The organism is Kibdelosporangium philippinense (genome assembly GCF_021390435.2).
Lineage (GTDB): Bacteria > Actinomycetota > Actinomycetes > Mycobacteriales > Pseudonocardiaceae > Kibdelosporangium > Kibdelosporangium philippinense.
Map to the genome: position 1 here is coordinate 2,865,977 of NZ_JAJVCN010000001.1, position 56,066 is coordinate 2,922,042.

General features: G+C 65.3%; 56 protein-coding genes and 1 pseudogene (1 of these 57 cut by a window edge). 34 read left to right on the top strand and 23 right to left on the bottom strand.

Annotated elements, in window-relative coordinates:
* A protein-coding gene (locus LWC34_RS13110; protein WP_233725322.1) for a protein kinase domain-containing protein crosses the window boundary here: on the top strand, nucleotides 1-1,408 show its final stretch. 2,027 nt of this gene lie to the left of the window's left edge; only the last 1,408 of its 3,435 coding nucleotides appear in the window; the start codon falls outside the window, past its left edge; it ends in the stop codon at nucleotides 1,406-1,408.
* The gene (locus LWC34_RS13115) at nucleotides 1,405-2,541 is read left to right on the top strand and encodes a protein kinase domain-containing protein (RefSeq protein ID WP_233725323.1); all 1,137 of its coding nucleotides are present in this window, start codon (nucleotides 1,405-1,407) and stop codon (nucleotides 2,539-2,541) included. The genes LWC34_RS13110 and LWC34_RS13115 overlap by 4 nt, the downstream gene beginning before the upstream one ends.
* A 3-nt stretch (nucleotides 2,542-2,544) precedes the next feature.
* Here the strand turns inward: LWC34_RS13115 and LWC34_RS13120 are convergent, their stop codons facing one another.
* The 4 genes from LWC34_RS13120 to LWC34_RS13135 all read right to left on the bottom strand — a co-directional run bounded on the left by LWC34_RS13120 (nucleotide 2,545) and on the right by LWC34_RS13135 (nucleotide 6,084).
* Nucleotides 2,545-3,249: a hypothetical protein gene (locus tag LWC34_RS13120; RefSeq protein WP_233725324.1), complete on the bottom strand. Its 705-nt coding sequence runs from the start codon at nucleotides 3,247-3,249 to the stop codon at nucleotides 2,545-2,547.
* A complete protein-coding gene (locus LWC34_RS13125) occupies nucleotides 3,249-3,887 on the bottom strand; it encodes a DUF7019 family protein (RefSeq protein WP_233725325.1) in 639 nt (212 codons plus the stop codon). Before LWC34_RS13125 ends, LWC34_RS13120 begins: the two co-directional genes overlap by 1 nt.
* 39 nt (nucleotides 3,888-3,926) lie before the next feature.
* The gene (locus LWC34_RS13130) at nucleotides 3,927-5,096 is read right to left on the bottom strand and encodes a metal-dependent hydrolase family protein (RefSeq protein ID WP_233725326.1); all 1,170 of its coding nucleotides are present in this window, start codon (nucleotides 5,094-5,096) and stop codon (nucleotides 3,927-3,929) included.
* Nucleotides 5,097-5,166: 70 nt separating this feature from the next.
* Entirely contained in the window at nucleotides 5,167-6,084 is a 918-nt protein-coding gene (locus LWC34_RS13135; protein ID WP_233725327.1) for an SMP-30/gluconolactonase/LRE family protein, read from the bottom strand.
* Nucleotides 6,085-6,243: 159 nt separating this feature from the next.
* Between LWC34_RS13135 and LWC34_RS13140 the strand changes: the two genes are divergently transcribed.
* From LWC34_RS13140 to LWC34_RS13150, 3 genes are all read left to right on the top strand, one after another.
* Nucleotides 6,244-6,990, top strand: coding sequence for an SDR family oxidoreductase (locus tag LWC34_RS13140; protein ID WP_233725328.1), 747 nt, complete (start codon nucleotides 6,244-6,246; stop codon nucleotides 6,988-6,990).
* A gap of 75 nt (nucleotides 6,991-7,065) precedes the next feature.
* Complete coding sequence (gene sigJ, locus LWC34_RS13145; protein ID WP_233725329.1) at nucleotides 7,066-7,926, top strand: RNA polymerase sigma factor SigJ; 861 nt, start codon at nucleotides 7,066-7,068, stop codon at nucleotides 7,924-7,926.
* A gap of 87 nt (nucleotides 7,927-8,013) precedes the next feature.
* Nucleotides 8,014-8,361: a sigma-70 family RNA polymerase sigma factor family protein gene (locus LWC34_RS13150; protein WP_233725330.1), complete on the top strand. Its 348-nt coding sequence runs from the start codon at nucleotides 8,014-8,016 to the stop codon at nucleotides 8,359-8,361.
* 140 nt (nucleotides 8,362-8,501) lie between these two features.
* On the opposite strand, the gene LWC34_RS13155 is transcribed toward LWC34_RS13150, so the two are convergent.
* From LWC34_RS13155 to LWC34_RS13165, 3 genes are all read right to left on the bottom strand, one after another.
* Nucleotides 8,502-8,894 (bottom strand): hypothetical protein, encoded by a 393-nt coding sequence (locus LWC34_RS13155; protein WP_233725331.1) that lies wholly within the window; start codon nucleotides 8,892-8,894, stop codon nucleotides 8,502-8,504.
* Between the two features lie 417 nt (nucleotides 8,895-9,311).
* On the bottom strand, nucleotides 9,312-9,989 hold the full coding sequence (locus LWC34_RS13160) for a hypothetical protein (RefSeq protein WP_233725332.1): 678 nt from the start codon (nucleotides 9,987-9,989) through the stop codon (nucleotides 9,312-9,314).
* A gap of 37 nt (nucleotides 9,990-10,026) precedes the next feature.
* Nucleotides 10,027-10,599 (bottom strand): TetR/AcrR family transcriptional regulator, encoded by a 573-nt coding sequence (locus tag LWC34_RS13165; protein WP_233725333.1) that lies wholly within the window; start codon nucleotides 10,597-10,599, stop codon nucleotides 10,027-10,029.
* Between the two features lie 83 nt (nucleotides 10,600-10,682).
* Here LWC34_RS13165 and LWC34_RS13170 point away from each other — a divergent pair, with 83 nt between their 5' ends.
* The 9 genes from LWC34_RS13170 (at nucleotide 10,683) to LWC34_RS13210 (ending at nucleotide 20,270) form a co-directional block, all read left to right on the top strand.
* The gene (locus tag LWC34_RS13170; protein WP_233725334.1) at nucleotides 10,683-11,252 is read left to right on the top strand and encodes a dihydrofolate reductase family protein; all 570 of its coding nucleotides are present in this window, start codon (nucleotides 10,683-10,685) and stop codon (nucleotides 11,250-11,252) included.
* Between the two features lie 11 nt (nucleotides 11,253-11,263).
* Nucleotides 11,264-11,833, top strand: a complete 570-nt coding sequence (locus tag LWC34_RS13175; RefSeq protein WP_233725335.1) for a dihydrofolate reductase family protein — start codon at nucleotides 11,264-11,266, stop codon at nucleotides 11,831-11,833.
* A gap of 71 nt (nucleotides 11,834-11,904) precedes the next feature.
* Nucleotides 11,905-13,119 carry a DUF8832 domain-containing protein gene (locus LWC34_RS13180; RefSeq protein ID WP_233725336.1) on the top strand — a complete coding sequence of 405 codons (1,215 nt, stop codon included), beginning with the start codon at nucleotides 11,905-11,907 and terminating at the stop codon, nucleotides 13,117-13,119.
* Nucleotides 13,116-13,463, top strand: coding sequence for a FixH family protein (locus tag LWC34_RS13185; protein ID WP_233725337.1), 348 nt, complete (start codon nucleotides 13,116-13,118; stop codon nucleotides 13,461-13,463). Before LWC34_RS13180 ends, LWC34_RS13185 begins: the two co-directional genes overlap by 4 nt.
* Before the next feature lie 8 nt (nucleotides 13,464-13,471).
* Nucleotides 13,472-14,485, top strand: coding sequence for a hypothetical protein (locus tag LWC34_RS13190; RefSeq protein ID WP_233725338.1), 1,014 nt, complete (start codon nucleotides 13,472-13,474; stop codon nucleotides 14,483-14,485).
* Entirely contained in the window at nucleotides 14,482-15,033 is a 552-nt protein-coding gene (locus LWC34_RS13195) for a hypothetical protein (protein ID WP_233725339.1), read from the top strand. The genes LWC34_RS13190 and LWC34_RS13195 overlap by 4 nt, the downstream gene beginning before the upstream one ends.
* Nucleotides 14,988-16,115 (top strand): sensor histidine kinase, encoded by a 1,128-nt coding sequence (locus LWC34_RS13200; protein WP_233725340.1) that lies wholly within the window; start codon nucleotides 14,988-14,990, stop codon nucleotides 16,113-16,115. The genes LWC34_RS13195 and LWC34_RS13200 overlap by 46 nt, the downstream gene beginning before the upstream one ends.
* Nucleotides 16,103-16,747 carry a response regulator gene (locus LWC34_RS13205; RefSeq protein ID WP_233725341.1) on the top strand — a complete coding sequence of 215 codons (645 nt, stop codon included), beginning with the start codon at nucleotides 16,103-16,105 and terminating at the stop codon, nucleotides 16,745-16,747. The genes LWC34_RS13200 and LWC34_RS13205 overlap by 13 nt, the downstream gene beginning before the upstream one ends.
* A 166-nt stretch (nucleotides 16,748-16,913) precedes the next feature.
* The gene (locus tag LWC34_RS13210; protein ID WP_233725342.1) at nucleotides 16,914-20,270 is read left to right on the top strand and encodes a CARDB domain-containing protein; all 3,357 of its coding nucleotides are present in this window, start codon (nucleotides 16,914-16,916) and stop codon (nucleotides 20,268-20,270) included.
* Nucleotides 20,271-20,365: 95 nt separating this feature from the next.
* Here the strand turns inward: LWC34_RS13210 and LWC34_RS13215 are convergent, their stop codons facing one another.
* Entirely contained in the window at nucleotides 20,366-20,794 is a 429-nt protein-coding gene (locus LWC34_RS13215) for a hypothetical protein (RefSeq protein WP_233725343.1), read from the bottom strand.
* A 189-nt stretch (nucleotides 20,795-20,983) separates the two neighbouring features.
* On the opposite strand from LWC34_RS13215, the gene LWC34_RS13220 reads away from it, so the two are divergent.
* A complete protein-coding gene (locus tag LWC34_RS13220) occupies nucleotides 20,984-22,669 on the top strand; it encodes an ABC transporter ATP-binding protein (protein WP_233725344.1) in 1,686 nt (561 codons plus the stop codon).
* Here the strand turns inward: LWC34_RS13220 and LWC34_RS58030 are convergent.
* The gene (locus LWC34_RS58030) at nucleotides 22,659-23,843 is read right to left on the bottom strand and encodes a cytochrome P450 family protein (protein ID WP_233725345.1); all 1,185 of its coding nucleotides are present in this window, start codon (nucleotides 23,841-23,843) and stop codon (nucleotides 22,659-22,661) included. The two genes, LWC34_RS13220 and LWC34_RS58030, sit on opposite strands and share 11 nt — an antisense overlap.
* A gap of 22 nt (nucleotides 23,844-23,865) precedes the next feature.
* Nucleotides 23,866-24,510 carry a sulfotransferase family protein gene (locus LWC34_RS13230; RefSeq protein ID WP_233725346.1) on the bottom strand — a complete coding sequence of 215 codons (645 nt, stop codon included), beginning with the start codon at nucleotides 24,508-24,510 and terminating at the stop codon, nucleotides 23,866-23,868.
* Nucleotides 24,511-24,658: 148 nt separating this feature from the next.
* Here LWC34_RS13230 and LWC34_RS13235 point away from each other — a divergent pair, with 148 nt between their 5' ends.
* The 6 genes from LWC34_RS13235 to LWC34_RS13260 all read left to right on the top strand — a co-directional run bounded on the left by LWC34_RS13235 (nucleotide 24,659) and on the right by LWC34_RS13260 (nucleotide 29,242).
* Complete coding sequence (locus tag LWC34_RS13235; protein ID WP_233725347.1) at nucleotides 24,659-24,985, top strand: YciI family protein; 327 nt, start codon at nucleotides 24,659-24,661, stop codon at nucleotides 24,983-24,985.
* Complete coding sequence (locus tag LWC34_RS13240) at nucleotides 24,982-26,940, top strand: sigma-70 family RNA polymerase sigma factor (RefSeq protein WP_233725348.1); 1,959 nt, start codon at nucleotides 24,982-24,984, stop codon at nucleotides 26,938-26,940. The genes LWC34_RS13235 and LWC34_RS13240 overlap by 4 nt, the downstream gene beginning before the upstream one ends.
* Nucleotides 26,941-26,962: 22 nt before the next feature.
* Nucleotides 26,963-27,574 (top strand): histidine phosphatase family protein, encoded by a 612-nt coding sequence (locus LWC34_RS13245; protein ID WP_233725349.1) that lies wholly within the window; start codon nucleotides 26,963-26,965, stop codon nucleotides 27,572-27,574.
* Between the two features lie 66 nt (nucleotides 27,575-27,640).
* Nucleotides 27,641-28,039 carry a VOC family protein gene (locus LWC34_RS13250; protein WP_233725350.1) on the top strand — a complete coding sequence of 133 codons (399 nt, stop codon included), beginning with the start codon at nucleotides 27,641-27,643 and terminating at the stop codon, nucleotides 28,037-28,039.
* Nucleotides 28,036-28,569 (top strand): YdeI/OmpD-associated family protein, encoded by a 534-nt coding sequence (locus LWC34_RS13255; protein WP_233725351.1) that lies wholly within the window; start codon nucleotides 28,036-28,038, stop codon nucleotides 28,567-28,569. Before LWC34_RS13250 ends, LWC34_RS13255 begins: the two co-directional genes overlap by 4 nt.
* Nucleotides 28,570-28,594: 25 nt before the next feature.
* Nucleotides 28,595-29,242: a hypothetical protein gene (locus LWC34_RS13260; RefSeq protein WP_233725352.1), complete on the top strand. Its 648-nt coding sequence runs from the start codon at nucleotides 28,595-28,597 to the stop codon at nucleotides 29,240-29,242.
* Between the two features lie 93 nt (nucleotides 29,243-29,335).
* On the opposite strand, the gene LWC34_RS13265 is transcribed toward LWC34_RS13260, so the two are convergent.
* The 4 genes from LWC34_RS13265 to LWC34_RS13280 form a co-directional block, all read right to left on the bottom strand.
* Entirely contained in the window at nucleotides 29,336-29,617 is a 282-nt protein-coding gene (locus LWC34_RS13265; protein ID WP_033387242.1) for a metal-sensitive transcriptional regulator, read from the bottom strand.
* Between the two features lie 49 nt (nucleotides 29,618-29,666).
* A complete protein-coding gene (locus LWC34_RS13270; protein WP_233725353.1) occupies nucleotides 29,667-31,892 on the bottom strand; it encodes a heavy metal translocating P-type ATPase in 2,226 nt (741 codons plus the stop codon).
* A 14-nt stretch (nucleotides 31,893-31,906) separates the two neighbouring features.
* A complete protein-coding gene (locus LWC34_RS13275; protein ID WP_233725354.1) occupies nucleotides 31,907-32,845 on the bottom strand; it encodes a DUF8832 domain-containing protein in 939 nt (312 codons plus the stop codon).
* Between the two features lie 158 nt (nucleotides 32,846-33,003).
* A complete protein-coding gene (locus LWC34_RS13280) occupies nucleotides 33,004-34,830 on the bottom strand; it encodes an acyl-CoA dehydrogenase family protein (protein ID WP_233725355.1) in 1,827 nt (608 codons plus the stop codon).
* A 50-nt stretch (nucleotides 34,831-34,880) separates the two neighbouring features.
* On the opposite strand from LWC34_RS13280, the gene LWC34_RS13285 reads away from it, so the two are divergent.
* Entirely contained in the window at nucleotides 34,881-35,159 is a 279-nt protein-coding gene (locus LWC34_RS13285) for a DUF2277 domain-containing protein (RefSeq protein WP_233725356.1), read from the top strand.
* Here the strand turns inward: LWC34_RS13285 and LWC34_RS13290 are convergent.
* From LWC34_RS13290 to LWC34_RS13300, 3 genes and pseudogenes are all read right to left on the bottom strand, one after another.
* Complete coding sequence (locus LWC34_RS13290) at nucleotides 35,156-35,902, bottom strand: DUF899 domain-containing protein (RefSeq protein ID WP_233725357.1); 747 nt, start codon at nucleotides 35,900-35,902, stop codon at nucleotides 35,156-35,158. The genes LWC34_RS13285 and LWC34_RS13290 overlap by 4 nt on opposite strands.
* A 447-nt stretch (nucleotides 35,903-36,349) precedes the next feature.
* A pseudogene (locus tag LWC34_RS13295) lies at nucleotides 36,350-36,949 on the bottom strand (dioxygenase family protein); the annotation flags it as partial.
* Nucleotides 36,950-36,988: 39 nt separating this feature from the next.
* Entirely contained in the window at nucleotides 36,989-37,894 is a 906-nt protein-coding gene (locus tag LWC34_RS13300; RefSeq protein ID WP_233725359.1) for a helix-turn-helix domain-containing protein, read from the bottom strand.
* Between the two features lie 169 nt (nucleotides 37,895-38,063).
* On the opposite strand from LWC34_RS13300, the gene LWC34_RS13305 reads away from it, so the two are divergent.
* The 4 genes from LWC34_RS13305 to LWC34_RS13320 all read left to right on the top strand — a co-directional run bounded on the left by LWC34_RS13305 (nucleotide 38,064) and on the right by LWC34_RS13320 (nucleotide 45,774).
* A complete protein-coding gene (locus tag LWC34_RS13305) occupies nucleotides 38,064-39,581 on the top strand; it encodes an Nramp family divalent metal transporter (RefSeq protein WP_233725360.1) in 1,518 nt (505 codons plus the stop codon).
* A gap of 1,196 nt (nucleotides 39,582-40,777) precedes the next feature.
* On the top strand, nucleotides 40,778-42,664 hold the full coding sequence (locus LWC34_RS13310; RefSeq protein WP_233725361.1) for a DNRLRE domain-containing protein: 1,887 nt from the start codon (nucleotides 40,778-40,780) through the stop codon (nucleotides 42,662-42,664).
* Between the two features lie 27 nt (nucleotides 42,665-42,691).
* A complete protein-coding gene (locus LWC34_RS13315; protein ID WP_233725362.1) occupies nucleotides 42,692-43,327 on the top strand; it encodes an RHS repeat domain-containing protein in 636 nt (211 codons plus the stop codon).
* A gap of 1,385 nt (nucleotides 43,328-44,712) precedes the next feature.
* Nucleotides 44,713-45,774: an RHS repeat-associated core domain-containing protein gene (locus LWC34_RS13320; protein ID WP_417448686.1), complete on the top strand. Its 1,062-nt coding sequence runs from the start codon at nucleotides 44,713-44,715 to the stop codon at nucleotides 45,772-45,774.
* Nucleotides 45,775-45,822: 48 nt separating this feature from the next.
* On the opposite strand, the gene LWC34_RS13325 is transcribed toward LWC34_RS13320, so the two are convergent.
* Nucleotides 45,823-46,476 carry a maleylpyruvate isomerase family mycothiol-dependent enzyme gene (locus LWC34_RS13325; RefSeq protein WP_233725363.1) on the bottom strand — a complete coding sequence of 218 codons (654 nt, stop codon included), beginning with the start codon at nucleotides 46,474-46,476 and terminating at the stop codon, nucleotides 45,823-45,825.
* Nucleotides 46,467-47,084 carry a pyridoxine/pyridoxamine 5'-phosphate oxidase gene (locus LWC34_RS13330; RefSeq protein ID WP_233725364.1) on the bottom strand — a complete coding sequence of 206 codons (618 nt, stop codon included), beginning with the start codon at nucleotides 47,082-47,084 and terminating at the stop codon, nucleotides 46,467-46,469. Before LWC34_RS13330 ends, LWC34_RS13325 begins: the two co-directional genes overlap by 10 nt.
* A 54-nt stretch (nucleotides 47,085-47,138) precedes the next feature.
* Here LWC34_RS13330 and LWC34_RS13335 point away from each other — a divergent pair, with 54 nt between their 5' ends.
* Both LWC34_RS13335 and LWC34_RS13340 read left to right on the top strand, forming a co-directional pair.
* Entirely contained in the window at nucleotides 47,139-47,672 is a 534-nt protein-coding gene (locus LWC34_RS13335) for a CGNR zinc finger domain-containing protein (protein ID WP_233725365.1), read from the top strand.
* 29 nt (nucleotides 47,673-47,701) lie between these two features.
* Complete coding sequence (locus LWC34_RS13340; RefSeq protein ID WP_233725366.1) at nucleotides 47,702-48,841, top strand: AI-2E family transporter; 1,140 nt, start codon at nucleotides 47,702-47,704, stop codon at nucleotides 48,839-48,841.
* Nucleotides 48,842-48,848: 7 nt separating this feature from the next.
* On the opposite strand, the gene LWC34_RS13345 is transcribed toward LWC34_RS13340, so the two are convergent.
* Both LWC34_RS13345 and LWC34_RS13350 read right to left on the bottom strand, forming a co-directional pair.
* Entirely contained in the window at nucleotides 48,849-49,949 is a 1,101-nt protein-coding gene (locus LWC34_RS13345; protein WP_233725367.1) for a hypothetical protein, read from the bottom strand.
* A gap of 10 nt (nucleotides 49,950-49,959) precedes the next feature.
* Nucleotides 49,960-50,271, bottom strand: a complete 312-nt coding sequence (locus LWC34_RS13350) for a cupin domain-containing protein (RefSeq protein WP_233725368.1) — start codon at nucleotides 50,269-50,271, stop codon at nucleotides 49,960-49,962.
* Between the two features lie 71 nt (nucleotides 50,272-50,342).
* On the opposite strand from LWC34_RS13350, the gene LWC34_RS13355 reads away from it, so the two are divergent.
* Complete coding sequence (locus LWC34_RS13355; RefSeq protein WP_233725369.1) at nucleotides 50,343-51,284, top strand: GlxA family transcriptional regulator; 942 nt, start codon at nucleotides 50,343-50,345, stop codon at nucleotides 51,282-51,284.
* On the opposite strand, the gene LWC34_RS13360 is transcribed toward LWC34_RS13355, so the two are convergent.
* A complete protein-coding gene (locus tag LWC34_RS13360) occupies nucleotides 51,274-52,047 on the bottom strand; it encodes a class I SAM-dependent methyltransferase (RefSeq protein ID WP_233725370.1) in 774 nt (257 codons plus the stop codon). The genes LWC34_RS13355 and LWC34_RS13360 overlap by 11 nt on opposite strands.
* 53 nt (nucleotides 52,048-52,100) lie before the next feature.
* Here LWC34_RS13360 and LWC34_RS13365 point away from each other — a divergent pair, with 53 nt between their 5' ends.
* On the top strand, nucleotides 52,101-52,643 hold the full coding sequence (locus tag LWC34_RS13365) for a CGNR zinc finger domain-containing protein (RefSeq protein ID WP_233725371.1): 543 nt from the start codon (nucleotides 52,101-52,103) through the stop codon (nucleotides 52,641-52,643).
* Between the two features lie 65 nt (nucleotides 52,644-52,708).
* Nucleotides 52,709-53,056 (top strand): STAS domain-containing protein, encoded by a 348-nt coding sequence (locus LWC34_RS13370; protein WP_233725372.1) that lies wholly within the window; start codon nucleotides 52,709-52,711, stop codon nucleotides 53,054-53,056.
* 20 nt (nucleotides 53,057-53,076) lie between these two features.
* Here LWC34_RS13370 and LWC34_RS13375 read toward each other — a convergent pair whose 3' ends face one another.
* Entirely contained in the window at nucleotides 53,077-53,787 is a 711-nt protein-coding gene (locus LWC34_RS13375; protein ID WP_233725373.1) for an AMP-binding protein, read from the bottom strand.
* A gap of 129 nt (nucleotides 53,788-53,916) precedes the next feature.
* Here LWC34_RS13375 and LWC34_RS13380 point away from each other — a divergent pair, with 129 nt between their 5' ends.
* The 3 genes from LWC34_RS13380 to LWC34_RS13390 are packed head-to-tail and all read left to right on the top strand — an operon-like array spanning nucleotide 53,917 to nucleotide 56,046.
* A complete protein-coding gene (locus LWC34_RS13380) occupies nucleotides 53,917-54,330 on the top strand; it encodes a hypothetical protein (RefSeq protein ID WP_233725374.1) in 414 nt (137 codons plus the stop codon).
* A gap of 58 nt (nucleotides 54,331-54,388) precedes the next feature.
* Nucleotides 54,389-54,871, top strand: a complete 483-nt coding sequence (locus LWC34_RS13385; protein ID WP_233725375.1) for a hypothetical protein — start codon at nucleotides 54,389-54,391, stop codon at nucleotides 54,869-54,871.
* On the top strand, nucleotides 54,871-56,046 hold the full coding sequence (locus LWC34_RS13390; protein WP_233725376.1) for an MAB_1171c family putative transporter: 1,176 nt from the start codon (nucleotides 54,871-54,873) through the stop codon (nucleotides 56,044-56,046). The genes LWC34_RS13385 and LWC34_RS13390 overlap by 1 nt, the downstream gene beginning before the upstream one ends.
* Nucleotides 56,047-56,066: the final 20 nt, after the last annotated feature.

Below are 56,066 nucleotides of genomic sequence, written 5' to 3' on the forward strand. Positions count from 1 at the left end.
GTTACGGGTGTGGGACACGGCTTTTGGCCGATGCGTACGATCGATCGACGTCAAGCTCGACGAGATTTCCCTGAGATTCGACAGCGTCGCGTTGAGTGGCGACGCGCGGATCGCGTTGGCGCTGGAGTCCTTCAGTCGCGTGCAGGTCCACCGCCTGCCTGGCCAGGGCTACCTCGCGCCATGGAACTACGCCCGGCCGACCGGCGCGGGCGAACTGGACGAGCACGCGCGGCGGTTCAACGAGCTGTTGACGCACACCGCCGCTTTGCTGCAAGAAGAGCGACCGTCGCAGGCAGCGGCCGTACTTCGGGAGGCCCGCGAGGTACCTGGTTTCGACAGTCATCCCGACCTCCGGATGCTGTGGGCGGAGGTCGGCAGGCACGGCGTTCGGACCGATCCGCTCGCGGTCTGGTACCGGTGGGGCCTGAGCGGCACGTGGATCTTCACGCCGCAGCTCAGCCTGGGCGTGTCCAGCGACGGCGAGGTGGCGATCACCGGCGGGGCCGACGGACGCACCCGGGCATGGGAGCTGGCGACCGGCGAATGTCTTGGCACGTTCAACGACCGCACCCCTGGCCACGTCCACACGATCGGTATGTCCCGGGACGACCGGTACATCGTGACGGTCGACTACGGCGGTGGAGCGTTCCTGTGGGATCTTGCCGAAGGCCGCACCGAGGGAATGTTCGGTGACCAGAGCCATGCGCGGTCGCTCGCCACGAACGGCGAACGCGTGGTCATCGGCCACGAAAGCGGCGCGGTCTGCGTTTGGGACATCGGTCAAGGGGCTGTGCACCTGCGCACAATCCTGGCGCACGACCAGCCTGCCGAGGCGGTGGCCGTGAGCGCGGACGGCAAGCTTGTCGTGTCACGTAACAGCGGCGAACAAAGGATTCGGGTGTGGGACGCGGCGACTGGACGTCCTCGTTTCGAGCTCTCGTCGAGTATCTGGCCTGGGCTCCTGAGGTTCGAGCATGAACTCCTGTTCGCCACGGAGCTTGACGGTCTGTATGCGTGGGACATGAAGACCGGTGGCCTGGCGTATCAGCTTGCCGAACGCGGCGGAACGGATGTTTTCGCGTTGAGCGCGGACGGCAGTACCGGCGCGACGGCGGGGATGGTGGACGAGATGCTGATCTGGGACACCGGGACCGGGCAGATCAAGCACCGGCTTCCGGTCAGGGCTAAGGCCGCGGCGCTGACCGCGGATGGCCGGTATGCCGCGTTGGCCGATGGCCTTTCGGTGCAGCTGTGGGATTTGCGGACTGGTCGGCGGGCGCATGTCCTCGAAGGCCATCTGGTGGATGTCACGAGCGTCCGGTTCGCCGCGGATGATCATCTGCTGTTGTCCGCCGATCTCACGCCCCTGTTGCGACTGTGGGAACTGGATTGGGACTACGAGTTGTGACAGTGATCATCTCGGTGCGGGACGGCGGATCCACCCGTGCGCACCGCTTTACCGAACCTGGGACGTGCGTGATCGGGCGGGCCGACGAATGCGCGATCACGATCGCGGACAACCGGGTGTCGCGGCGGCATTGCCAGCTGGAGATCGCCCCGCCGCGTGTGTCCATTGTGGATCTCGTGAGCCGGAACGGGACCTTCGTCAACGGGCAACGTGTGGACACCGAACGGGAGTTGGTTGACGGCGACGAGATCCGGTTCGGCGGCGTGTCAGACATCGCGCTACGGATCGCCGTCGAATCTGTGCCCTCGCCGTTTCCTGGTTACGAAGTGCTCCACGAGCTGGGGCGCGGCGCGCAAGGCACGGTACATCTCGCTCGGCACGACTCCGGCGAGCTGGTCGCGTTGAAAGTCATGACAGCACACGCATCCGTTGACGAGAACGCGCGCTTCGGGTTCCAGCGTGAGTACGACAGCATCCGTGCGCTGCGACACCCGAACATTGTGGAGTTCCATGGTAATGCGGTGGAAGGCAACGACTTCTGGTTCGCCGTTGAATACTGTCCCGACGGCGACCTGGACAGTCTCGTTGCCCGTCGCGGACCGTTGCCGGTCGAAGAGGCGTTATCGATCACGATGCAGATCCTGGACGGCCTGAGCTACGCGCACGCCGCGCCGGTGCCTATACCTGGTGGCGTTGCCAACGGCCTGGTTCATCGGGATGTCAAGCCGCACAACGTCTTGCTCACCGGCTCGACCGTCAAACTCGCCGATTTCGGGCTGGCGAAGGCGTTTGAGCACGCGGGGCTGTCGGGATATACCAGGACGGGCGCGTTCGGCGGCAGCATCCCGTTCGTGCCACGTACCCAACTCGTCGGCTACCGGGATGCCAAGCCGGAGGTGGACGTGTGGGCAGCGGCGGCGTGCCTGTACTGGATGCTGACCGGCGCGACGCCGCGTGACTTCCCGCCGGACGCCGATCCTGTCCTGGTCGCGTTGCGCACTCCCGTCGTGCCCGTGCGCGAACGTCTGTCCAGTCTGGACTGCCGGCTGGCTCGCGTGATCGATGAGGCGCTCGTCGATTGGCCGGTTCATTCGATCACCAGTGCGGAGGAGCTTGCCCGTGCTCTGGCTTGACCGTCACCCAGCGGTCCGTACGCACGCGCTGCCGATCCACGTGGTGAAACCCTTACGCCCCAAGGGTTCGATCCGCTGGTCGGAGTATGCGGACGACCTGACCGCCGCGTCGTGCGCCTGCAGCTGCGTGCCGCTGCAGGCACTCCGGTCAAGTTCGATCGTCGGCGTGACCGGCTGGACGAAATCGCGGAAGTCCGCAGGCAGCCTCGCGCGCTCCGACTCGTAATGCGGATTCTCGGGATGGGTCAGGCGGATCGACATGGGCGGCTCGCTGCCGAGCGTCTTCGCCGCGGTCCGCAAGGTTTCCGCGACGAACCTCAGCGCGATCTTGATGTCGCCGGACGGGCCGACGTTGTTCGGCGCGGGCTCGGGGACCGGTGGCGCGTCTTCCGGTACCACGAACCGCACGGTCACCTTGCTGGCGTGCAGCAGCACCAGCAGCCCAGGCCAGCGGCCGCCGCCTTCGACCGTGAACTCGGGTTTTTCCGGCTTGACCGACCACAACAACGCCACCCGCTCAACCATCGCGATCGCCTCAGGCGGCAGGTTGTCCGGTGAGTACGGGCCCCTGCTGCGTGTCCGCAGCGCACTGGCGTGCATCGTCGCGACGATGAAGGCGCCGTTCGAATCGGCTTCGAAGACCAAGGGATAGATGCCAAGCGGCGCCATCGTGTCGCATGCCGCTTCCAGCACCTCAGCCAGGTGCATCAGTCGGCCAAGGCGACGTAGAGCGGGCTGCCGAGCAGGACCGACATGTCGTCCCTGCCGTCGAGTTCCGGATAGGGACTGGGCCCGGACAACAACCGCTTGGCCAGGAACTCGACGTTCTGCACCGGCCCGCGCAGCCTGCTGTTGGCCCGGTGCACCGACGCGAGCGCAGCCTCGTCGAGATCGACACCAGGCTCCGGCTCACGGTCGTCGATCATGTCAAGCAGCACAGGCAGCAGGGACGGTGACGGCGGACGTTGGTCGGCGTGCTCGGCGCCGACCACATGCCCTGCCGACCCGCCGAGGCCGACGATTGTGCGCTCGTCCCGTCCGCCGAAGTACACCAACGAGGACCCGTTGTCGGTGACCATCGGCCCCCACTGCATCGGCAGCAGGCCCCAGAAGAACTGCCCAGGTTCCTCGACCGTGCCGACGTCTCCGTGCTCGTTGAGGTGCCGCACCACCCGTTCCAGCCGCCCTACTTGGTCGCCGGTGGTTTCGACCGTGCGTTTGGCCTTCGCGGCGCTGACGCCGACCGATATCTCGGACGTGCGCTTGTTCGTGGCAGCCGGGTCGATCTGGGCGAGCAACATGTCGATCTTGGCGTCGCTGATGTACAGGTAGTAGCGAAAGGACATCCGGTCCCCCTCCGTGTCGTCGCCTTCACGGTACCGGTCCTAGATCGAGCCGAGGGACCACGCCGGGCTCAGGTTGGCGCCGCCTACGTGCACCGCCCGGATCCGCAGCAGTGCGGTCGGGTCGGCGAGCGGATCGCCGTCCACCGCGATCACGTCGGCGTCGAACCCGGGCGCGATCCGCCCTTTACGGTGGGCGAGTCCACAGACGCCTGCGGCCTGCGAGGTGATCGCGCGCAACGATTCCGACGGGCTCATGCCGAGTTCTCTGAGCTGGGCAACGGCGTAGGGCAATACGTTGTGCGGTTTGACCGGGGCGATACCCGCGTCGGTGCCCGCGACGATTGGCGCCCCTGCCTCGTAAAGCCTGCGCATGCACGCTTTCATCGGGCCTAGGCGGCTTGCGACGGGAGGCGGCGGTGGCATGTCACTCGGCAGGATCCCGAGCGTGGCGCCGACGACGATGCGACGGTCGGCGATGGCTTCGATCAGGTCTGGTCGGTCGTCAACACCGTCCGCGGCCCAGAACGACACGTGCTCCATTCCGTCTACACCGGCTGCGATCGCGTCGGCGATGGCTTGTGAACCGTGTGCGTGGGCGGTGATGGGCAGGCCGTGTCTATGTGCTTCGTCGACTGCCGCGCGCAGTTCTTCTGGGGTGAATTGGGCTTCTTCCTGGCGGGTGCCGGGTGTGAGGGTGCCGCCGCTGCCCATGATCTTGATGACGTCGCAGCCGCGTTCGACATGCTCGCGTACGGCGGCCCGGACGTCCTGCGTCCCGCCGCCCAGGTAGTGACAGTGCCCGGCGGGTGTGGTGATGGGCGGGCCTGCGGCGACGACCGTTGGCATCCCGGGCAGCCCACGCACGTCGAGTGACAGATAGTCGCGGTCACCGAGGTCGCGGACCGTGGTCACGCCCGACCGCAACGCCTGCAGGCCTGCGTGCCTCATCGCGGTGACGACCTCGGCGTCACTGCGGCCTGCGAGGGCTCCGACCGGGTCGGAGGAGGCGTCGAACGCCAGGTGGACGTGGGTGTCGATCATGCCGGGCAGCAACGTCGCGCCGGGCAGGTCGACAATGTCGGCGCCCTCGGCCGCGTCACTGTCCACTGCGACGATCTTGGCGCCGTCGAGGACGACGACCGGGTTGGGCCGCAGCGTTGAGCTGACGCCGTCGAAGAGCCAGGCTGCGCGGAGGACCGTGACTGTCATGCAGTGAATATCGTCTGGCGAGCTACTTTATGACCTCCGTACAGGTACTGATTCTTGCTACGGAGAGCCATCACATCGTCGTGATGGCGATGGCGTTTTCCTCCAGCGATCCAAAGTAGAGAGTCCCGGCGCGTTCCCGGACGCCGACGAGCAAGTGGAAGCCGTCGATTTCTCCGCGTAGCTCGTGCACGATGTGGCCGTCCGGGTGCACGCCGAGCACACCGACTTCCCGTTTCGGCGCCGGTTGCAAGGACGTCGGCAACGCGCGGACCCCCGCCCGAAGCTGTGCGGGCAGTTTTTGGATGAACTTGAGAGCCGAGACCCTCGGGCTGGCTATGGTCACCCAGATCAGCCCGTCGCTGCCAGTCGAGATGTTGTCCGGGTAACCCCACAGATCCCCGATCAACAGGTCCGACTCGCCTGCGCGCGGGCCGGTCAGCCACACCCGTCGCACCTGGTACGCGCCAGTTTCCGCAACGGCCACAAAGGACTCGTCCGGCGGCAGGGCCACTCCGTTCGCGAACTGGAGGCCGTCGGCGAGCAGATCGATCTTGCCGTCCGGAGTCCGGCGCAGCAGCCTGCCACTCGCGGTCTGCTCGATGAGGTCGTCGCGCCAGTTCTCGATGCCGAACCGGCGTGACGAGTCGGAGAAGTACACCGCCCCGTCTTGAGCCACGGCAGCGTTGTTGCAGAACACGAAATCCAGGCCCAGTGCGGACGTTGCCAGTGTCGTGATGGTGCCACCACTCAGCGGCATTGTGAGCAGACCAGCCTTCGCGTCGCAGATCAACAGGTCTTCACCGAACAGTTCGAGCCCAAGTGGACGGCCGCCGGTGTCGCCGATCACGTCCATCTGCTTGCCGTCCGGCGTGATCCGCAGGATTCGGCCGTCGTCAACACCCGTGTAGATCAGTCCGTCCGCGTCCACCACGACGTCCTCTGGGCCGTGTCCGTTGACCGGGATGACAGTGACTTCGCCGAACCGCATGGACGCCTCCGGTGGCTGAATGAGCACAGTGGACTGGCTTGATCATGGCAGGCTCCCTGCGGCATCTTCGAAAGATCACGCCGAGTTGTCACGAAACCGCCGCGCCCACTGTCTTCACTTCAGGAACGCCGCCAGGGGCGCACGTCGGAGGGATGGACAATGAAGGTCGTCGTCATCGGTGGAACCGGACTGATCGGTTCCAAGCTCGTCAGCCGGTTGAAGGAGCACGGGCACGAAGCCGTCCCCGCGGCGCCGAACACCGGCGTGAACACGATCACCGGTGAAGGCCTGAAAGAGGTGCTGCGCGACGCCGACGTCCTTGTCGACGTCTCGAACTCGCCGTCGTTCGCGGACGCCGACGTTATGCGGTTCTTCCAGACCTCCACCGGCAACCTGGTCGAGGCGGCGAAGGACGCCGGGGTCGGGCACTACCTCGCGCTGTCGGTCGTCGGCACCGAGCGCCTGACGGACTCTGGCTACATGCGTGCCAAGGTCGCGCAGGAGAAGCTGATCAAGGAGTCCGGCGTGCCGTTCTCGATCGTGCACGCCACACAGTTCTTCGAGTTCGCCGGTGGTATCGCGGACACGTCGACCACAGACGACGGTGTGGTGCGGATTTCCAACGCGGGCGTGCGGCCGATGGCGGCTGACGACGTGGCTGCCGCGGTCGGCCGGACATCCGTTGGCGAGCCGCTGAACGGCATCGTCGAGGTCGGCGGCCCTGAGGTGTTCGGTCTCGACGAATGGATCCGCACGGTGCTGCAGGCCCGTGGCGACTCGCGTGCGGTGGTCGTTGACGCGCAAGCCCCTTATTACGGCGCGGTCCTGGCCGGCGACAGCCTGCTGCCCGGCCCGGACGCACGGATCGCCGACACGCGGTTGAGCGACTGGCTCGCCACCCAGTGACCCTGCTGCCACCAGGGGAAAAGCGCGGGCAGGGCGGTCGTCCTGCCCGCGCGACCTCACCCCAAGGGAGAACTCATGCGCGACCTCGACCAGGCAACCGCCGTTTTCGCTGAATCGCGGGGACGGCTGTTCGGCATCGCCTACCGGATGTTGGGGAGCGCGCTGGACGCGGAAGACCTCGTCCAGGAGGTGTGGGTGCGCTGGCAGACCTGTGACAGGTCGGTGGTCCTCAATCCGGCCGCCTACCTGACCACGGCCATCACCCGCTTGGCCATCAACGCCAGCCAGTGCGCACGCGAGCGATACGAGACGTACGTCGGACCATGGCTGCCCGAACCCGTGGACACCTCAGCCGACCCGCAATTGGGGGCCGAGCGCACCGCGGGCCTGGAAGTCGCTGTGCTCCTGCTGCTCGAAAAGCTCAGCCCGACCGAGCGTGCGGCCTACGTGCTGCGTGAGGCGTTCGACTACCCGTACAGCCTCATCGCGCAGATCGTGCGGACCTCGGAAGTCTCGGCACGGCAGTTGGTCAGCCGGGCGCGTAAGCACCTGCAGACCAAGCGGCGAACGCCGTCGAGCGCGGCCGACCAGCGGCGGTTGCTGACCGCGTTTGTCGCTGCCGCCCAGGCCGGTGATGTCGCTGCGCTGGAGCAGCTGTTCGCCGAAGACGTGGTGAGCTACGCCGATGGTGGCGGCCTCGCCCGCGCGGCCAGGGAACCCGTCTACGGAGCACGCAAGCTCGCCACGGTGATTCACGCATGGGGCGGCGAATTCTGGGCAGTGGAAATGTCCTTGAGCCTGGTGAACGGGCAGATCGGGCTGGTGTTGCGGCGGGACGGCGAAGTCACCGGCGTGGTCAGCGTCGCGGCTTCGGACGCGGGCATCGACCAGGTGTTCTGGATGGTGAACCCGAACAAGCTCGCCGCGGTCGGCTGACTGGTGAGCGAGGGGATCTGCCGTGCGAAGAGACTTGGCAGGCGTCCGATGATCCTGGCCAGTTCGCTTGAGGGACAGGGTTGCCGCGTGCTGGACGATGAGTTTGTCGCGCACAGGTTCCGGCTCGCGTGCGAGTCCGGCTCGGCCGCCGGGCTGTCGCTGCTGCTGGACCCGGACGTCACCGCCTTCTTCGACAGCGGCGGCACGCTGCCGAGGGCCGCCCGCCCGATCTGCGGCATAGCCGAAACGACGACCGCGGTGCTGGACTTGCTGGTTGGCGCGGCGATTTCCGTGCAGTCGGTCAACGGCCGAGCCGGTCTGGTGGTGCGGTGCTGTGACCGGGTGAGCGCGGTCGCGTCCTTCTCCGTGTGTGCCGGTCTGGTCACCGAGATCTGGCTGGTCGTCAACCCCGACAAGCTACGGCACTGGAACTAGCGATGATCAAACTGACCTTGCGAGGCGATGCTGGCAGACACGCGTGCGGCGGTCTCCGCGGCTGCCGTCGTGGCCGATTGATCGTCCATTATGGACAGATCAGAAGCCTGGCCACATGGTCAAGGATTTGAGACGAGCCCCTAGATCCGGTAGCAGCGGCCGTTCTGGTAGAGGTCGCCCGCGACGACCGCGCGTCCCTTCGGCGGGCCGACCTCGTAGGACCAGTTCCCGTTGCGGCTCAACGACTGCTGGCAGTCGATGCTGCCCGAATCCGTTGCGGCGCCCGTCCAGATGTTGATCGTGGTGCCGGAACACTGTGGACACAGGTCTTCGAGAATGAAGTACCGCTTCAGATCAGGGACATAGATTTTCGTCCCTGGCCGGTAGCGGTCGGTGCCCGCGGAGAACGTGATCGGGTCTTCGAAGGTGCCCGACCCGCCTGCCTGGCCGTGCATGACATTGGGATACGCGATCGCGCGGCTGCCGGGCGGATCGTTGTTCCTGGCGCCGTAAAAGTTGATCCGGCCTGACACGGTTGCCGCAGGCGGCGGCGGGTTGGCCGGAGGGGGCTGGCGGCGGCGGCTCGCTCGCCAGGGAGGATGACGACGGCGGTGTCGAGGACGGCGGCTGGTTCGAACTGCTTGGTCCGCCGGGCAGGACAAATGACGGCATGGCAGTCATCGACGCGCCTGACCGCTCGTCAACCAACTCGCCCGCGGTCGGGACGCTCAACGACGCCGTCGGGCTGCCTTCTTCCTCACCTGGCAGTGCGATGAGGGCAATCACCAGCAGGAGCACGAGGATGGCTCCGGCACCAACAGCCAGCTTCAGTCGCATGTGTGCACGTGGTCCCTTTGTCCGACAAGCGAGAGCAACTTAGCGCCATCGTGATCAAGGGCACAATGTTATGCACGAGGATCATTCACGTTGTCGGCGGGGCCTGGTGTGTGTCAGTTGCGCCAGGTCACCGACTGCCGGTCCTCCGTGCTGTACGGCTCCTTGACGAACGACACCTTGGTGATCGGGTCGGACGCGACGCCGAAGAAGAGGGTGCACGTCGTGTACTTCGCGCCCTTGGTGGTGAAGTCCTTCGGCGCGAACCCGACGTCCTCGCACCCGGTGACCGACATTTCCCCGATCCCGAGCAGCGAGCCCGGCCAGCCACCGCTCTTCGTGCCCGCGATGAAGATCGGTCCCTGGTAGTCGGCGAAGTTGACGCCGTCGAGGTTCTCGATCACCGAGTGCACGAAGAAGAAGTTCTTGCCGCGCAGCTTGGCCTTGTCCTCGTCCGTCAACCGCAGTTGGTCGATGTCGGCGTCCGGTGCTTTGACGCTCTGCACGGTGACGGTGTAGCCGAGGTTGCCCTTGGCGTACTGGCTGAACGCCGGGATCACGGCCTGCGCGCCGAACTTCAGCTTCGTACCGGCCGGGGTGGCCGCGCCGGTGATCTCCAGCTTCGGCGTCTCGATCGCATACGGCCTCGGGGTGGATGTGGCGGTCGGCTTCGTGCTGGTCGACCGCGGTGCGTCGGTTGATCGGACGTCACCGACGGCGACCGGGGTCGCGGTGACCGTCGTCGTGCATCCGGCCGCGGCGGCGCACGCCAAAACAACGCCAAGGATTTTCATCGGACTTCCCCCAGATGTGCGATCTTCCGGGGAGAGGTTACCTGCCTGCCAACCGAATTACGGCCTCGGTTACCAGCTTGTCGCGTTCCTCGGCGGTGAGGATGTCCGGCAGCGTCAACTGTTCCAGGATCAGCCAGCTCAACGCGAGCTGCAGCAGCTGCACCGCTGTGGCGTCGCCGGGTAGGCCGGACGCCAGGTGACGGGACACGTTCTCGTCCATGTCCACTCGTACCCGCTTGGTCAGCACCTCGCGCAGCTCGGGCCGCCGCGTCGCCTCGAGCCTCAGTTCCAGCAGCGCCAGGTAGCCGGTGGGGAAGCTGGCGACTCGGTTGACGGTCTCCTTGAGCAATTCGACGACCGTATTGATGTCACCGGTCGGCACCATCTGCTGCGTCAGCGTGGCCTCGTCGGGGATGAGGCGTTCGTAGACGCGGGCGCCTGCCTGGGTGAGCAGCGTGTCCCGGCTGTTGAAGTAATTGGACGCGGTGCCGATCGGCACGCCCGCTTCCTTGTCGACCGCGCGCAGGGTCAGGCCACGCGAGCCTTCCTTGGCCAGGACCTCGATCGCCGCATCGAGCAGGGCAGCGCGCCGGGCGGGGTTCTGCCGCATCGCAACCAACCTCCAGTTGACACCACTTCAAGTGAAGTACTATCTTCAAACCACTTCATATAGAGTACTTCAAAGGGGGCGTTATGCGAAAGCTCGTCTACTACGTGGGCATCTCACTGGACGGCTACATCGCGGGCCCGGGCGGGGAGATCGACTTCTACCCGGTGTCGGACGAGTTCATGACCTGGATGTCCGAGCACTACCCGGAGACGCTGCCCACCCACGTGCGCAAGCACCTCGGCTTCGACGACGCGCCGAACAAGGCCTTCGACACGCTGGTCATGGGCCTCGGCACGTATCAGCCCGCGCTGGACATCAACATATCCAGCCCGTACGGACACATGAAGCAGTACATCGTGTCGAAGTCGCTGCCCGGGATCGACGATCCGGCCGTGACGCTCGTGCGTGACCCGTTGCCGTTGGTGCGGGAGCTGAAGCAGGGCGAGGGGCTGGACATCTGGCTGGCCGGTGGCGGCAAGCTGGCGGGTTCGCTGTTGCCGGAGGTCGACCAGTTGGTGATCAAGAGGTACCCGGTGATGGCGGGCACCGGCGTCCTCGCGGTCGACGGCGGGTTCCAGCCCACGCAGTTCACGCCGACCGAGCAGGTGTCGTTCGCCAACGGCGTGTCCGTGACCTGGTTCGACCGGAAGTAAGGGGGAGAACTATGCGAAAGCTCGTCTACTACATCGCTGTCTCGTTGGACGGTTACATCGCGGGGCCTGGTGGGGAGTACGACTTCTACCCGACGTCCGACGCCTACACGGCCTGGATGACCGAACGGTTCCCGGACACGATCCCCACTCGCTTCCGTGAAGTGGTTGGGGTGGCGGATGTGCCGAACAAGAACTTCGACACCGTGATCATGGGCCTGGGTACGTACTTGCCGGGTGTGGCCGATGGGATGACCAGTCCGTGGGCGAACCTCGAACAATACGTCGTGTCGACCTCGCTGGCCGAGATCGAGGATCCGGCGGTGACGCTCGTGCGTGATCCGCTGCCGCTCGTACGGGAGCTGAAACACCGTGACGGCAAGGACATCTGGCTCGCCGGTGGCGGGAAGCTCGCGGGCGCCTTGCTGGCGGAGATCGATCAGCTGGTGATCAAGAGCTACCCCGTGCTCGCTGGCGCGGGCATCCCGGTTGTCAGCGGTGAGTTCCAGCCGACGCAGTTCACCCCGACCGAACACCAGTCGTTCGACAACGGTGCCTATGTGACCTGGTTCGACCGGAAGTAGTTCTCAGGCACTAGTGAAGTCGCTACTCGCGCCGTATGTGCTTGCGGTGACACTTTCCTAATCTCAGGAACGTGTTCATTCGTTTGGTGCTTGGCGTTTCGGTGGTGCTGATCGTCATGGCGGTGCCCGCGTCGGCACATGTGGTCAGTGCCGACGCGGATCTCCGTGTGGCACAGACAATCTCGGGCACCGAGCTGACGGTCGTGATCAGGCGGACGCCGGAGGTCCCCGGCCCGCTGTACGTCAATCTCGTTGCCTACCAACCCGTTGGCGACCTGACGATCGACCTTGCCGTCGGCGAAAGTGCCGGGACGGTGCGGCTGTGGCGTTCTGGCACGCACCCGGTGGTGTTGCACGTGCAAGACACGGGTCCGCATGAACTGCGGCTCAAAACCTCCGCTGACTACTCCGTTCTACCTTTTGAGGTACGCGTTCCGCGGCCCGCCACGTGGGAAATGGTGGTGTACGGCGGTTTCGGCGTGACCGGGGTGATGTTCGCGGCTGCCCTGGGCATGTCTCGGTGGCGGCCGGCCGCGCTGGGACTGGGCGGCGTTGGTGTAGTGGCCGCGATCATCGCCGCCACCGTCGCCGTGCTCTCGCCTCAGCTTGGTGCCGACACCCGTGATCCTGGCCGCCCCAACGCGCAGGGCTTCCTTTTGGTGACTCCGGCTCAGCCGAGGGCAGGGGAGGAGGTCACGCTCCGGTTCGACCTTGTCGACGGCTCGACCGGCCTGCCCGTGCGCGACCTCGCCGTGCACCACGACGCACTGGCACATCTCGTGATCACCAGCCAGGATGGCGAATTCTTCCGGCACGTCCATCCACTAAGGACACCGGAAGGCCGATTGGAAACGCGGCTTGTCCCGGACCGGCCGGGACGATACCTGGCTTACCTTGAGGTTGAACGCGTCGACGCGGGCGGTCAGCGGGTGTCCGGCAGCTTCGAGATAACCGGGCCGCCGCGGGCATCGCCGTTACGGGTCGCGTCATGGACATTTCCCGCAGGACGGCCCGTCACCATCGAAATCGACACCGGCACGACTGGTGTGCAGTCGTGGCTTGGCATGGCCGGGCACATGATCACCCGTGACGCCACGGGCGATTTCCTCGGCCACGTGCACGAGAGCTCCATGGTGTCCACATCAGACGGAACAGTCGCCGAGCATGGCCCGAAGCTGTGCTTCAGCACGAGCTTTCCCCGACCTGGCAGGTATTTCGCATGGGTACAGTACGTCAAGGAGTTCCAGATCGTCACGGTCCCGCACGTGATCGAGGTCGTGCGATGAAACTGGTGGCCGCCCTCAGTGTCATCGCGGTCATGGGTGTGCTGCTGATAACCCTGCCGGGCGCGAAACCCGTCAGGCTTGTCCGCGCCGACCTGACCGTGCAACTGGACAAGGCCAGTACGGGAACCGTTGTGGCACAAGTTGAAACGCCGCCTGAGGTGGCCGCGGTCTCGATGTTCGCCACGATGCCGCAGATGGGCCACCTCACCGGCGAAATCACGGCCATCAGGGAAAAGCCAGGGCTGTTCCGGGCCACCGGTGAGCTGTTTTCGATGGCGGGTCGGTGGGAGCTGGGTGTTCGCGCCGACGGCCGCGTCGTGACCTTCGAAATCCCCGTGAAATAGGAGTTCTCATGATTCCAAGGCGACAAGTGGTGGGCGCCTGGTTGCTGCTGGCCGGTTTCTGCTCGCTGTGGCTTGGCGTGGCGTGGGACGGGCAATGGCACGTCGACGTCGGGCCGGACACGTTTTTCACCGCGCCGCACCTGATGTTCTACTTCGGCACCGCGCTGATCGGCCTGACCAGCCTCGTTGTCGTGCTGAAGAGCCAGAAGGACACCGGCCCGGCCGTGCGCGTGGTGGGTTTGCGTGCGCCCGCCCCATTCCTGGTCGCGGGTCTCGGCGCGGCCGGGCACCTGGTGTACGGCGCGATCGACCTGTGGTGGCACACGATTTACGGCTTCGACGTGCTGGAGAGCACGCCGTCCCACCTCAGCCTGCAGCTCGCGATGCAGGTACAGGCCATCGGGACGATCATGGCGTTCGCCGCTCTGCGGGACACCCGGTCCGGCCTGTGGGGACTGGCCGCCGCTGGTGCGGGCGGTGTCGCCGCCAGTTCGATTCTCCTCGACGGTTCGGTCTTGGGCGTCAGGCTGTCCGCGATCTCCGGCGCCGCGATCGCTGCCTGGACGTTGGCTGTGATGGCAGGTGTCACCCGTAGCGCGTGGTGGGTTGCCGCGCTGGGCCTTACGTATGCGGCCCTGCACGCCGCCTCGTTCCTGTTCCCACCATGGGCGACCGAGCTGTACGCAGCCGGGATCGGCCAGCCGATTCGGGACAACGCGTCGGGAATACCACGGGTCGCGCTGGCGATGCCTTTGATATTCCCAGTCCTCGCGCTACTGGCGGCAGGCGTTGTCTGGTTTGCCATACGACGCCAGATCACGCCCCAGGTCGTCATGGCCGGGTTGGGCGCTGTTGTTGGGCTGGCAGCGACCGTGTCCATGAGCTTTCTCGACGAGTCCACGGCCAACCCGCTGCTGAATATCGTGATCGTCACGGCCTTCGCTGCTGTTGGTGGCCGTTTCGGCTGGCAGAACGCGGCGTTGCTGCGTCGGCTCAGCTCCCGTCAGGCGGTGGCGGTATGAGGCTCCTGCTCGCGCTCAGCGTTGCCAGCGTAATGATCTTGTCGGCGCCGACGGCCGCCGCTCAAGCAGAACCGTTGACGGTAGTGCACAGCGAACGCATTTCGTTGGGAAACACCACATTGACCGCGTCTTTCTCGGATTGGCCCATCAAAGCCGGACGATCGCTAGACTTCACGTTCGAGCCTGCTGGGGGGATCGAGGGGCGCGGGGGAACTGTGCGCGCGATAGCGCCGTCTGGCCAACCGCAGGCTCTGGGCATTGTCGGCCTCGATGGCGAGGCGGACATGAAGTTGCAGCGGCATCCGCAGGCGCGGCACGCGTGGGGGCTGGATGTCGTGGCATTACCCGAGGAGGGGCTGTGGCGCTTCGAATTCACCGTGCCGGGAGTGGGGACCGGGACGTTGCCGGTCCTCGCGGGACCGATGCCGGGGCCGCCGGCGGCGGTGAGCTGGACGTTCGGCATGATTCCTTGGGCGATCGCGCTGGTGGTGCTTGGCCGCAGATGGTGGCGGGTGCGCAAGGCGACCGTACTGGCCTGGAGCGGCTGAGCGACGGACTGCTCGCGCTGCTGCCGGTGACCGTCGCCTGGCTGTCCATATTGGACGGACCGGTCGAGCGGCACATCGAGATCATGCTTGCGGTCGCGGCGGCGCAGACGTTCGTGCTCGCCTGGTACCGCCGGTTCCCGCTCACCGTCCTGCTGGTCGTGATGGGCCTGGAAACCGTGCTGATCGTGCTCGATTCGGAGATCTTCGTCGGGTTCCTCGTCGCCACGTTCGCGTTGGGCACGTGGGGAAAGCCCGTGCAGCAACGAATCGGGCTCGCCGTCGGTCTCACGTTGCTCGCGATCGGGATGGTCGTGAGTATCGCGGGCGGATCGGAGCCGCTGTTCGCCGTGGTCGGCGTCTCGTCGATCGCGGTGATGTTCGTGGGGTTCTGGATGAGCGGACGACTCGGCGCGCGCCACCGGTCCCGGATGCGTCAGCTCGAAACCGAGCGCACTCAGGTCGTTGAGCGTGAACGTGCCCTGCTGGCAAGGGAACTGCACGACATCCTGAACCACTCGGTGACCGCGATGGTGCTCGACGCCACCGCGGCCGCCGAGACCGGATCACCCGACGAGGCACGGGAAACGCTGCACAGAGTCGCGCGGACCGGTCGTGACTCGCTCGCGGAGTTGCGGCGGTTGCTCGGTGTGCTGCGCGCGAACACGTCCGCGACCGACCATGACCCGTTGATCGTTCCACCCGGCCTTGCCCAGATCAACGCCTTGATCTCAGCCACGCCGCTGGACATCGAGGTGGTCCGGCAAGGAAAGGCGGGGCCGCTGGACGCCAGCATCGAACACGCCGCCTATCGGGTGATTCAGGAGTCGCTGACCAACGTGATCAAACACGCAGGGCCGGTCGCGACAACCGTGTCCTTGTTCTTCACTGCAGACCAACTGTCCGTGGTCGTTGTCAACGCCCAGTCCGTGAAACCCCCGAATCCCGGCACCGGCATGGGATTGATCGGCATGCGCGAACGGGTTTCCCTTGTCGGGGGCACGCTTGAGGCGGGTCCGTGTCCCGGCGGCGGGTTCGAGGTGCGTGCTGTTCTGCCTGCGAGGAGCGTGCCGTGCTCCGCGTAGTGGTCTGTGATGATGAACAGTTGCTCAGGGAGGCGCTGACCAAGATCATCGACGCCGCCGACGACCTGTCGGTGGTCGGAGTCGCGGCGAACGGGCAGGAAGCTGTGACCGCCGTCGACCGGCACGCGCCGGATGTCGTGCTGATGGACATCCGGATGCCCGTGCTGGATGGAATCGAGGCGACGCGGCGCATCGCCGGGCGCGCGCGAGTGCTCATCCTGACGACGTATGACCTGGACAGCTATGTCTATGCCGCGTTGCAGGCAGGAGCCAGCGGCTTCTTGCTCAAGGACGCGCCAAGCGAACGGCTCCGGGACGGCATCCGGATCGTCGCCGCAGGTCAAGCCGTTCTCGCTCCCGAGGCGACGGCACGGATGATCACCGCGTTCCGTCCGGCGATGCCCAGCGCTGAAGACCAGATGCTGCTGCGGGCGATCCATGGTTTGTCGCCGAGGGAGCGCGAGGTGTCCGAGCTGATCGCATCCGGCCTTGCCAATGACGAGATCGCGGACCGGCTGACGATCAGCCGCTACACGGTGAAGGTCCACGTCTCGAACATCCTCGGCAAGCTGGGCGTCCCCGACCGGGTGCACGTGGTGCTGGCCTGGTCGCGGCTGCGCGGGCACGTCTGAACCGTTGACTTAACCGGTGCGGGCATGAAAACTCTGGAACTGACCCTGCAAGAAGTTAGCTAACAGCGCTCAATTTGCATGGATTGCCATGCAATCGTTCGGCGGACGCGTCCTCGGCGTCGGCCGATCTCACCCTGCCCGCACAACAGAACAGAGGACACCATCCATGGAACGTAAGCAGCGTCGCTTGCGCCTGGTCAGTGGCATCCTCGTGGCGGCAATGGCCGTCGCGGGGGTCTCGCCGAGCACGGCTTTAGCAGCCGACGGCCCCAACCTGTCCATCGGCAAAACCGTTACGGCGAGCGGGACCCAGGGTGGGTACCCGGCAGGCAACGTCAATGACGGCAACGCGCAGACATACTGGGAGAGCACGAACAACGCGCTCCCGCAATGGGTTCAAGTCGATCTCGGTAGCAGTGTCAGCGTCAACCAGGTGGTGCTGAAACTGCCCGGTTCGTGGGGCGCTCGTACGCAGACCCTCAGCGTGCAGGGCAGCACTGATGCCTCTGCTTTCAGCGCCTTGTCGGCCTCGGCCGGTCGCGTGTTCTCGCCGTCCTCGGCCAACACCGTGACCATCGATTTCCCTGCCACAGCCGTGCGATACGTACGGGTCAACATCACCGCGAACACCGGCTGGCCCGCGGCGCAGCTGTCGGAGTTCGAGATCTACGGTCCTGGCAGCGAACCGCCGCCCGGCGGGGAAGGCAACATAGCCGCTGGCAAGCCAGTTGAGGCCAACTCGCATGTGCACAACTTTGTCGCGGCCAACGCGAACGACAACAACGTTGGCACGTATTGGGAATCCGCCGGTTTCGACGGAATGCTGACGGTCAAGCTCGGCGCGAACGCGGACGTCAGCTCGGTGGTGATCAAACTCAACCCCGACCCGATCTGGGGGCCGCGTACCCAGACCGTCGAAGTCCTCGGCCGGGAACAGTCGGCGACGGGCTTCAGCTCGCTGAAAGCCTTGGCACAGTATGCTTTCAACCCGTCATCCGGCAACTCGGTGACCATTCCGGTCACCGGCCGCGTTGCCGATCTGCGGCTGCGCTTCACGGCCAACTCCGGTGCGCCTGGCGGACAGGTGGGCGAGTTGCTTGTGATGGGAACCGCCGCGCCGAACCCGGACCTGACGGTGTCGGCCTTGTCGTGGACACCCGCCGCGCCCACGGAAACCGACGCGATCACGGTCCGCGCGACCGTCCAGAACATCGGTTCCGCTGCCGCCGGTGCGACAACGGTCAACGTCAGTCTCGGCGGCGTTGTCGCAGGTAGCGCCCCTGTTTCCGGCCTGGCGGCCGGCGCGTCGGCGACGGTCACGGTGGACGTCGGCAGGCGTGCGATGGGCAGTTACGCGGTCACGTCAGTTGTTGATCCAAACAATGCAATTATCGAACAGAACGATGGCAACAACAGCCTGACGGCCTCCACGCAGCTGGTCGTGGCCCAATCACCCGGCCCTGACCTGCTGATCACCAACATCACGTCCAATCCGCCCAACCCAGCGGTCGGCGCTACCGTCACCTTCACGGTCGCCGTGAACAACCGTGGCACGACAGCGTCGGGTGCGTCCGTGACACGCCTGACGGTTGGCAGCACGACATTGAACACCAACACGGCGTCCGTAGCCGCCGGTGCGACAACCAACGTTGCTGTCAGCGGCAGCTGGACCGCCACGAGTGGCGGCGCCACGATCACCGCGACCGCTGACGCGACCAACGTCGTCACTGAGACGAACGAAACGAACAACTCCCTGTCCCGGTCGATCGTGGTCGGCAGGGGCGCGGCGGTGCCGTATGTCGAGTACGAAGCAGAAGCCGCTAGCTACCAAGGAACCCTGCTGCAGACCGACCCGCTGCGCACCTTCGGGCACACCAATTTCGCGACCGAGTCCTCGGGCCGCCAGTCGGTGCGGTTGAACAACACCGGCCAGTTCGTCGAGTTCACCTCGGCCAACGCGGCGAACTCGATCGTCGTCCGCAACTCCATCCCGGACTCCCCGAGCGGCGGCGGCATCGACGCGACGATCAGCTTGTACATCAACGGAACCTTCGCGCAGAAGCTGTCCCTGTCGTCCAAGCACAGCTGGCTCTACGGAACAACGGACGATCCCGAGGGCCTGACGAACAGCCCGCAGGCCAACGCGCGCAGGCTGTTCGACGAGTCGCACGCCCTGCTGTCCACTTCGTACCCACCAGGCACGAAGTTCCGGCTGCAGCGCGACTCTTGGGACACGGCCGCGTTCTACATCATCGACCTGATCGACCTCGAACAGGTCGCACCCCCGGCAAGCCAACCGGCCGGATGCACGTCGATCACCTCGTACGGCGCCATCCCGAACGACGGAATCGACGACACCCCGGCGATCCAGAAAGCCGTGACCGACGACCAGAACGGCGTGATCAGCTGCGTGTGGATCCCGGCGGGGCAATGGCGGCAGGAGCAGAAGATCCTGACCGATGACCCCCTCAACCGCGGCCAGTACAACCAGGTCGGTATCAGCAACGTGACGATCAGAGGCGCGGGCATGTGGCACTCGCAGCTCTACACGTTGACAGAGCCACAGAACGCGGGCGGTATCAACCACCCGCACGAAGGAAACTTCGGCTTCGACATCGACAAGAACGTGCAGCTGTCGGACATCGCGATCTTCGGCTCCGGCCGGATCAGAGGAGGCGGTGGAGCGGAAGGCGGAGTGGGCCTCAACGGTCGCTTCGGCACCGGAACGAAGATCAGCAACGTCTGGATCGAACACGCGAACGTAGGCGTGTGGGTCGGTCGGGACTTCGACAACATCCCGGAGTTGTGGGGCCCGGCCGATGGCCTTGAATTCAGCGGGATGCGGATCCGCAACACCTATGCGGACGGCATCAACTTCACGAACGGAAGCCGTAACTCGAGCGTGTTCAACTCGTCCTTCCGGACAACGGGCGACGACTCGCTGGCGGTGTGGGCGAACCGGTACGTGAAGGACCCGGCGGTGGACATCGCGCACGACAACAGTTTCGTGAACAACACAATCCAGCTGCCCTGGCGTGCGAACGGCGTGGCGATCTACGGAGGCTACAACAACAAGATCGAAAACAACCTGATCTACGACACGATGAACTATCCCGGCATCATGCTGGCGACAGATCATGATCCCCTGCCATTCAGTGGACAGACGTTGATAGCCAACAACGGGCTGTACAGGGCGGGCGGCGTGTTCTGGGGCGAAGCCCAGAAGTTCGGTGCGATCACCCTGTTCGCCCAGAACCGGGATATCACGGGCGTGACGATCCGGGACACGGAGATCGTGGACTCGACGTACGACGGAATCCAGTTCAAGGGCGGCGGCGGAAACATGCCGAACGTGGCGATCACGAACGTCCGGATCGACAAGTCGAACAATGGCGGCGCCGGGATCTTGGCGCAGGGGAGTGCTCGAGGTAGCGCGACCCTGAACAACGTGACCATCACGAACTCGGCCGGAGGAAATGTGGTGATAGAACCAGGATCCAGCTTCAGCATCACCGGAAGCTGAGGTCACAAGGTGTCAAAGCTCGTGAGTGGTTATCAAGGTTAGAACCCGGATAACCACTCACGAGGTCTGACCTGGGCAAATGTTGGTCCACGAGTTCACCCTGATCTGCGGAAGGCTTGGAACTCGTACTCTTCCACGTAGAAGGCCACGAGCACGTCTCGCGAACCGGCCAGCAGCGTGATCTCCTCGCTGCGGACCTTCACGATCTGCTCGAGCCAGTCGGGCACGATCGTGCGAACCGACAGCCAGGGGAACATCCACAACCCGGTCGAGACGTACCAGCGGTCACACGAGCCGGATAACTCCACGAAATCCCGCATCCAGCCCGCGACATTCGCGGCGGTCAAGGGCAGAGTGGTATCGGGAACCGCTGTCGTCGGGCGCGTGTCATCCAGTGCGGGGCGGACCCAGCTGGGCAGCATCGCCCACTGGGCGAAGCCGCCAGGCTCCAATGTGGAGAGTCGGTCGTGCAGGGTCTTGGCCCGCATCAACTGAACGCGCCGCTCGTGGGCCTCGGATCGCATCGAGACGATCATACCGCTGTTCGTCGCAACGGAGAAAATCAATCGCAGTATCGGGCCGGGCACGGCAGCATGTGCGGTTCCGCTGTTCTGGGAAGGGGTCACATGACAGCGCGCCGACAAGCGATCTTGCTGGCACTTCGATATTACTGGCACGAACTGGTCCGACAAAGACGATATTCGATCCCCGCGATGCTGTTTCCGGCCTTTGGCAACACGTGCATCCTGTACATCGCGCCGCTCGCGGTCGCCCAACTCGCCGGTCATCTGGCGAGCGGTGGCACGAACGTCGTGCCGTACGTGGTTGCCTTCGCGGGTTTGATGTTGCTGGCCGAACTGTTCTGGCGGATCGGCTTGCACATGCTCAACCGCGCGGGCGGGTTGGGCAGCGAACACCTCAACACCTTCGCCATGCAGGCCCTGCTGGCCAAGGACGCCGCGTTCTTCCACGACAACTTCGCGGGCTCACTGACCAAACGGGAGCTCAGCTTCGCCAGCCGGTACGTCGACATCCTCGACACACTGGCGTTTCAGGTGGTCTCGAGCGTGATCCCGCTCGGCTTCGCCTCGGTCATCCTGTGGACCTATGACCCTGTCCTGGTTTTGGTCATGATTGGCATGATCACGGTGACCGGCGTCGCTGTGGCGCCGTTGATCAAGCGGCGCCAGGTGCTCGTGGACAAGCGGGAAGCCGCTATCGCCAGGGTTTCCGGACATGTCGCGGACAGCCTCACGAACATGGAGACGGTCCGTGCTTTCGCCGCAGAGGAACGTGAAGCGGCCGAGCATCGCTCGCGTGTCGCCGAGCACCGCAGGCTCACGGTTCGCTCATGGGACTACGGCAACCTCAAGATCGACATGGTGGTCGCGCCGCTTTACGTGCTCACCACGGCTTTGGGGCTGCTGCTCGCGGTCAGCCTCGGCAATGTCGGAGTGGAGGAGGTCATCGTGACCTTCACGTACTTCACCGCCGCCACCCGGATCATGTTCGAGTTCAACCAGATCTACCGGCGGATCGAGAGCTCGCTGACCGAAGCCGCCCAGTTCACCGAGCTTCTGCTGGACTCACCGAAGGTCGTCGACCCGGACAACCCGGAGGAACTCAAGCGCACCAAGGCAGACGTGCACTTCGACAACGTGTCCTTCACCCATGCGGGCGCGTCGTCACCGCTGTTCACCGGGCTGAACCTGACTGTCCCCAACGGTACGAAGGTCGGTCTGGTCGGCCGGTCCGGCGGCGGCAAGAGCACGCTGAGCAAGCTGTTGTTGCGGATGATGGACATCCACGGCGGCCGGATCATGATCGGCGGCCAGGACATCAGCAAGCTCAAACAGGCCGACCTGCGCAGCCTGATCGCGTACGTCCCACAAGATCCGGCGATGTTCCACCGGACCCTCAAGGAGAACATCGCCTTCGCCCGGCCGGGTGCGACCGATGAGGAGATTCTGCGCGCGGCCAAGGCGGCGCACGTGGCCGAGTTCGCAGTCGATCTGCCACAAGGGTTCGACACGCTCGTTGGTGAGCGTGGCGTCAAACTGTCCGGCGGGCAACGGCAACGCGTGGCGCTCGCCCGAGCGATCCTGCGTGACGCCCCGATCCTACTGCTCGACGAGGCAACGAGCGCGCTGGACTCGGAGAGTGAAATCCTTGTCCAGCAAGCACTCTGGCAGCTCATGGAGAACCGGACCGCGATCGTGGTCGCGCACCGGCTGAGCACGGTCGCGCAGATGGATCAGCTGGTCGTACTGGACCAGGGCGAGATAGTTGAGCGAGGCAGCCACAGCGAACTGCTTGAGCTCGACGGCACCTACGCCAGGCTTTGGCAGCACCAGTCCGGCGGTTTCCTGGACGACACCGATCAGCCGATCAGTCGATAAGCACGTCAAGGCGGGTGATCCCGTTGATGAGCAGGCTCGGATACCGCTCCGGCTCGTCGGCGGGATTGGCCAGCCGCGGCCTGGGGAAGCGGTCAAGCAGATCGTTGACCGCGACCCTGGCTTCAAGGCGGGCAAGCGGAGCACCGAGACAATGGTGGATTCCGTGACCGAAAGCCATGTGCTGGTTGTCGTCCCTGGTGATGTCGAGCTGGTCCGGGGAGGAGAACCGGCGAGGGTCCCGGTTCGCCGACGACAAGGTCGGCAGCACGACCTCGCCTGCGGGAATGGTGACGTCGCCGATCCGCACAGGCGCGTTGGTCTTGGCCGGGATGGTGACCATGGCCGGGCCGTCGTAACGCAGCAGTTCCTCGACGGCTGACGGGACCAGTGACCGGTCGGCTCGTAGTTTGTCCAGTTGGGACGGATGGCTGAGCAGGTTGTACATGCCTGTGGCGATCAGGTTGACCGTGGTTTCGTGGCCTGCGACGAGCAACAACACCATCATCGATGTGAGCTCGTCGTCGGTCAGCTTGTCGCCACCATCGCGGACCGTGATCAGCTCAGAGAGCAGGTCCTGCTGAGGCCTGGCACGCCGTTGCGTGATCATGTCGCGCATCAGGCCGACCATTTCGGTGGCCGCGTCGACGTAGGTCTCGGCCGAGTACACCGGGCCATTGATGGCGATCTGCGACAGGCGCCGGAACTCGTCGCACTGCAACGCCGGAACACCGATCAGCTCGCAGATCACGGTGATCGGCAGGGGATAGGCGTATTCGCTGACCAAGTCGACCGGCGAACCATCGAGCGAGTCAAGCAATGCTGCACTGATCTGCTTGATCCGCGGCTCGAAGGTCTCAATCCGCCTGCGGGTGAACACGGCGGAGACGAGTTTGCGCAGCCGTGTGTGGTCGGGCGGGTTGGCCATCAGCATGTGCGTGTTCATCGCCGCGAGCAGATCGGCGGGAACGTGGTCCTGGTGCGGGAATTCGGTGATCGACTTGACGATGTCAGGGTGTGCCAGTGCTTGCCGCGCCTCGGCGTGCCTGGTGATCAGCCAGACGGGTACGCCGGTGAACAGCGTGACCTTTCGCACCGGCCCGCTCTCGATGAGGGAGGTGAAACCCGCGTACCGAGCCGTAGCGGTCGTTTCGGTGAAAGGTGAGACATCGTTCACCTGACCACACTAGCCGTTCTGCCTACGTGGCCATGTCCTGCGCACGGCCACTGATGATCTTCGTGACGTTGTCCCGGAACGAAGCCGAGTCATTGGACCGGGGGAACGGCACATCCGGAACCTCGACACCAAGGAACGCGCACAGCGGCTCCCAGCCTTCGCTGACCTCGTACACGAGAAGCCGGGATGGGTCGACGGCGGCGCGCACGGTTTCGTTGTGCTTGTTGAACACGGCGATCATGTCGGCCTCGGCCAGATCCCGGCGGAATCCTCGGCTCGCCATCGCCTCGGAGAACGGGGCAAGCAGGGCCGCGAGGTTCTGGTCGATGTTCTCGTTGCGGATCGGGCTGAGGATGGTCGCCCGGGCGCTGTCGTACCACTTCTTCGGATCACGCACGCTGAGCAGCACCTTGGCCGACGGATAGAGATCCATCATCTCGCGCCAGAGCAGACAGCCGGGGAAGTCCAGCGTCGCGCGGTAGTCACGCAGCAGCTCGGGCAGGACGCTCGGGTCGCCGTTGAGCGCGGTCGTCCACTGGACGGTGGTGCTCGGCTGTTTGAGGACTTCGCTCATGTGGTGGCAGGGATCGAAACCGAGCAGCTCGACTGCCCGCTTCAACGACGCCGTTCCGGTACGGCCGAAACCGGCCCCGATGATCTCGACCATGCGCACCCGCCCTTTTAGAGCCGCCGTGAAGAGATCATGACCGTACCTGGCGGTGATCACCTAGATCCACCCGTGGGAGCATTCCCTGTCACATCGCTGGTACGACGTGAGGGTGTCTGAAACACCACCGAACAGAAGGGTCGAACCGATGCGATACCTGATGATGGCGATGCGGACCGAGAACGAGACGCCGCCGGACGAGGCGCTGTTCGTCGAAATGGACAAGTTCGTCAAGGAGCTGTCGGCCGCCGGGATTCTGGTCGCCACCGGCGGCCTCGATCCGGTTGGTATGCAGGTCGTGGCCAAGGACGGCGAGATCACCGTGACCGATGGGCCCTACACGGAGGCCAAGGAGACGGTCGGCGGGTTCGCACTGATCGACGTGCGGTCGGTCGAGGAGTTGCACGAGGTCTCCCGGCGGTTCATCGCGATCACCGGTGACGGTGTCGGCCGGATTCACCAGGTCTTCTCGTGACCGATGCCCATCGAGCGGTCGACGCGGTCTGGAAGCTGGAGGCCGCGAAGATCATCGGCGGGCTGACCCGGATGGTGCACGACGTCGGACTGGCCGAAGAGCTGGCACAGGACGCGCTCGTGGCGGCGTTGGAGCAGTGGCCGGAGTCCGGCGTCCCGGCAAACCCGGGCGCCTGGCTCATGGCCATCGCCAAACGCCGCGCCATCGATCACATCCGCCGCGCCAAGCTGGCCCAGAGTAAGCAGGCGCAGGGCAAGCAGGCCGACCTCGTCGGTGAGGACGACGAGCCGCCGCAGGACGACGACGTCCTGCGGCTGATGTTCATCACGTGCGATCCGATCCTGCCAGCCGGTGACCGCGCCGCGCTGACCTTGCGGCTGCTCGGCGGGCTGAGTCCGGCGGAGATCGCGCGGGCGCTGCTGACGTCCGAACAGAACATCACCCAGCGCATTGCGAAGGCGAAACGAACCCTGGCAGCGAAGCCGCGAACGAAGGCTGCCGAGATCCCCGCGGTCCTCGAAGTGACCTATCTGATCTTCAACGAAGGCTATTCGGCCACGTCCGGTGACGATCTGATGCGGCCGGGGCTGTGCCTCGAAGCGTTGCGGCTCGGTCGAATGCTGACCACCCTCGCGCCGCGGGAAGCCGAAGTCCATGGTCTGGTGGCGCTGATGGAGATCCAGGCGTCCCGGCAGGCCGCGCGAACCGGGCCGCGGGGTGAGCCGATCCCGTTGCCCGAGCAGGACCGCGGCCGGTGGGATCCGCTGCTGATCCGGCGCGGCTTCACCGCGATGCTGCGCGCCCGTGACATCGGCGGCACGCCAGGGCCGTACGTCCTGCAGGCCGCGATCGCGGTGTGCCATGCACAGGCGAAGTCCGCACAGGACACCGAATGGGTCCAGATCTGCAATCTGTACACGGCTTTGGTGCGGCTGGTGCCGACACCGGTCGTGCAGCTCAACCGGGCGGTCGCGTTCGGCAAGGCGTACGGTCCCGAAGCTGGTCTGGCGATGGTCGACAGACTCCTCGACGATCCGACTTTGCGTGATTACCACTTCCTGCCCAGTGTCCGGGGCGACCTGCTCGAGCAATTAGGACGCTGTTTCGATGCCCGTCTTGAGTACGAGCGCGCCGCATCGCTGACCAAGAATGCTGCCGAGCGCGCGTTTCTGTTGCGGCGCGCGGAGTCCATCGTCCTTGAGGTCGTTGGGCCCACGTTGGGCGAAGCCACCGTTGAGTTTCTTTCGCGGACCGATTTGGACGCGGCCACACTTCGTTCGTACGGCCAGACTTTGCATCGGCTGTGCCGGACATTGGGGGAGCAGCTGCCTATTGCTTCTCTGAACTCCGACCAAGTGGTACGTTTTTTCGTGACAGTGTGGGGAAAGGCGGCCCCGAAAACGTGGAACCGGCATCGCAGTGCGATCCGGACGTTCGGTGCGTGGGCCGGATTGTCCGGTCTGGACGCTGGGCTGGAGCGACGGACCGAACCGCCTGCGCGGGCAAGGAATCTCCAACCGGCCCGGCTGGACATGGTGTGGCGCCTCGATGCCGGGATCCGGGAACGGACTTTGTGGCGGCTACTGCACGAATCCGGAGCCGCCGTGACAACAGTGTTGTCGTTGAACGTCGAGGACATCGAGTTTTCGCAACGCCGTGCCCGCGCCGGTCGGACGTGGGTCACGTGGCGTTCCGCGACAGCGAAACTGTTGCCGGAACTGCTTGCTGGACGAACTCGTGGCCCGGTTTTCCTCGCTGAACGCAAGTCAGTTCCCGCGCGGATGCCCAGCGCGGCGGACCTGTGTCCGGAAACCGGACGCGGGCGGCTGTCGTACCCGCGCGCGGAATACCTGTTCAAGCAGGCCACGCGGCCGCTGGATCCCAGTGGCGATGGATACACTTTGAAACAGCTGAAACCGGGCAACCGTGCTCGCTCCGGAGCGTCCCCCAGATAGAGATCCACATCCGGGAGGCAGCATGGGCAGCCGCTATCTGTTTCTGACCAGGCACGGAGAAGCGCTGCCGGACCAGACGGCATTGACCGGCATCGGCTGTCGCCAGTCGGTGCAGCTCGGTCGCCGGCTGAAACAGGTGCCGTTCGACGCGATCTACCACGGCCCGCACGCCAAGGCTGAACAGACCGCGAAGCTGATCGCCGCGGAGATCGGAAACGTGCCGCTGCATTCGGTCGCGGCGGCCGGGGACTACATCCCATACGTACCCACGCGTGAAGAGTTGCCGGACGCCGCGTTGAGCAGTTTCCTGAGCCAGTTCAACATCCTGGAGCGGCAGCGCGGCGCCAAACTCGTCCGGCAGGCGATGGAGCAGTTCACCGGCCCGACCGCCGATGACAAGGATCGCTACGAGCTGCTCGTCACGTACAACTACCTGGCCGGATGGCTGGTCAACCAGGCGCAGGGCTCGCCCCGGTGGCGGTGGCTGACACTCGATCACGCCAACGCGGCGCTGACGATCATCCGGTACTCGCCCGAGCGCGCGCCGACGCTCCTGGTGTTCAACGACATGGGTCATTTGCCCGCTGACCTGCGGTGGACCGGATTTCCGGGAGAATTTCAGCTGCTCGCCTGAAAGTGCTCACTCGGTGAGCACTTTGACTCGCAGACTGGTGGCAACTTCAGGCAGAAGGAGCCAGTGATGATGCGAGGACTAGCCACCGTGAACATCACCGCCGCGGACGTCCCGGCGGCCGTGGCCTGGTACAGCGAGGTGCTCGGGATCGAGCCGTACTTCTCCCGCGAGGTTGACGGGAAGGTCGCGTATGTCGAGTTCCGCGTCGGCGACTACCAGCACGAACTGGGGATCGTCGACGCGAAGTTCCGGCCGGATCCCGGCTCGGAGCCGGGCGGCGCGATCGTGTACTGGCACGTGGACGACGTTCAGGCGGCTTTCGACCGGTTGATCGACCTTGGCGCGAAGGTGTACATCCCGATCATCGAACGCGGACCGGGATTCGTGCCCGCGTCGGTGGTCGACCCGTTCGGCAACATCCTCGGGATCATGTACAACAAGCACTACCTGGAGATCTTGGGATGAGCACGTTTTACGCGAGTACCACAGCGGAATGGCGTGCCTGGCTTGCCGAGAACAGCGATTCGGCCACGGAGATCTGGCTGATCCTGCACCACAGATCCAGCGACGTCCCGAGCCCCGGGTATCACGAGGCGATCGAACAGGCGCTGTGTTTCGGCTGGATCGACAGCCACCATCGAAAGCGTGACGCGACCAGTTCGCAGCTGCGCTTCAGCCCACGGACCGCCCGCAGCTCGTGGAGCCAGCTCAACCACGACCGCGCGGCCCGCATGATCGCACTCGGCCAGATGACGCCACGCGGCCAAGCCCTCATTGATCACGCCAAGGCCAACGGAATCTGGGACGCGCCAACGGTCCCAGAGGACCTCCAGGCTTTGCTGGTCGGTGACGCGGCGACGAACTTCGCGTCCTTTCCGCTGTCCTCACAACGGCTGATCCTGGAGTGGATCAGGTCGGCGAAAAAGCCGGAAACCCGGCAACGCAGAATCGTGCAGACCGTGTCGATGGCCGCGCGCAACCTTCGCGCCCGCTGATCCAGCGCGATGAATAAGGTGTGCCATGGCCTTTCGCACGCTGATGATCGCCACTCTGGTGGCGTTCACGTTGGTCGCGCCGCCCGCGCTCGCGGCGCCGAATGACACCCTTTCGATCGCCAAAGCGCGTACCCAGCCGTTAGGCAGCGTGGTCACTGTCAGCGGGACCGTGACCACGCCGTCGGGCGCCTTCGAATCGAGCTTCTTCGACAAAGGCTTCGGTTTGCAGGACGCCACTGCCGGTATCTACATCAGCACCGCCGACAACCTCAACGCCAACCCGGGCAGGAAGGCGACGGTCACCGGCACCCTGAAGGACAGCTTCGGCTTCCTGATTCTGGTGCCGACCGACGTCGACCTCGGCCGGACTGGTCCGCAGGTGCAGCCGAGGTGGTCTAGCACCAAGGCGGTGGGGGAGCAGAGTGAGGGACGTCTCGTGCGGGTCGTCGGCAAGATCACCAAAGGTCCGCTGAACGACCTGCCGTACGGCTACAAGTTCTGGATCGATGACGGCTCCGGCGAGAAGCAGATCTTCGTCAACACGCAGACCGGCATCGACGTCTCGGCACTCAAGCTCGGCCAGGTCGTGGTGGCGGCCGGACTGAGCGGCCAGTTCGAAGCTGAGTACGAAGTACTGCCGCGCTCGCCCAAGGACCTGCTGGTGTTCGGCTGAAAGCTGACCTGGCAAAAAGGGTAGGTCGTGAGTGTTTTTGCCGGTTAGAACCGGCAAAAACACTCACGAGGGTCGACCAGGGGGAATGGGGCGTCAGGAGCGGACCAGGCGGGCGATGGCCTCGCTGGCTTCCCTGACCTTTTCCTCCGCGTTCTCGCCGCCTTGTGCGATCGCCTCGGCGACACAGTGCTTCAGGTGCTCGTCCATCAGGCCGAGCGACACCGCCTGCAATGCCTTGGTAGCGGCCGAGATCTGCGTCAGCACGTCGATGCAGTACTCGTCGTTCTCGACCATCCGCTGCAGCCCGCGGACCTGGCCTTCGATCCGCCGCAGCCGTTTGAGGAACGCTTCCTTGTCCCCGGTGTATCCCCGCATGTCCTTCTCTCCCTCGTTCACACCCGGCACACCAGCTTAAGCGAATGCCTCACCGGAAGCGACGCAGCCGCAAGCTGTTGCTCACCACGAACACCGAGCTGAACGCCATCGCCGCGCCCGCGATCATCGGGTTGAGCAGCCCGGCCATGGCCAGCGGCAGTGCCGCGATGTTGTACGCGAACGCCCAGAACAGGTTGCCCTTGATCGTGCCGAGTGTCCGGCGCGCCAGCCGGATCGCGTCGACGGCGGCCAGCAGGTCGCCACGCACCAGCGTCAGGTCGCTCGCTTCGATCGCCACGTCAGTTCCGGTTCCCATGGCAAGACCGAGATCGGCCTGTGCCAACGCGGCCGCGTCGTTCACGCCGTCGCCGACCATCGCGACAACCCGGCCTTGGGCCTGAAACTTGCTGATCACCTCGACCTTGTCCTTCGGCATGACCTCGGCGATCACCTCGTCGATGCCGACCTGTGCGGCGATCGAGTGGGCCACGGCCGAGTTGTCCCCGGTGAGCAGCACAGGCTTGAGGCCCAACGCACGCAGCTTGGTGATCGCTTCGGCGGACGTCGGCTTGGCCGTGTCGGCGACAACAAAAACCGCCCGAGCCGCGCCATCCCAGCCAACCGCCACCGCGGTATTGCCGTCCTTCTCCGCGCCAGCCTTGGCGGCCGCCAAATCCGCGGGCAGCTTCTGGCTCCACGAATCGAGCAACGCCGTGCGCCCGGCAATGACCACCTGGCCGTCGACAATGCCTTGCACCCCAAGGCCTTCAAGATTCTTGAAATCCTCGACCGCGGGCAGGTCACCGAGTTTGTCGGCAGCGGCACGCGCGATCGCCTGCGCGATCGGGTGTTCGGACGCCTTCTCCAACGCGCCAGCGAGCCGCAGAGCTTCCTCATCGCCGACGCCGTCAGCGACGTGAATGTCCACAAGCGACATCTGGCCGGTGGTCACGGTGCCGGTCTTGTCCAGCACCACAGTGTCGATGCGGCGAGTGGACTCCAGCACCTCCGGGCCCTTGATCAGGATGCCCAGCTGTGCGCCACGACCCGTGCCGACCAGCAAGGCAGTCGGAGTGGCCAAACCGAGCGCACACGGGCACGCGATGATCAGCACAGCAACGGCAGCACCGAACGCCATCGCGCTCGAACCGCCCGCGCCCAGCCAGAACGCCAACGTGCCAACGGCGAGAGCGATCACGATCGGCACGAAAACCCCGGAAATCCGGTCAGCCAACCGCTGCACGTCCGCTTTACGCGTCTGCGCGTCCTCCACGAGCTTGGCCATCTGGGCAAGCTGCGTGTCCGCACCGATCCGCGTCGCGCGCACGACCAACCGTCCGCCCGCGTTGACCGTCGCGCCGACGACCTTGTCCTCAGGCTCCACCTCAACCGGGACGGACTCGCCGGTCAGCATGCTCGCGTCGACCGCCGAGCTGCCTTCCTCGATCACGCCATCGGTCGCGATCTTCTCGCCCGGCCGGACCACGAACCGGTCGCCGACAGCGAGCGTGTCGATCGGGATACGCACTTCACGACCGTCCCGCAGCACGGTCACATCCTTGGCGCCCAGCTCAAGCAGTGCCCGCAGCGCCGCACCGGCCCGCCGCTTGGACCGTGCCTCGAAGTATCGGCCCGCGAGGATGAACGTGGTCACGCCCGCGGCGACTTCGAAGTAGATGTTGCCCGCGCCACTGACCCGTTCGATGGTCAGCTGGAACGGATGCGTCATCCCTGGCACGCCCGCAGTGCCCCAGAGCAGCGCGTACAGCGACCAGGCGAACGCGGCCAGCGTGCCCATCGAGATGAGGGTGTCCATTGTGGCCGCGCCGTGCCGCAGGTTCTGCCAGGCCGCACGGTGGAACGGCCACGCCGCCCAAACCAGCACCGGCCCGGCCAACGCCAGCGAAATCCACTGCCAGTACGTGAACTGCAATGCGGGGACCATGGCCATCGCGATCACCGGAATGGACAGCACGATCGCGCCGATCAGCCGCTGCCGCAACGACTTCAGCGGATCCTCGGCTTCAGCGGGTTCGGGTTTTTCCGGCTGTGGCAAGGTCGCGGAGTACCCGGCCGCCTCGACCGTCTCCACGAGAGTGCTGGGGTCGAGTTCAGCCGGGAAGGTCACCTTGGCCTTCTCGGTGGCGTAGTTGACCGTCGCGGTCACGCCGTCCAGCTTGTTCAGCTTGCGCTCGATGCGGTTGGCGCACGAGGCGCACGTCATGCCACTGATGGCCAGTTCGATCTGCTGACCGGTGGCGACATCCGATGTCATCGAAATCTCCCTGGTCAGTGGCCGTGGCCGTCGTTGGCGTGCGTCGTCGGTTGGGCAGGCGGGGCCGTGCCCTCGGTTGTCACGGTGAAGTCCGCGGTCCGGACCTCGCCGTTGTGCTGGAAGTCCAAGAACAGCCGGTACGTGCCGCTGGACGGGACCTCAGCGAAGAAGGTTATGCCAGGTCCGGCCGGTGTCTTGCCGTCGCCCGGCGTGCCGTCCGGGTGGACGTGCAGGTAGGCCAGATCGCCGGTGCGCAGTGCGACCAGATGACCATATGCGCCCAGGTAGGGCTGCAAATCGGTGACGTCCTTGCCGTCGCGGCTGACCGTGAGCGTGACCTTGGACGACTGGCCCGGGACGAGCGCGCCGTCGAGTTTGACCTCGTAGCCATCGACTGTGGACACCCGGAAATCGCGGTAGGTCACCGGCTGGAAGTTGCCAGGGGCGGCCAGGTCGACGCCGAGGGTGAGCTTGCTGCCCCCAGTGGGCTTGAAATCGGCGAACGCGCGGTAACTGCCCGCCTGGGTGAGCGTCAACGGCACGGTCCACGTGCCGTCCGGCGCCATCTCCGGGTGTACGTGCTGGAATCCGGCGAGGTCGCGGCGGACGACGATCAAGTGCATCCGCTTGTCGTGTTCGACGTCGAACGCCGTCAGCGCGCTCCCGTCGTTCTTGGTGATCTTGAAGGCGAACGGGGTGGTGGTTCCCGTGGCGAACGTCGTGCTGGACGGCTGGAAGTGGTAACCGTCCTTGGCCGACGCCAGACCGGCGGGACCCTCGCTGCTCGCCGCGCCCATGACTGTGACAGTGCCGCTGTGGGAGTCCGTGTGGGCCGGGGCCGTGTTCGCGGCGTCGGCGCCAACGGGTCCGACAGCGGTGCCGATCGCCCAGGCGCCGCCGGCGACCAGGACGAGCGCCGCACCGTAGGCGGTGAGCCTCGTGGCTGTGTTCATCATCAGTCCTGTTCTCGGGCTGAGTGTGCGGTCAACGGCCTGGTCGGTACCCAGCTTACCCCCTACCCGTATCCGGAACCGACGTGGCCGTAGTCATGTTTATACCCCCCGGGGGTATGGATGGGCAAGGGGTGTCCAGGTCGCGCAGCACCTGCTTGTTAAGGGATCGCGAACGCGTCGACCAACGTGCCAGCCTGCCCGCGCAGGGCCTTGCACAGCGCGTTGACCTCGGCAGTCACCTTCTTCGAGCGAGCCGCGCTGATCCGCCCGTGCTCAAGGAACCAAGCGCGATCAGCCTCGATGGCCGACAGCGCGTACAGGTCGCACACCTGCTCCAACAGGCCCTTGACCTCGGCATCCGTGCATCCCTCGACCGCGGCAACGAAAGCATCGAAGATCAACCGATCGATGTGCACTCGCCCAGCCAGCAGCACATGGTCCTGCACATCGTTGAACACGTCGAACGGATCAGAATCCGAAGCCGCGGCGGCACGCAGTCGCCGGGCGAGGCCTTCGAGAACGTGCTGCTCACGCCCCTCGAACAGGCTCCGATGCCACGCACGCGACCGAACATCGTCGTCGAACTGGGAGATCACCTGACGCGCGGCGATCCGTTCCAGCACGCTGCCCATGAGCTGCTCGGCCACCAGACGCGCGGTAGCGATCGGGCTCAGATCAGCGAAGTTGTCGCGATAATCGGTCAACAGTCCTTTCGCGACCAGTTGCAGCAGAACGGTGTTGTCGCCCTCGAACGTGGTGAACACGTCCGTATCCGCCTTCAACGCAGGCAATCCACTGTCCGCGAGATATCCCGCGCCGCCGCACGCCTCGCGTGCCGTTTGGATGGTGCTCGTGGCGTGCCAGGTCGTGACGGCTTTCAGCCCAGCGGCCCTGGATTCCAGCTTCCGCTGGGCGATGGGGTCCGGTGTGGACGCGCTCTGCACGTCAGCCAACATGCCGGTCAGCTCATCCTGCGCGAAATGCAGCGCGTACGTCTTGGCCAGCGGGATGAGCAGTTTCCGTTGGTGGGCAAGGTAGTCCAGCAACGGAACCTCGGTGTCCGAGTCCGGTTTGCGGAACTGGCGCCGAGTTTCCGCGCGCCGGATCGCGATCGTGAGCGCCCGTTGGGACGCGCTGCCCGCTGCGCCCGCGACGCTGATCCGCCCGCGTACCAACGTGCCGAGCATGGTGAAGAACCGGCGGCTGTCACTCTCGATCGGGCTGGTGTACTGGCCATCGTCGGTCACGTCGCCGTACCGGTTGAGCAGGTTCTCCTTGGGAACACGGACGTCGTCGAACCACAACCGGCCGTTGTCCACGCCGTTCAGCCCGGCTTTCGCGCCGCAGTCCGCGATCCGCACGCCCGGCATCGGAAAACCTGTCGCATCGCGAATGGGCACGAGGAACGCGTGCACGCCATACGACCGGTCACCGACGATGAGCTGCGCGAACACCACAGCCATCCGCCCGTCACGCGCGGCATTGCCGATGTAGTCCTTGCGGGCATCATCGTCCGGAGTGTTCAGAACGAACTCGCCCTTGTCGTACCGCGCGGTGGTGCGCAGGTGCTGGACGTCTGATCCGTGCCCGGTCTCGGTCATCGCGAAGCAGCCGGGCAAGGCGAGGGACATGATGTCCGGCAGGTACTTCGCGTGATGCCGTTCCGTGCCGAGCATTTGGACGGCTCCGCCGAACAGTCCCCACTGGACACCCGCTTTGACCGACAGCGACAGGTCGCCGTAGCCGAGCATCTGGAAGGCCACGACCGAGCCGCCGATGTCACCTTCGCCGCCGTACGCCTTGGCGAAGCCGAGCCGGGAATGCCTGCTCGCGGCCAGTTCACCCAGCTGATCGAACACTTGCGCCCGATGCGCCTCGATGTCCAGCCCGACGGTGTCCGAGGCGGTCAGGTGTTCCCGCAGCTCACGGCGCAGTTCGCGGTAAGGGCCGTCGAGGACCTCGGTGAGCCTCGCAGGTTCGATCATGGTTCATGTTTACCCGACCGTAGCCGCACTACACGTCATATCCTGGCGGCATGTGCCGGAACATCACCACATTGCGTGGTCTGGAACCCGCCGCGACACCGGCGGAGATCGAGGCCGCCGCGCGCCAGTACGTCCGCAAGGTCAGCGGCGTCCAGTCGATATCGGACGCGACCCGTGACGCATTCGAGGCGGCCGTCGCCGAGGTCGCGGCGACGACCACACGCCTGCTGGAATCGCTGCCTGAACGGCGCCAGCCGCCTGCGACCGTGCCCCCGCTGCGCAGGCCGGAAGTCCAAGCGCGACTGGCAGCCAAAGGCAAATCCTCCTAGTGGAAGCCACCGTCCCGGCCGAGGGTCTCCACGGGAGTCGCGCCGGGACGGGTCCACTGTGGCACCGGGCGGCTCGTCTCGCCCCAAGTCGGGTTGCCATCCGCGTCCGAACGCCAGGTCCAGCACGCATGACGCCCCTCAGGCCAACCTTCAGGGTTGTCCTCCCAGGTCTCGCCGCGACCGTATGGCGTCATGTCGAGAAGGCCCATAGATGCGTTGACCGCCTCGACGCCACGGCCGGTCGTGGAGTACGTGAGGAACACGCGGTCGCCGTCGCGCAGGAACGAGGTAATGAACCCCATCTCACCGCCGACCGGCTCAGGTAGGTCCCGCACGGAATACCAGGGCTGGGTATAACCCATGAACTCGACAAAGGCCGCCACTTCGTCCCATTTGCCCGCGGTGACCACGGCATACGAGACGCCACGTGCGTTGAGGTACGCAGCGCCTGGCAGGTGCCACGCCACGGCCGTGCAGCCTTCGCATTGCCCCTGGTGCGGTGCGCCGTCCCACCACATGTGCTTGTAGATCACGAGCTCGTCGCGCCCTTGGAACAGGTCCAGGAACGGCACCGGTCCGTCGGGTCCGACGACCTTGACTGAACCGTCAATCTCCACCATCGGCAGTCGACGGCGGGCCGCGGCGATGGCGTCTCCCTCGCGGGTGTGGGCCTTTTCGCGGACCAGGAGCTCGTCACGGGCGGCCTGCCAGGTGGCGAGGTCGGTGATAGGTGGGTGTGTCATGTGTCCTCCCTGATGTCGTCGTACAGAGGAATAGACACACTGGTCGCCCGAAACTCATCGCTGAAGCAACGTTTGGCGCAGTCCCTTTCGCTGAATGGCCGACTGCGGTCAGCGAGAAGCGTTCCCGGGTGACCATCGAGATCCGGCTGCTGGTCGAGGGAGAGAGTGTGGTCGCCCCTTCGTGGTGGGCGGAGGAGAGTTACTCGCTCATGGCGTCGGGTCTCCGACCCCGAGGGCAGTTCAGTGGAGACGGAGTTCGCGTACTGGCCGTTGGCGCACCCCGAACAAAGGGGGCCGGTGACTGTCCCGATTGGACCGGATGGGACGGCCGCAGTCTCGCAAAGCGAAGTAACGAGATGAGGCGAACCGCGACGCCGGGCCATCGTCGTCGCGGTTCGCCGTACCTGGTGCCCAGACCACCACCACGCCAACTGCGATCCGGGGCTACTGCGACACGTTCAGCACGAAATCAAACGCGGCCTCACGCCTACCGCCAACGTTCCGAACCGTCATAAGCAACCGTCGGTCGAACAACGCGTCGGTGTTGTTGCGCGGCTCCCCAGGGAAGTACAGCTGCGTCGTGAGCACAGGACGGTTCGGTGCCTGCACTTTCACGTGAATGTGCCTGGTGCGGCCGGGGTAGAGGCCGGGCACGATCGTCGTGAGGGAGAAGGCGCCTTGTGCGTCGGTGAACTGGTGGCCACGGAACCGGTAGCCGATGTTGTCGTAGGCACCGTTGTTGTCCGCCTGCCAGAAGTCCAGTAGGGCATTGGCCAACGGCAAACATTTCAGCCCGAACACGTATCCGCTCACCTTGAGCGGTGTGCCGACCGTGCCGGGTTGGACGAGAGAGGTGCGGCGAGGCGAATTCGGCTTGAAATAAGGGCCTTCCATCTGTGGCGGGGTCGGGTCGTCGCCGTCGTCACAAGCAGGAGTGAGTGGTGGGATGTCGGTACTGCTGCGAGCGAGCGTGGGGGCCGCGACGATCGCCGCAGGCACGGCGAGCGCGGCTCGCAGTACTGTCTTCCGGCTGGGAAGGTTGTCCATGCCTGCTCCTTGTGCGCGCGTGGGACAGTCACCACGAACCTAAGGAGCCGGTTTCTCGCTGACGATGGACTGGTTCGGCCAGTCATGGTGTTTTTCCCGGAAGTCACCGGGCGACCCGCCCGTCTCCCGCCGGAAAAACCGGCAGAAATAAGCGGAATCAGCGAACCCGATCCGATACGAGATCTGCCGCACGGTCAGATCGGTCCTGATCAGCAGCCGTTTCGCCTCCCGAATACGCGCCTCCCGAATGAGCTGAGAAGGCGTGCGGCCGGTCGCGGTCTTGACGACATCGGTGAGATAGCCAGGCGTAACCCCGATCTGATCGGCGTACTCCCGCACAGTCCAGAGATCGGTCCTGGCGGTAAGACTGGTGAACTTCTGTGCCACAGCACTGGCTCTGGCCGGGCTCGGTCCAGGAACCTCCGTCAGCCGCGCGGCCCTGGCGATGATCACATGCAGCAGCGCGCGCAGCACGGATTCGCTGCCATCCTGGAATTCCAGATGAAGCTCGTCGATCAGGCGTCCCATCCGTTGGTGCGACTGATGATCAAGACTGAGCCACGGCCGTTCGCTCAAACGCCTGAGCAATTCGCGGTCCGTGGGGTGATCAACGAGGAAGTCGTCTGTGAAAAGGGTGACAAAGCCGTTGAGGTGCTGGGCATTCTCCCAGTGATGCACCTGCCCAGGCACAATCACGCAGAGGTGCGGCGGTTTCAACTCCCATCGGGCGAGGTCGACCACGTGTGTACCGGTCCCGCTGGTGACGTACACGATCTCGTGAAACGTGTGCCGGTGCGGGAAAGGCGCGCGCGACAACGGCCCGATCGTGTCGAACGTGCCCATCGCGAACGGCATGGCATCAGCGACTTCGAGCCGATGGATCGGCGGTTCTCCATTGCGTGGGGTGAGGCAGGGAGTTCCGGGCGGAACCGTCGTGCCACGCATGGCAGTCCTCCCGTCATTGCGAGGTCCAGACCAGTAATGCTTACACCCAGGTCACCCCTCGTGAGTGGTTAGCAGGGTTAGAACACGTCTAACCACTCACGAGGTTGACCTGGGTGCGCGGGGAGGTGCTTACTGTCCGGATCGTGAAGTTCTGGTCAGGAGGTGCTCGATGGCCGATATCGATCCTCAAGCCCAGCGACAATCCGAGTATCCGCTGGGGGTGAGCCGTCCGCCGCTGGACGTTGCCGATCTGCCAAAGCCGGAGGAAGTCTTCAAGGTCAGCAAGCTCGGCCCACGCCAGATCATCCAGTTCGTGATCGGACCGAGCCTGATCGCGCTCGGTATCTCGATCGGCAGTGGGGAATGGCTGCTCGGACCACAGGCGGTCGGGTCGTTCGGGTTCATCGGCATCGGCTGGGTCATCACGGTCTCCGCGGTCCTGCAAACCTTGTACAACATCGAGATCGCTCGATATGTCGTTGCCACCGGCGAGGTACCGGTTGTTGGGTTCGGCAGGATTCCGCCGGGATGGAAACTCTGGATTCCGTTGTCGCTGGTGGTTTTCTACTTCGCGTTCATCTTCGGGGGATGGGCGGCCGGGGCCGGACAGGGGCTGTTCGCGTTGATCGCAGGCCGGGTGCACCAGCCTGGCGAACTGGAGTACGTAAGGCTCTTGGGAATCGGCCTGCTGCTCGTGGTTTTCCTGATCACCGCGCTCGCTCGCAAAGTCTCGAGGGCGCTTGAGCTGGCGAACTGGGTCATGGTCGGCACGCTTCTGCTTGTCCTGCTGGTCGTCACCATCGCCATCGTCCCTGGGAGTGTTTGGTGGGACGGCGTTACCGGTCTGCTCACGCCCGCCGCGCCGCCCGAAGGTATCACCGCGACCCAACTCGGCGCGCTGGCTGGGTTCACCGCGCTGGCGTCCGGACTGAACTGGTACGCGATGAATCACTATCGGGACAAGGGTTACGGCATGGGCCACCGCGTCGGGTTCATCTCCGGGATGCGCGGCGAACGCACGGAGATCAAGCCGGTCGGAGTCACTTTCCTTGACACGCCAGAGAACACCGCGTTGTGGAAGCGTTGGTATCGGCTGCTGCGGGTGGACATGTGGGCTGTTTTCTTCGCTGGTGCGATGATCGGCATGCTGCTGCCGACCATCCTGATGTCCCACTTGGTCGCCACGACGGGCAAGGAGCCGACGGCCGCCAACGTTCCGACGTATACCGCGGAGAACCTTGGCGCACTGTACGGATCGGGCATGTTCTACCTGATGCTCTTGGTTGGCGTGCTGATCCTGTTCTCCACACAGCTGGGCATCTTCGAGGCGTTGGTTCGCAACTTCATCGACGCGATGCACGCCACCAGCCCGAAGTTGCGCGCGCGGATCGAGGGTGACCCGAGGCGCTTCTATTACCCGTTCATGGTGCTGCTGCTCGCAATTATCGCGCTTGCGATGCATCTCGCGCTCCCGGTTCAACTGGTGCAGATCTCCGCCAACATGTCGAACCTTGGCGCTCTCATGTTCCCGTTCGCGTTGATGTACCTCAACAGTCGACTGCCCAAGGCCGCGCGCCCGAGGGCGTGGCACTATGTCATATTGGTTCTGAATGTCTTGTTCTTCGGGTTCTTCTTTGTGAACTTCGTCTACGAGTTCTTCACCGGAGGCGCACTGGTGCGGTTCTGACCTGCGACGGAATCAAACGGGAATCGCCTGCCAGCACTGTCGATCTGTTTGGCGACCGCCGAACACGGATCGCACAGGGCTGGAGAATCCATGAGACGTGCCCTTCCCGGGCGTTACAGACCCGAAAGACAACCATCGAAGAGGATCGCGGCCGCAGTGGCCGCGATCCTTGTGTGGGAGGGGATTTTCGCCAGCGGTGACCTCATCGAGGTCGCTGAGGCGGCACCGCAAGCACCACCGGCCGCGGCGACGGAGGCCGCCGACATCCCGTCCGCGGTCATCGCGGCGCGGTTGAGTGGCAAGCGGGTCGAAGCACTGGCTGCTCGCACGGAAACGTCCACCACGTGGGCAAACCCGGACGGCACGCTGACCACCGACTCGTACGCGGGCCCGATGCGCTACAAAGCCGGCGACAAGTGGATCGAAACCGACGCCACGTTGCTCAAACTGCCCGACGGATCGGTCGCCCCGAGGTCGCAACCCTCAGGGCTGAAACTGACCGCGTCCGACGCTGCCAGGTCAGCGCGCGCGGACGCACCGCGCGACCTCGCCTCGATCGGATCCGGCGAGCATCAGGTGACGTTGCAGTGGAAAGGCGCCCTGCCGGAACCCGTCCTGGCAGGACCGAAGGCGACCTATCGGGACGCTTTGCCCGGTGCTGACGTCATCGTCGAGGCCACGCGGACCGGCTTCGAGCAGTACGTCGAGCTCAAGCACCGCAATGCGGGCGCGTCGAGCTACACGTTGCCGCTGAAAACCACCGGCGCCAAGGTGAACCAACAGCCGGACGGCAGCGTGGTCTTCACCGACAGAAAGACCGGTGTCCCGCTGGGCACCATGCCACAGCCGGAGATGTGGGACTCCACTGTGGACGCACGGACCGGCGAGCACACCCGCCGCGCCCCAGTCGGACTGAAAGTCGTGCCGACCGCGACCGGTGCTGACCTGGTGCTGACGCCGGACGCGAAGTTCCTCGCCGACCCAGCGACCAGATTCCCTGTCATGGTCGACCCGGCCACGTCCTCGGTGTACGGCGCCTTCGACGCGTTCGTGCAAGAGGGATACAACACCGACCAGTCGGCAGCGACCGAACTCAAGCTGGGCAACAACGGGTCCGGCCAGGTCGCGCAGTCGTTCATCAACTGGAACACCTCAGCCATCGCGGGAAAGCAGGTCACGGCGGCGACGCTGAACCTGTGGAACCACCACTCGTGGTCCGGTCCTGCACTGCCAAGAACTGGGAGGTGTACTCCGCCGAGCTGGCGTCGACCGCGTCCCGCTGGACGAAACGGCCGAATCTGCTCGGTGAGCGGGCCGCGGTCTCCAACCAGACCAAGGGCGGTTCGGGCTGCGCCGAGGGTTACGTCACCGCCAACGTCACCTCGTTGGTGCAGGGCTGGGCGAACCAGGGCCTCGCCACCGCCGGGATGGGCCTGAAGGCGGAGAACGAGTCGGACAGCTTCTTTTGGAAGCGGTTCAACTCCGGCAACGCCACCAAGAACGTGCCGTTCATCTCGGTCACATACGACTCGGCGCCACAGCCGGGCAAGGACCTGACCATCGCGCCGCCAGGATTCACTTACGGCGGCAGGGCAATCGTCAACTCGCTCACCCCAAGCCTGACCTACCAGGCAGGTGACGCGACCGGCGGCAAGGTCCAGGCGCTGTTCCAGGTGTTCGACGCGAACACCGAACTGCTCGTCACGGAGGTCCGGGTTCCGGACGCGCCGTCCGGGACCCGCGTCACCGGTGTGGTCCCGGCTGGGCAGCTGCAACACGGGCGTCCGTACAAGTTCCGTGCCACGAGCGACGGTTCGGCAGGCAACCCCGCTTGGTCGGACTGGCTCGTGTTCGATGTGGACACTGCGGCGCCGTCGGCGCCGACGCGGATCACGTCGGAGGACTACCCGACCGGTCAGTGGGTCAAGGGCGCTGGGGAATCCGGTGTGTTCACCGTGACCCCGGTCGGCGGCGACCAGCACTGGCTGGAATGGAGCCTCAACAACGGTTCGTGGACCAAGGTACAGGTCGGCACGACGACCTCCCCGGTCGGTATCCCGATCACGCCGGACCAGGACGGTACGAACGTGCTGCAGGTCCGTACGGTCGACAAGGCGGACAACCGTTCCGAGGCGATCAGCTACCAGTTCCACGTCGGCGCCGGTGCCGTGCAGACGCCCAACGAGGGTGAGCGCGCGGCCCGCCGGGTCCTGTTGACCGCTGAGGCGGACGGGCAGAAGTTCGACAAGGTGACCTTCACGTGGCGTCGCGCCGAGACCGACCCGTGGACGCAGGTCCCGCCCGCGAATGTGGTCGCGAGCGGCAAGCCGCTCACCACGTGGCCGCTTCCGTTGGCAGCAGGCAAGAACGCGCCGGTCACCTGGAACGTCACCGACACCGTGAACCCGGACGGCAACGTCCAGGTGCGCGCGGAGTTCACCGGTCCGAACGGCGCGACGGGCGCGAGCGGGCCGAGTGAGCTCGTGGTTGACCGCAACGCCGAAAGCGCGGAGTCGCAGGAAGTCGGGCCTGGCTCGGTCAACCTGCTGACTGGCGAGTACTCGATGACCGCGCAGGACGCCTCGGTGCTCGACCTGTCGGTCAGCCGGAGTGTGTCGTCGCGTCGGCCGGACTTCGGTGCCAAGCAGGAAGGCCAGGCACCGATCTTCGGCAAGGAGTGGGTGTCGGGCACGGTCGCCGAGGTGACCGAGTCGGACTTCAGCCACATCCGCAAGACATCCAACACCTCGCTGGACGCGGTGCTGCAGGACGGTTCCACGGTCCGGTTCACCTCGCGCACCGGCGGTGGCTGGGTGCCAGAGCCCGGCTCGGAATCCTTGACACTGGCGGGTTCTTTCACCGGGACCTTCACGCTCACTGAGACCGAGGGCACGTCGACCACGTTCGCCAAGGCAGACCCGGCGGCAACGACGTGGCAGGTGACCAGTTCGCAGAATCAGGGCCAGGCCAACTCGACCACCCAGGTCGTGTCGCAGACGGTGGCCGGACCGAACAACACCAAGCTGGCAAGGCCGTGGCGGCTGATCGCGCCGAGCACGTCCGTCCCGGCGAGCACGTGCTAGACCACGCCGTCCACCAAGGGTTGCCGGGTGCTGGAGTTGGTCTACGCCAGCGCGACAACGGCTTCGGCTACCGCGTTGGGTGACTTCAAGGATCAGGTGACCGAGATCCGGTTGTGGGCAACGGATCCTGGCGCGTCCGCGGCTACTTCGACCACAGTGTCGAAGTACGCCTACGACCAGCAGGGCCGGTTGCGTGAGGTCTGGGATCCCCGGATCTCACCCGCGTTGAAGACCGCGTACGCCTACGATGCCGCAGGTCGCGTGGACACTGTGACCGAACCTGGTCAGCTGCCGTGGACGCTGGTCTACGGCAACGCGGGCGGTGTGACCGGCGGCGATGGCATGCTGCTCAAGGCAAGCAGGCCGACGTTGAAGCAGGGCACAACGGACCAGATCGAGAGCACCGCGACGACGACCATCGTCTACGACGTGCCCTTGACCGGACCGAAGGCGCCGCAACAGATGGGCGCCGCGGATGTAGCGGTGTGGGTCAGCAGGACGTCCCGACGGACGCCACGGCGGTGTTCCCATCGGACACTGTTCCGTCCGCCAACAACGGCTCGCAGCTCACCGCTGCCAGCTATCAGCGGGCGAGTGTTCGCTACGTCAACGCCTCCGGCCGTCAGGTCAACGAGATCGACGCGGCGAAGAACACCTCGGTGACCGAGTACGACAAGCAGGGCAACGTCGTCAAGGAACTGACCGCGGGCAACCACGCCCTCGCACTCGGCAAGTCCCAGGCGGACAAGGACGAGCTGAACCGTCTCGGCATCTCGGGGCTGTCACCGGCCCAGCGGGCCGAGCTGTTGTCAACCAAGTCCACGTACGACCTGATCAACCGCGGCCGCAAGCTGGAGCAGCTTGATCCGCTGCGGATCGTGCGGCTGGAGAACGCGTTGACCACTGTGCTGCCCGCGGAAGCCACGATCGCCGCACGGCCGCGCACGGTCAACCAGTACGACGTTGGGCGGCCGAACAACGGCTCGGCCGTGGTCCAGGACCAGGTCACCAGGACGACGGTCGGCGCGCAGCCGCTGGCGTACCCCGATCTGACCGCGGACGCCAGGGTCAACGAAACCCTGTACGACTGGGGCAAGGGGCTCGTTGTCAGGTCCACTCAGGACGTTGGTGGACTGAACATCACCCGTGCGACGGAGTACGACGAGCAGGGCAGGGTCACGAAGTCGACGCAGCCCAAGTCGAACGGCACCGACGCGGGCACGACCGTGACGAAGTACTGGTCCGCGACGGGCACTGGTGCCTGTGCGGGCAAACCGGAATGGGCGGACCAGATCTGCACGACCGGACCGGCTGGGGCGATCACCGGCGGCGGCAGCAACCCGTCGCAGCTGCCCACATCAACGACCGAGTACAACCGGGAAGGCAAGCCCGCCAAGGTCATCGAGACGGCCAACGGTGTCACCCGTACGACGGTCACCGAGTACGACGCTGCTGGCAGGCCGAAGACTGTGACGGTCAGCGGCGGCATCGGCGATGCCGTACCGGTGCAGACCACCGAGTACGACTCGGTTACCGGCAAGGTCTCGAAGAGGACTTCGCCGACCGGTGGCACGATTACCGAGACGTACGACAAACTCGGCCGGAAGGTGTCCTACACGGACGCCGACAATGGGGTCACCCGCACCGAGTACGACCGTCTCGACCGACCGGTGAAGGAAACCGACTCGGTGCCGTCGACCAAGACGTTCGCCTACGACCACGCGGCCGAACCACGTGGGTTGGCGACGTCGATGACCGACTCGGTGGCCGGTACGTTCGGCGCCAAGTACGACGCTGACGGTTCGGTGAGCGAGGAGCGGCTGCCTGGCGGGTTCACCATGCGGGAGCGGACGGACGCGTCCGGCTCCGCTTTCGCGCGGACCTACACCCGCGACTCCGACGGAAAGCTCCTGCTGTCCGACGGTGTGGTCGAGTCAGTGCACGGCCAGTGGCTTGAGCACAGTGGTGCGCCTGGCGAGTTCTCCAGCCAGAAGTATCGCTACGACAAGACAGGCAGGTTGGTCGAGACTGCCGACACGTATGGCCAGATGTGCATACGCCGGGTCTACGGGTTCGACAACAACGCCAACCGCACCTCGCTTCGGACCGTGTCCGGCGCACCGGGTGCGGCGTGCCCGGCGGACGGCGGCACAACCGTCACGTCTGCCTTCGACTCGGCGGACCGCCTTGTCGACCCCGGCTACGTCTACGACGCCTTCGGGCGCGCGTCGGCTCAGCCGGACGGCATAGCGAACACGTTCTACGCCAACGACTTGGTGAAGTCGCAGACCACTGCGACGGACCGGCAGGTGTGGACGCTCGACGCGGCGCACCGGTTCCGTTCGTGGACGACGGAAGCCAAGCAAGAGGATGGCACGTGGCTCAACACTGGCAAGAAGCTCAATCACTACGACAGTGATGAGGATTCGCCACGCTGGATCGTGGAGAACGAAACCGGTGAGGTGAGCCGGAATGTGAGCTCGCTCGGCGGTGACCTCGGTGCGACGACGAGTGCGGCTGGCGATGTTCAACTGCAATTGGCGAACCTGCACGACGATGTGAGCCTCGTGCTGCCGTTGGATGTGGCGCAGGCGCCGACCGTGTCGGATTCGGACGAGTTCGGCAACATCCGGCCGGGTCTGCCGAATCAGCGTTATGGCTGGCTCGGGGCGAAGCAAAGGTCAGCGGAGACGGTGACCGGGGTGACGCTGATGGGTGTTCGGCTGTACGACCCGAAGCTGGGCAGGTTCCTGTCGATCGACCCGGTCGAAGGCGGAAGCCTGAACAACTACGAGTACTCCGGCGCGGACCCGGTCAACAACGTCGACCTCGACGGCAGGTGGTGGCGTAAGGCAGGAGGACTGGCCAAAAAATGGGCGGGCGCAGCGGCCCGTCGCTGGGCCTTCGGGTACATCGGCAACTATGTGTACTGCCGGGTCAAGACGGGTCGGAACATCCGGGGCTGCCTGAAATGGTCCCTTACTCCCTGGTACAGGCATCTGGGGAAATGGGCCTACAAGAAGACGCGTCAAGGTTTCCGGAATTTGCGGTACGCCTACAACAAACACAAGAACAAGATCCGAGGTGGGCGTTGGCTGCCCCGATGGTGAGGTGAGGTAAGTGGCCGGGGTGGTCGTGGCCGCCCCGGCCACACAGCCTCAAGGCCATGGGCCCAGTTCGGTCGGCCGAGTGACCGTGACACCGTCGTCGCCGCGTCCAGCGAGCCATGCGGCGATGTCCGGTAGGTCACCGGCCACTCGTACCGGCTCGCCTACGCCCAGTGTCCTGTCGGGCAGCACGAGGCTGATGCCCGGCGGGACACGCGGGGCCATGAAATCGATGATGTAGTCGCAGAACTCCGGCGACCACGCCACCGGCCCGAGGTTGAGATCCGCACTGTGGATCTCAACCTCGCGCCACCTGGCCAGGAAGGTACCTTCAAGGGTGCCGTCCCGGTACTTCACCGGACGTGCCCAATCCTCCGGACCCACTGCGGCCCAGGTGGTTTCGAGGTCCTTGGCGGACTGGACCACCTCGTCGACCAAGACGCTGGCCGGGCGGCTGGATCCGGCTTCGATGTCGGCGGCCCGGCGCGGCAGGCCGCCGTCGTACATGTCGACCAGCTTGCCATCGAGGGCATACGATGCCTGACGTTTCAGGGCTTTCGCGTGTTCGGCCAGGTGCGTCAGCACGTGCCCGCGCGACCAGCCTGGCAACGCGGAATCCGCTCGTGTCTGGGAATCGGTGAGACCGGCGATCAGGTTGGCAAGGCGGGCATGGCCCGCGAAGATCACGTTGAGGTTCACGGCCATAGCGGTGTCCGCTCCCATCCATCGTGGGCCGAGGTGTAGCGCAGCCTGGCGTGGTTGCGGCCAGGATCTCCTTGCCAGAACTCCACTTCCGACGCCTTGACGCCGTACAGCCGCCACTCTGGACACTCGGTTGTCGGGGCCGCCGGTGCACGGTCGAGCAACGGCTTGCTCTGGTTGCCCAGCGCCGCTGCGGCACGAGCGGAAGGCGAGCGCTCAAGGAAGTCCTGGGTACCGTCGGCTGTGATCACGGCGCCGCGGATCCGGACTTGGCGGCCGAACGCGGGCCAGTAGAACGTCAGGGCCGCGTGGGGTGTCGCGGTGAGCTGCCTGCCTTTGGGGCTCAGGGAGTGGGTGGAGAACCACCACGTGGCTTCAGCGAGGTCCTTCAAGATCAACACGCGGGCATCGGGGCGGCCATGACCATCAACGGTAGACAAGGTCATCGCGTGCGGCTCGCGGAGACCTGCGTCGATCACCTCGGTGAACCATGCCATGAACTGGGCAGTCGGGTCCGCGGCGGCTTGCGAGATGTCGAACGTTGGCAGGGGAGGCGCCTGGGACGGCAGCCCTCGAAGCGTCGATCTAATGGAGTTCGCGACCAAGCCCATTAGCCGACCGTATCTCACATGGGGTACGCCGGGGAAGTCCATTAGACTGTGGTCATGTCCGCACTCGCCCTGCAGTTGGCGTCGACGATCAGGCACGACGGCCACGGCGGAGTGGCCGACGACCTGGCCACCGAGCAGGGATTCCGGCAGTGGGTCCGTGCGCACGTCGGCGACCTGGACGCAGACCGCGAACAGGTCGTCGCGTTGCGACGGGCGGTCCGGTCGTTGTTCGCGTACGCCGTCAGACCTGGTGAGCCCAGCAAAGCCGACGCGAACAGGCTCCTTGACCCACAGACGGCCTTGGCGCAGGTGAACGCAGCCGCAGGAGCCGTACGGCCGCAGCTGGATTGGCCAGAAGACGGCGAACCCATCCTGCGGTACGAGAGCGGCGGCGTGCTTGCCACGTTGGCGCGTGCCGCGATCGAGTTCCTCGCCAGCGACGACCGCGCCAAGCTACGCGCGTGCCCGGCGCCGCGGTGCGTGCGGTACTTCGTCAAGGACCACCCGCAGCAGGAGTGGTGCAAGCCGTCGTGTGGCAACCGGGCGCGGGTGGCTCGCTACTACAAGCGCAAGATCGAATCGGTTTAGGTCCGGGCCCGTCAGGGCAGCCCGAATCTGTGGAGAGTGCGCGGAATTCGGTACCACGGCTGCTGCGTGTCACAGCCGCGTTGAGTTGGCGGATCGTGGCCGTCGCGGCGGCGTTGTACGTTCTCGGCCATGTTGTCGGTTTTCTCGCGCCTGTCGTTGTGCCGCTTGCGATCGCGTTGCTGTTGGCCGCGTTGCTGGCGCCAGCGGTCTCCTTCTTGGTACGGCATCGGGTCCCGCGTGGCCTAGCGGTTGCCATTGTCGTCATCGGCGGTCTTGCGATCTTCGGCGGGTTGCTGACGTTCGTGATCACCACGTTCGTCAATGGCCTTCCGGCTCTGCGAACCCAGCTTTCGCAGAGTGTGGAAACCATCTCTGCCTGGCTGACCAACGGGCCGCTGCACCTGAGCGACGCCCAACTGCAGCGGTTCCTCGATGGGATCGTCACGGCCGTAGCCGGAAACCAGAGCGAGATCACCAGCGGGGCGTTGAACACCGCGCTGACCATCGGCGAAGGCCTCGCGCAGATGCTGCTTGTGCTCTTCTCCCTGATCTTCCTGCTCTACGACGGCCAGGGCATCTGGGGATTCCTGATGCGCGGCGTCCCCAACGGCCACCGCACCCGCGTGGACGTCGCCGGTCGTCGGGGACTGGCCGCGCTCGTCAGCTACGTCCGAGCCACCGTCGCAGTGGCCACAGTGGACGCTGTGGGTATCGGCATCGGGTTGTTCGTGCTCGGTGTTCCGCTGGCTTTTCCCTTGTCGGCGTTGGTGTTCATCGGTGCGTTCGTCCCCATTGTCGGTGCCGTGGTCGCTGGTGCAGCCGCGGTGTTGATCGCGTTGGTGGCCAATGGTCCGCTGGACGCGCTGATCCTGCTTGCCATCGTGATCGCGGTGCAGCAACTCGAAGGGCACGTCCTGCAGCCATTGTTGCTTGGCAGGGCGGTGAAGCTGCATCCACTGGCGGTCGTGCTGGTGATCTCGGCAGGCGTTGTGACGGCGGGAATCACGGGCGCGCTGCTCGCGGTTCCGCTGCTCGCCGTCCTGAACTCCGGGATCAGGTCACTGCGCAGCGACGCCGACGAACACGTCAAACCGGAAGACGTGAAAACCAGTGAGCCGGAAGAATCCGGCCCCGACGAACCCGGGCTGGACAAACACGAAGCGCCCTAGGATCGGTTCACGAGATGGTCGACCCGCTGACCGTGGGTTTCTCCGCAGTGCCTAGGTAGAAGATCCCTTTGATCGTCTCGAACCCGTCGCTGCGGTTGCGGCGCAGCGTGGATCCCTCGATCGTCATCGATCCGCTGCGATCGTTGCTGACGAAGAACACCGCGCCGCCGCCTTCGTTGGCATGGTTGTCCTCCACAATGGACCCTGCGATGCGGACGGTGAACTTGTCGCCGTCCGTGTAGATCGCGCCGCCGCTTCCGCCGCCCGGGGTGCCCGCCCGCGCCGGATTCGCGCCGCGGCCGACGGCTTTGTTCTTGCGTAAAACGCTGTTAAGGACGATGAAGGTCACGTGCAAGCCACTCAGCGCGCCGCCGTTGGCGCATGAACCGTCCTCGAACGTGCTGCCCACGACGTACACAGGCGCGCTGCGCGCCTGGTTGACGCGCAACCCCGCTCCGCCAAGGTCAGGACCGTTGGCGGCACACCGGTTGTTGTAGAACTGGGTATTGACGACACGGACCTTGCCTCCACGCACGTACACCGCGCCACCGCCGTCATCGGTCGCCGAATTGCCGCCGGTGAACGAGATGTTCTGCAGCACGAGTTGCGGGCCGCTCTGATTTGGCACGTCCATCACGAGGATCTGGCGCTTGCCGCCGCCGTTCAGCGTGACCCGTCCGCCGCCATCGAGCACGATCTTGGGGCTTGCCTTGACTTTCGCGGTCTCGTTCATCGTGATGGTCACTGGCGCGGGGCCGCAGGAGAACGTGATTACCCCACCGGCCGCGACTGTCGTGACCACCGCCTGGGAGGTGCAGCTTCCCGGAGTGCCGTCCCCGATGACGCGAGTGGGTCTCGAGGTGTCCTCGGCCCGAGCCTCAGCTGGAACGGCGGCTTTTCCAGCCGGATTGCCGAACTGGGCTGGCGGCGGCGCCGGGGCAGGAGCGGCCGAGGTCGTTGTGGTGGTGGTAGTTGTGGTTGGCGGAACCGAAACAGTGGTTGTGATCGGTGTTTCGGAAGGTGGCGCGGGAACGCTGATCCCCGTCGTTGTCGTGGCGCAGCCGCCAAGCATCGCGAGCGATGCCAAGGCGGCTAACGGACGAAGCATGGCGGAGACTCTAACCCTCCGGGTAGAACACGAACAGCACACAGCCGGTCTTGCTTTGCGGGATGTGCCACGAACCGGCGGGCGCGTGAATGAACGTCCCGGCCGGATAGTCCGTGAAGCCGTCGTTGAACACGCCACTGACCACGTAGACCTCTTCCGGGCCTGGTTCGTGCACGTCCTTGCCCTCCCAGCATGCCCCCGCGTCGATCTCCACGACGTTCGCGCTGGCCCCGTCCGGTCCTGTCCAGAGTGGACGAAGCCGGATGCCGGGGAACAACTCGCGGGTCGGTGCGTCGGCGACAACGGTCGATTCGAAATCCATGCCACCAGCTTTCCCGCGGCGGCCGAAGTCCGGCCAGTGTCAGAAAAGACATCCTTGGGTACTTTATTGCCATGCATCGTGTGGTCGCCCTCGTCCATCCGACCCAGTCGACCTTCGAGCTCGGCTGTGCCGCCGAGGTGTTCGGGATCGAACGGGACTGCCTGACGCGGCACTACGAATTCCGGATCTGCACCGAGAAACCCGGTCCCGTCCCGACAACCGCGGGCTTCGACTTGGTGGTGACCGATGGACTGTCCGCATTGGACAAGGCGGACACCGTGATCCTGTCCGGCAGGCGCCCGATCGACGCGCCACTGACACCCGCGGTACTGAAAGCGTTGAAACGCGCACATAAGCGTGGCTGTCGGATTGTCACGATCTGCACGGGCGCGTTCGCCCTGGCGCAGACCGGGTTGCTCGACAACCGCCGCGCGACAACCCATTGGGCTCGCACCGAATACCTGCGCGAGCTCTTCCCGAAGGTCCAGGTCGATACGGACGTGCTCTACATCGACCACGGCGACGTCGCGACCAGCGCGGGTGCGGGCGCCGGGGTCGACCTGCTGCTGCACTTGGTTCGCAATGACCTCGGCGCCGCGCATTCGGTGCACCTGGCGCGGCACATGGTGTTGCCACCACACCGCGAAGGCGGTCAGACGCAGTACGCGGCCGACCTGCCGATCGCGCAACCCGACCAATCGCTCGGTCGCCTGCTGGAATGGGTCTCCGACCGGCTGGGCCAACCGCTGAGTGTCGAGGACATGGCCGCGTACCTGCAGGTCTCGCCGCGGACCCTGGCGAGACGGTTCGACGAACAACTCGGCACCAGCCCCGGCCGCTGGTTGTTGGCCCAACGCATCATCGCGACCAGGGCGTTGCTGGAGGAGACGGAACTGTCGGTCGAGGCCATCGCCCACCGGGTCGGCCTGGCCTCAGCTACCAACCTGCGCAGGCGATTCGTCGCCGCCGTGCGGACGACTCCGGCCGCCTACCGCCGGGCATTCAAGCCTTGATCGCCACGAGGACATGGTCGTCGCCGACCTGCCACAGCGGCGCCACGCTCCCGAAACCCGCCGCCCGCAAGGCATCCGCCTGTCCGGCGACGGTAAGCGTGCTCTCGGTGTGCTCGCCGGTCTTGGCCTTGCGCTCGATCCAGGCCTGCGCGAGCTCCAACAACTCAGGCGAGCTGTTGACGGCTTCCCACCACGCGCCCCACTCCTCGTTGTCCAGCACGCCGACACGCTCGGCCCTGCGACGCCGGACGACCTCGGCCAGCTTGTCCAGCCGTGAGTCGCCGAGCTGGATGTTGTCGCCGTTGATGAAGACGCCGCCCGGCGCCATCAGGCTGCCCAAAGTACGGTAGAGCTCGGTCAACTGGGAGTTGTTCAGCCAGTGCAGTGCCGTGGTCGACACCGCGGCGTTGATCACCGGCGGAACTTCCGCCAGCCACTCACGTTTGCTCAGATCGGCGTCGACCCAGGTGATGCCGGTGTAGTGGGCGCGGGCGAGGCCGAGCAGCAGCGGATCGGAGTCGATACCGATGATCGTGGCGTGCGGGAGCCGGTCACGCAGCCGCGCGGCCAGCGAGCCTGGCCCGCAGCCCAGATCGAGGATCACCGGCTCGGCCACGCCGTCCAAGGCCGCCTCGACGATGTCGCACAGCACCGTGAACCGCTCTTCCCGGTCGGCGACGTACCGCTCCTGCTGCGCGTCCCACCGGTCGAGCCAGGTCTGTGCCGCGTCGCTGGTCACCTGCGTCATGATCCACCCCGTCACTGTCGATAAGCTATTGGACAGTGACGCTAGAGGAAGAGAGGGTGACTGGTCAATTGAACTTTGACAGTCACGCGAGTGACGTGGTCGCGGCTGCCGTGCAGGCGGTCAACGTGCTCACGCCCGGAGAAGCCCTAGGGCGGGCATATGCGGCCGACGAGCCCGATGTCAGCGGCCTGGCCGGTGGAGCCGAAGCGGCGGGCAAGGACGTTGACGAGCTGCGCGGCTACGCGAGCAGGCTGCGAGCCATCTTCGAAGCGGTCGACACCGGGCACATCGACCAGGCCTGCGTGGTGACGAACGCCCTGTTGGCCGACACGCAGGCGGTGCCCCGGCTGATCAAGCACGACAACGAGCCGTGGCACATTCACTTCCACGCCGGTTCGGCGAGCTGGGCGCGCGGCTGGGCCGCGTCCATGGCGACCGCGCTGGCGATCGTGCTCGGAAACCCCATGTCAGACCGGCTTGGCGTATGCACGGCGACCGCGTGTGACCGGGTCTTCGTGGACGTGTCACGCAACGGCACGAAGCGGTTCTGCTCGACAGCGTGTCAGAACCGGATCAAGGCCGCGGCGTTCCGTGCGCGAAAGCAGGTTTGATCCACATGCCCTTTGGGGTAACTGCGCTGGCAAGTCCCTGAGAGGCAGAAGGAGCGGGAGAACACGTGGTCGGTGAGCTGCTCGAAGTCAAACCACTGCGGGATGTGTCGGGTGCGCGGCTGCTTGGCCTTGTCGGGGAAGTCGATCTGAGTACGGCGCCCACCCTGGAAAAGGCGATCGGCACCGCGCTCGGCGAGGTGGACGGCAAGAAGCTGATCCTCGACATGACCGGGGTGACCTTCCTTGCGTCGGCAGGGATGTCCGCACTCATCGCGGGCAGGGAACAAGCCGTGGCCAAAGGTGTCGAGATGGTGATCGTGGCGACGCCGACCGGCGCTGCCTACCGGTCGCTGGAGATAGCCGGGCTGATCGAAGTGCTGTCGGTACAGCAGGAGGTCACTCCACCTGTCTGAGTCGGACGCTCCATTGTGGTCTATCGTTCGGTGGCGCCGATCGTCCACTGCGCACCTGTGAGCAGGGCGGGCAGGCCCAGCCGCAGGTGCTCGGTACGGACCTGATCGCCGGTGCCGAGCGAGCCCCGTCTCGCGAGCGTGCGCAGAACCGTGCCGAGGGCGCCACGGGTGTGCTCGACGGTCGTACCCGTCGCGAACGTGACGACAGCCGCCTGATTCGGCGAACACGCCGGAAACTCGTTGAAGCGAACCGGTTCCGCCAACTTCGCGGCCGACAACGCGCCCCGGGGCACCCCGGGCAACCAAGGCCCGGACCGGATGTGCCGGACGTCAAGCTTGCGGTACGAAGGAATGCCCGGGCGTCGAGCGAAGCTCCGGACTCCGGGCACGCCCGTCGCGTACACAATTGACTCGGCCGCCGCCCACGTCGGTTTGACCAGATCCAAGCGGCTCTCGAACATCTCTGGATCGCCATCGGGCTGGAAAGGCACAACTGTGCCACCGGCCGCCACCGTGCCGAGGGCGAGAACGACCGCGCGCACGCCAGGGCGGATCGAGAACAGCATCCGGCTACCGGCCTGGAATCCGTTGTCACGCAGGCGTTGTGCGGTGCCGAGGACACTGGCCAGCAGCTGGCCGTAGGTGATGGTCGTCCGCCGGTCGGTGATGGCTGGACAGGAGCGGTGCGCGCGGGCCGCGTTGAGCACGTCCACAAGCAGATCTGCGGCCACGGTGCTGGTACCACCCCTCGGATTTCTGGAATTCATCCCCTTTCGGCAAGGTTATGCTCCGCTGTCCTTCGAGCGCTTGGGTAGAACTACTCGACAACGGTCCGTGTTCCGTCGAGTACATTGGGCGTGTTGACCTTGATCTGGATGGTTGGGGGTGAGTTCATGCAACGGCCGGAATCCTGGCTCGCCACGGCGGTGAAGTCGTTGCTGGCCGAGAAGTATGGCGGGCGTATCCCTGGGGTACGGAAAATCTCCGCTGATATCGCCGTCGCCAACGGCGGTGACACGATCTCGCATGGCCATGTGCACAACATCCTCACCGGCGAGGCGGAAAACCTGACAGACCGGACACGAGTTCTGCTCGCCCGGTTCTTCGGCAAGCAGCCGTCCTTTTTCCATCCGCCGCAGGAAGACATCGAGCCGAACCAGGATTCGGTGCAAGCCCTCGCGGCCCGGCTGGCCACCTTCGACCAGGCGCAGCTCGATGCGATCAGGACGGCGTTGGACATTGCCTCCGGTCAACGGCGATCCGAGGATCGTTAGACCGATTGGGGGCTTTTATGGCGGTTCGAGTGGTGCTCGGATGAGTCGGCGTTGTTCCATGACCCATGAGACGGTGCAGGCGATGACGTGGAAACAGGCGCGTGCCGAGGCAGTCGAGCTCGCGGCGCGATTGCCGCAGCTGCGGAGACCATGGCGGATCGAGGATCTCTGCACGGCCCTCGCCGCCAAGCGCGGCCGGCCATTGCTGCTGCACGAACTGGATTTGGCGGCGCTGCCGTTCGGCCTTTGGTATTTCGACGGCGACCGTGACCACATCATTTCCCGGGCCGGTGTGACTGGATACCACCGCGACCACATCATCCTGCACGAGATCTGTCATATGCTCGCCGATCACAACGCGGCGCCCGCGACACCGGACGGACTGACCGACGTGATCGCGACGGCGATGGCCAACCCGCACACCACCTCGCACGAGGAACTCGCCGAGGCGTTCGCGACGGTCGTGCTCAAGCAGGCCAGGAAACGCCCGCCCGGTGGGGACTTCGAGCAGCGGGCGTCGGCTGTGTTCGGCGCCGCCTGATGTTCGAGGACATCTCACGATGGGTGATCCTGACCGTCGTCTGGCTCGTCGTGCTGGTCCGTACTCCGGCGATGGTGCGCGACCCGCAGCAACGGCCGTTGTGGGTCGTGCTCGTGGTGGTCGCGCTCGGTGCCATCCCGATCCAGTCGTGGTTCGCCGTCTGGATCGATGACCTCACCGGCGATCCCAAGTTTCACAACCTGTTCCGCGGCTTGTTCGCGGTCCTGGACGCGGCAGTGACATGGCGTTTCGTCGTGCACATCGCGGGACGCAAGGGCACGTGGTGGCATTCCGCTGGCGGGCGCTGGTTCCGCGCGGGCACGGCATGGGCCGTCGCCGCCGCGATCACCATCTGCTACTACGTCGCCGCTCCCGCCGAGCGGTTCCGGCCGTCGCCGGAAGGCCCGTTCGCGGTCTACAACCTCCTGATTTTCCTGTATCTCGGCATCTCGCTTGGCGCCGCGGCGTGGCAGATGTGGCGTCACCTGCCCGGTGTGCGCGGCCGGACTTTGCGCGCGGGCTTGGCTCTCGTGGCGATCGGCAACCTGATGGAGGTGCCGTTCGCGGTGATCCGCGTGGGTGAACGGCTGACGTGGTTCGGCTCGCCGGTGCTCAGCGATGTCGCGTTCTACGCGTCCACCGCCCGGTTCATCATGGTGCCGTTGGGTTGTGTGGTGGCCGCGTTCGAACCGATGCGGACCGCGGTGCTGTACTACTTCCGGCGAATCCGGCTGTATTCCTTGTGGCGTTCGCTCAGGGCCGCGACGCCGGAAATCTCGTTGGCCGAACCGATGTCCCGGTGGCAGGACATCCGCACGATGGACAACGCCTGGGAACGGCTGCACCGGCGCATCATCGAAATCCGCGACAGCGCATTCCACCTCTATGACTCATGGGGTTGGCCGGAACTGCTCGACCAAGCCGCGCACGACGCCAAAAACGAGCGAATTGGTGTCACGGCGCGGTGGCTCGAAGTCGCCACCCGGGAAAGTATCGCCGGTTCGCCGAAACGATATCGATCTCTCGACAAGGCATTCCTGCCCGCTTTGGCGGCCGAAGAGTCCACTGTGCACGAGGAGACCCGTTATCTGCTCGAGTTGCACCGTGCGCTCCGATCGCCTGCGGTACAAGCTTTTGCCAGTTCGGTACGGCAGGATTCAGCCGCCGGTCATTAGTGTCTACTTGATGTCCATCG

Bases quoted from the DNA above. Each gene is read 5' to 3' on its own strand.
- LWC34_RS13120 (WP_233725324.1), bottom strand. From the start codon at position 3,249: ATGCACCTGGCTGAGGTGCTGGAAGCGGCATGCGACACGATGGCGCCG.
- LWC34_RS13125 (WP_233725325.1), bottom strand. From the start codon at position 3,887: ATGTCCTTTCGCTACTACCTGTACATCAGCGACGCCAAGATCGACATG.
- LWC34_RS13130 (WP_233725326.1), bottom strand. From the start codon at position 5,096: ATGACAGTCACGGTCCTCCGCGCAGCCTGGCTCTTCGACGGCGTCAGC.
- LWC34_RS13135 (WP_233725327.1), bottom strand. From the start codon at position 6,084: ATGCGGTTCGGCGAAGTCACTGTCATCCCGGTCAACGGACACGGCCCA.
- LWC34_RS13140 (WP_233725328.1), top strand. From the start codon at position 6,244: ATGAAGGTCGTCGTCATCGGTGGAACCGGACTGATCGGTTCCAAGCTC.
- sigJ (WP_233725329.1), top strand. From the start codon at position 7,066: ATGCGCGACCTCGACCAGGCAACCGCCGTTTTCGCTGAATCGCGGGGA.
- LWC34_RS13160 (WP_233725332.1), bottom strand. From the start codon at position 9,989: ATGAAAATCCTTGGCGTTGTTTTGGCGTGCGCCGCCGCGGCCGGATGC.
- LWC34_RS13165 (WP_233725333.1), bottom strand. From the start codon at position 10,599: ATGCGGCAGAACCCCGCCCGGCGCGCTGCCCTGCTCGATGCGGCGATC.
- LWC34_RS13170 (WP_233725334.1), top strand. From the start codon at position 10,683: ATGCGAAAGCTCGTCTACTACGTGGGCATCTCACTGGACGGCTACATC.
- LWC34_RS13175 (WP_233725335.1), top strand. From the start codon at position 11,264: ATGCGAAAGCTCGTCTACTACATCGCTGTCTCGTTGGACGGTTACATC.
- LWC34_RS13185 (WP_233725337.1), top strand. From the start codon at position 13,116: ATGAAACTGGTGGCCGCCCTCAGTGTCATCGCGGTCATGGGTGTGCTG.
- LWC34_RS13190 (WP_233725338.1), top strand. From the start codon at position 13,472: ATGATTCCAAGGCGACAAGTGGTGGGCGCCTGGTTGCTGCTGGCCGGT.
- LWC34_RS13195 (WP_233725339.1), top strand. From the start codon at position 14,482: ATGAGGCTCCTGCTCGCGCTCAGCGTTGCCAGCGTAATGATCTTGTCG.
- LWC34_RS13200 (WP_233725340.1), top strand. From the start codon at position 14,988: ATGGTGGCGGGTGCGCAAGGCGACCGTACTGGCCTGGAGCGGCTGAGC.
- LWC34_RS13210 (WP_233725342.1), top strand. From the start codon at position 16,914: ATGGAACGTAAGCAGCGTCGCTTGCGCCTGGTCAGTGGCATCCTCGTG.
- LWC34_RS13215 (WP_233725343.1), bottom strand. From the start codon at position 20,794: ATGCGATCCGAGGCCCACGAGCGGCGCGTTCAGTTGATGCGGGCCAAG.
- LWC34_RS13220 (WP_233725344.1), top strand. From the start codon at position 20,984: ATGCTGTTTCCGGCCTTTGGCAACACGTGCATCCTGTACATCGCGCCG.
- LWC34_RS13230 (WP_233725346.1), bottom strand. From the start codon at position 24,510: ATGGTCGAGATCATCGGGGCCGGTTTCGGCCGTACCGGAACGGCGTCG.
- LWC34_RS13235 (WP_233725347.1), top strand. From the start codon at position 24,659: ATGCGATACCTGATGATGGCGATGCGGACCGAGAACGAGACGCCGCCG.
- LWC34_RS13245 (WP_233725349.1), top strand. From the start codon at position 26,963: ATGGGCAGCCGCTATCTGTTTCTGACCAGGCACGGAGAAGCGCTGCCG.
- LWC34_RS13250 (WP_233725350.1), top strand. From the start codon at position 27,641: ATGATGCGAGGACTAGCCACCGTGAACATCACCGCCGCGGACGTCCCG.
- LWC34_RS13255 (WP_233725351.1), top strand. From the start codon at position 28,036: ATGAGCACGTTTTACGCGAGTACCACAGCGGAATGGCGTGCCTGGCTT.
- LWC34_RS13260 (WP_233725352.1), top strand. From the start codon at position 28,595: ATGGCCTTTCGCACGCTGATGATCGCCACTCTGGTGGCGTTCACGTTG.
- LWC34_RS13265 (WP_033387242.1), bottom strand. From the start codon at position 29,617: ATGCGGGGATACACCGGGGACAAGGAAGCGTTCCTCAAACGGCTGCGG.
- LWC34_RS13270 (WP_233725353.1), bottom strand. From the start codon at position 31,892: ATGACATCGGATGTCGCCACCGGTCAGCAGATCGAACTGGCCATCAGT.
- LWC34_RS13275 (WP_233725354.1), bottom strand. From the start codon at position 32,845: ATGAACACAGCCACGAGGCTCACCGCCTACGGTGCGGCGCTCGTCCTG.
- LWC34_RS13280 (WP_233725355.1), bottom strand. From the start codon at position 34,830: ATGATCGAACCTGCGAGGCTCACCGAGGTCCTCGACGGCCCTTACCGC.
- LWC34_RS13285 (WP_233725356.1), top strand. From the start codon at position 34,881: ATGTGCCGGAACATCACCACATTGCGTGGTCTGGAACCCGCCGCGACA.
- LWC34_RS13290 (WP_233725357.1), bottom strand. From the start codon at position 35,902: ATGACACACCCACCTATCACCGACCTCGCCACCTGGCAGGCCGCCCGT.
- LWC34_RS13300 (WP_233725359.1), bottom strand. From the start codon at position 37,894: ATGCGTGGCACGACGGTTCCGCCCGGAACTCCCTGCCTCACCCCACGC.
- LWC34_RS13305 (WP_233725360.1), top strand. From the start codon at position 38,064: ATGGCCGATATCGATCCTCAAGCCCAGCGACAATCCGAGTATCCGCTG.
- LWC34_RS13320 (WP_417448686.1), top strand. From the start codon at position 44,713: ATGTGCATACGCCGGGTCTACGGGTTCGACAACAACGCCAACCGCACC.
- LWC34_RS13325 (WP_233725363.1), bottom strand. From the start codon at position 46,476: ATGGCCGTGAACCTCAACGTGATCTTCGCGGGCCATGCCCGCCTTGCC.
- LWC34_RS13330 (WP_233725364.1), bottom strand. From the start codon at position 47,084: ATGGGCTTGGTCGCGAACTCCATTAGATCGACGCTTCGAGGGCTGCCG.
- LWC34_RS13335 (WP_233725365.1), top strand. From the start codon at position 47,139: ATGTCCGCACTCGCCCTGCAGTTGGCGTCGACGATCAGGCACGACGGC.
- LWC34_RS13345 (WP_233725367.1), bottom strand. From the start codon at position 49,949: ATGCTTCGTCCGTTAGCCGCCTTGGCATCGCTCGCGATGCTTGGCGGC.
- LWC34_RS13350 (WP_233725368.1), bottom strand. From the start codon at position 50,271: ATGGATTTCGAATCGACCGTTGTCGCCGACGCACCGACCCGCGAGTTG.
- LWC34_RS13355 (WP_233725369.1), top strand. From the start codon at position 50,343: ATGCATCGTGTGGTCGCCCTCGTCCATCCGACCCAGTCGACCTTCGAG.
- LWC34_RS13385 (WP_233725375.1), top strand. From the start codon at position 54,389: ATGACCCATGAGACGGTGCAGGCGATGACGTGGAAACAGGCGCGTGCC.
- LWC34_RS13390 (WP_233725376.1), top strand. From the start codon at position 54,871: ATGTTCGAGGACATCTCACGATGGGTGATCCTGACCGTCGTCTGGCTC.